Below are 50,786 nucleotides of genomic sequence, written 5' to 3' on the forward strand. Positions count from 1 at the left end.
CTGTTGGCATCAGGCGAACCGGCGGCCGGCAGCGGGCTGCTGCCGGCCGCGGTCATCGGATGGGTCAGGCGGTCGCGGGCTGGCGCACGTGGACGACGCCGGCCGAGTCGGCGAAGACCTCGAGGATGTCGTTGCTCACCCGCGTGCGGCCCAGGGAGGTGAACCGCGCGTTGGCGTGCAGGTTGATCTCGATCTTGCCGGTGTACGAGGCGGTCGTGGCGACCGGCTGGCCGTCGACGATCTTCGCGCACACGGAGAGGGTCTGGGTGCCGTCGGCCGCGGTCTGCAGGACCACGAGGCCGTAATCGTGCTGGTTGGGCATCGGTCCTCCTTAGTTGTACTTGCAGCTGGCGCCGGAGACGACGGTGGTGCCGGCGCTGTTCTTGCCCTCACAGCACTGGCAGTACAGGCCCGCACCGTTGGTGCAGAGCCAGTCGTAGTTCGTGTACGTCTTGCAGGTGCTGTAGCTCACGTACTTCGAGCTCGGCGGCGGGAACGCCAGGTTGCAGCAGTTGTAGTTGCCGGCCAGGGCCGGGGTCGAACGGCCGAAGACCGCCGCCGCCGTGGCCAGGCCGCCCGCGCCGAGCATCCCGAGGATGCGCCGGCGGCTGCGCGGCGCCGTCACCGCCGACTCCTCGGGCGGTGCGTGGTCGTGCACTTCACTCATGGTGCCTCCTGAAGGTCGCCGGGCGCCTCGGTGTGGCGCCCGGATGTGGCCCCGGTCGGGTTGTCCGCGGCGGGACCCGCGGCGCGGACTTGGGTAACCGACGGCTCGCCGACAGGCAGGTCGCCGGCCGGCGGGTTGACGGCGCGCCACGGCTCGAGCGGCGAGCGCTGGGGCCCGCCGCCGAACATGACCTCCCGCCAGTCGCCGGAGTAGCAGAAGACGCCGCAGCTGGTGGCGATGCCCAGCTTGGCGGGCACCCGGGTGACGGCGATGTGCGCCGGCACCTCGCCCATCGAGTACACGCTGCGCAGGTCCTTCCACAGCGAGATGCTCAGCACGGTGCGGTGGCGCCAGTCGCGCAGGAGCACGATCCCGAGGTACCCCCGCGCGTTGCGCCGCACGTCCCGCTTGACCCGCCAGTGCAGGAGCTGGACCAGCAGCATCTTGCGCAGCGAGCCGCAGTCGAAGCGGGTGATCATCGCCTGCCCGCGGGCCGGCTCGACCCGCAGCGACGGGGTCAGGTCAGCGCTGTCAGGGTCGCGCCCACTGCCGCTGTCAGCAGGATCGATCCAGACACCCACCGGATGCGGCGCAGCCATGCCGGACTCCACTTCGCTTGGACCGTGATGGACAGGGGCGTGAAGCTCCACAGGGCGACCACCGCGCTGGCGGTGATGGCGAAGGCGCCGAGGGCCCATGGCGCCAGGGCAGGATCCAGCAGCAGTACGGCACCGATGGCCGCCCACAGCAGGGACACCACCTTCTGCGTGCTGAAGAGCAGGCCCAGGTCGAAGCCCCAGACCAGCCCCAGCGGCCCGGGCGGGAGCTGGCGCACCAGCGACTGCGGGACCTGCCGCCACATGTGCGGCGTGCGGTCGCGCAGGTCGGCCACGCCGAGCACCGCCGTGAGGGCGGCCAGCACGAGGAGTCGCGCGTCGCGGGGCAGCACGGAGGCCAGCAACCGGCCGGCCGGGTACACCAGCAGCGCGAGGACGAGCGCGGCCGCGACCCCGCCGATGGCGAGCGCGATGAGGAAACGCACCGCGGCGAAGCGCTGATCACGCTCCCGCAGCATCGGACCGGCGACCCCGGCCATGGACACGCCTCAAGGGCTGAGGATCTGCAGCACCGCCCCGGCCACGCCGAGGACCACCCAGACGGCCAACGCGATCAGCCCCGCGCCGCGACCGGCTCGTCGCCGGTGATGACCCGCTCGGCCGCGTCGAGCACGGCGGCGCGCAGCGCGGGCACAGAGGTGAAGCCCAGCGCCGACACGAGCACGCCGTCGCGGAACACCAGCGCCGTGGGGCTGAAGTTGACGCCGAACTGGGTGCGCATCCACGCGCCGTCGAGGTCGATGTGGTTGGGGATGGAGCCCAGGTTGTACCGCTGGATGAACGCCGCCCCCTGCGAGGCCTCGCCCGTCGTCACCACCACGCCGATCGTGGCCGGGTCGGCCAGGTCGGGGTTGTCGCGCAGCTGCTCGCCGACCGACGTGCAGGTGCGGCACTGCGTGCTGAGGACCAGCAGCATCGACGGCCCTCGGCGGTCCAGCCGGTCGAGGCCGTTGAGGCCGCTCAGGCCGGCGGGCAGGGCGGAGGGCACCCCGCCGAGGGCCACGTCGGTGAGCACCCACACCGAGCTCTCCACCTGCGGCGCCGAGCCCGGCCCGACCCGCGCGCTGAGCTCGCCCAGCATCGCGAAGAGCACCACCATGCCGGCCGCCAGAACGAGGGCGACGAGCCCGAAGACGTACATCATGCCGAAGCTCCCTTCGCGGACGCGCTCTGCGCCCGAGGCGGTCGGACCAGGTCACGGATCAGGTCGCGGTACAGCCATCCGGTGAACAGGACGGTGAGCGCCGCGACGAGCGAGAGGTTGAGCGGCACGTCGCCGGTCCAGTCGGGCCCGTCGCCGGCCCGGGCGAGCGCCAGCGTCGCGGCCGCGGCGATCAGCAGCCCGACGCCGATGGTGCGCGCGCCCAGCGGCTTGCCGGCGGCCCGGCCGAAGCAGCCGCAGTCCTTGCTCGCCTTGCGCAGCAGCCCGAGCCCGCCGGCCCCGGCGAAGACGAGCCCCAGCACGACGGCGGCGGCGAGCCCGGCCACCCGCGCGGGCGGCACGGCCAGCGCCACGGCGGCGAGCACCTCGACGACGGCGACGACCCGGACGATCACGGCGGCGCCCGCCCCGATCCCGGGCAGCACCTCGGCGACGGCGCTCACGGCGGACCGCGCGACGGTCAGCTTGGCGATGCCGGAGCTGAGCAGGACGGCGCCCAGAACGAGCGCAGCGCACACGGCTAACGATGGCAGCATCGGTCTACCCCCGTGGTGACGGCCAGCTAGCAAGGTTCTACGAACAGGAAGTGTGTCGCTACTGACAGGTACATGTCAATGGATCGATCGATGCAACCCGCCGGCCCCCGACGCTGGGCGCAGCGGCCGTGAGCCGCGGAAATGCGCTCCGGCGCCACCTGGTCAATTCCGACCGGCCCCGGCGCGAGCTCCAGGTTAATGATCGTTAAAGCAACGCTACGTGCTGCCTTTGTGGACGGCCACAACAAACCCTGACCAGCGGCGGAGCGATTCGGCAATCCCGGCGGAATGCCACCCCTCGACCGCCCCCTCGACGAATCTCGATAGATGTAAATACATCATCATGCGCGCATAGCATGACGACCATTCGTCAGAGGTGAGGGGGCACAATGCATCGACGTACGCGAGGATGTCTGGCCGCGCTGGCGACCGGCGCGCTGCTGGCCGCGGCGGCCGGGACCCCGGCGCACGCGGCCCCGGCGGCGGTGCCGGACGGGCTGCGGCAGGTGCAGGTCCGGCAGTCGCTGCTGGGCACGCACACGTGGTACCAGCAGCTCTACCACGGCCTGCCGGTGCTCGGCGGCTACTACGTGACCCACACCGACGCCGCGACCGGCGAGGTCACCGTCCAGGACGGCCGCCTCGACGTGCGCGGCCTGGCGAGCGAGACGCCGGGCGTCGCCGCCGACCACGCCCGCGCGTCCGTGGCCGGGCGGGTCGGCGGGCAGGCGGCCCGCTCCGAGCTCGTCGTGCTGCCCGGCGCGAGCGCGAAACTGGCCTGGGTGGTCGTGACCCGCACCGGGCACGGCACCGTGCGCACGGTGCTCGACGCCGGCAGCGGCGCCACGCTCGCGGAGAAGAACCTGGCCCACCGGGCCACCGGCACGGGCACGGTCTTCGACCCCAACCCGGTCGTCGCGCTGCAGAACGAGTCGCTGACCGATCGCAAGGACGCCGACTACCCGGCCCTGCGGGCGGCCTACAAGACGGTGACCCTGACCCACCTCGACGCGGGGGCGACCACGCTGCAGGGCGACTTCGCCGACAACGTCAGCGCCAACCCGGTCCACTCCGCGCGGCGGGCCTTCGACTACAACCGCTCGCAGCGCGGCTTCGAGCAGGTGATGGGCTACTACAACATCACCTCCGCCCAGCAGTACCTCCACACGCTCGGCTTCAACGACGTGAACAACGAGCCGCAGGACTACTCGACGACCGGCCTGACCGACGACAACTCGTTCTACGACCCGGACACCGACCAGATCACGTTCGGCACCGGCGGCGTCGACGACGCCGAGGACAACGAGGTGATCTGGCACGAGTACGGCCACGCGATCCAGGACGACCAGGTGCCGGGCTTCGGCGAGGAGCTCGAGGCCGGCTCGATCGGCGAGGGCTTCGGCGACTACTGGGCGTTCACGATGTCGCAGGCGTCCAGCCCCGACACCGCCCGCACGCCGCTGGCCTGCATCGCCGACTGGGACGCGACCGCCTACACCGACGACGAGCCGCACTGCCTGCGCCGCGTCGACGGCGCCAAGATGTACCCGGGCGACCTCGAGGGCGAGGTGCACGCCGACGGCGAGATCTGGTCGCGGGCGCTGTTCGACGTCAACGGCGCGCTCGGGCGCACGGCGGCCAACAAGGTGATCATCGAGGCCCAGTTCGGCTTCGCCCCCGACACCACGATGCCGGCGGCCGCGCGGGAGACCGTGAAGACGGCGAAGGCCCTCTACGGCCAGGCGGCGGCCAACAAGGTGCGGGCCGCGTTCCAGGCCCGCGGCATCCTCTAGGGGCGCACGTTCAGAGGCGCACCGCGTACACCAGGCCGGCCCGGGGGTCGTCGGATCCCCGGGCCGCCGTCGTGACGAACAGGACGTCGCGCCCGGGCCCGCCGAAGCAGCAGGCCGTGGGCTTGTCCGCGGGCAGCTCGACGGTCGCGAGCGTGGCGCCGGTGGCCGGGTCGACCCGAACGACCCGGCCACCGTCCCACAGGGCGATCCACAGCATCCCGTCCGGGTCGGCGGCCATGCCGTCCGGCTTCGCCGCGCCATCGCCGAGCCGCCACCGCGCCCGGCGCCGGCCCAGCTCGCCGGTGCCCTGGTCGTACTCGAAGACCGACAGCGTGCGGGGCCCGCTGTCGACCCAGTAGAGGAGCCCGCCGTCGGGGCTGAAGCACAGGCCGTTGGGCACCGTGGCGGCCCCGATCAAGCGGCGGGGCGCCGAACCGGGCTCGACCGACCACAGCGCGCCCTGCCCCGCCGCCGCGTCGCCGGCCATCGAGCCGACCAGCAGGCGGCCCCGCCGGTCCAGCCCGCCGTCGTTGCAGCGGTGGCCCGGCGGCACGGGGAGTTCCACCGCCGCGACTGGGTCGAGCCACCAGAGGGTCGGCCCGACGGCGACCACCACACCGGGCAGGCACAGCGGCACCGGGCCGGGATACTCGGCGACGGTGCCCGCGTCGAGGCGGCGGCCGTCCCAGCCGGCCCGGTGCACGCGACCGGCCGGGACGTCGGTCCAGACGAGCTCCCCGCGGGCGGCGTCCCAGCGGGGGGACTCGCCCAGCTCGCACCGGTGCCCGTGCACCGCCTCGACGAGCATCCGCTACACCCGCACGAACTTCACGGCATCGGCGCGGGCGCAGCCCGAGCCGCTGCTGGTCAGGGTCACCGCGCCGCCCGTGCCGGCCGGGAAGCCGTACGTGCCCAGGCTGACCCAGCCGGAGGAGCCCGCCGTGCCGTCGACCGTGGTCGTCGTCGTGGTGCCGTCGTGGGCCACCGCGAGCTTCGAGGCCGGGTCGCTGTTGCTCGCCGCCACCTTGTACCAGTACACCTGGTAGTCGCCGGCGGCTCGGAGGTTCGGCCGCCAGGTCGCGGTGTTGCCGGCGCTGTTGCAGGTGGCGTAGCGGGTCGGCGAGCCGGCGGTCCAGCCGGTCAGCGTCGAGGCGTTCCAGGCGCCGGTCTCGCCGTAGCCGTAGGCCGCCGGGCCGTCGTTGTCGACGTAGTAGTCCTTCTGCCAGAACTTCACGTAGTCGAACTGGACGGTCGCCGGCAGCTTGGTGTCGTCGGGCAGGTTGCCGTAGGCGATGCTGGTCAGCCAGATGTTGACGTAGTCGTGCGTCCAGTCGCTGGGCAGGTAGGGCGCGCTGTAGCGCAGCACGCCGTCGACGTAGAACTTGGTCGACGTCTCCGACCAGTCGATGCCGTACGTGTGCCACTGGCGGGAGTCGACGGCGGCGTCCGTGTAGGTGGTGCCGTAGGACTTGCCGGCCGAGACGCCGTTGCCCTTCCACGTCAGCACGCCGTGGTGGATCTTCGTGGGGCTCACCGAGTCGATCTCGAAGCCGTCGATCTCGGTGCGCTGGGAGGCCGGGAAGGTGGTCGAGCCGTCGCCGTTCATGATCCAGAACGAGCTGTGCCAGCCGGAGCCGTCGTTGAGCTTGGCCCTCGTCTCGTAGTAGCCGTACCGCACGGCCTGCTTGCTGACCAGGCCGCCGCCGGTGTAGTCCTTGCCGCCGTAGGTCTCCTTCTTGAGCGCGATGTTGAGGTAGCCGCCGCTCTGCGAGACGTTCTCGGGGCGCTGGGTGCTGTAGGCCTTGCTGTCGGTGCGGTAGTTCCACTTGGCGGTGTCGACGGAGTTGGCCGAGAAGTCGTCGGAGAAGACCAGGGTCCAGCCGGTGCCGGTCGGGTCGGCGTGGGCGGGGACGCCGGGAACCGTCACCAGAACAGCGGCGGCCAGCGTCAGGGTGAGTGCGCGGCGCATCAGTTCCTCCCGTAGTACAGCCGAAGGCTCATGAGATCGGGTGGTTCATTGCCGGAGCGCGTCGAGCAGCGCCTCGAGGCCGCCCGGCCGGGTGACCGAGCCGCCGACCCCGAGGGCTAGGGCCCCCGCGTCGAGGTAGTCGCGGGCGTTGTCCGCGCCGATGCCGCCCGTGGCCACGAACTTCGCGTCGGGGAACGGCCCGCGCAGCTCGCGGATCCAGCCGGGGCCCAGCGACCCGGCCGGGAACGCCTTCAGCCAGGTGCACCCGGCCTTCAGCGCGTGGTGCACCTCGGTCGGGGTGGCGACCCCGGGCAGGTGCGGCAGCCCGGCCGCGCGGCTGGCCGCGACGACCTCGGCGTCCAGGCCCGGCGCGACGGTGAACACCGCACCCGCCGCGGCCGCGACCGCCACCTGCTCGGCCGTCACCACCGTGCCGGCGCCGACGAGCGCGCCGCGCTCCGCCCCGGCCGCGGCGACCGCCCGCAGGCACTCGACCGCCGCCGGGGTCTGGATGGGCACCTCGACCACGCCGAGGCCGGAGTCCCACACGGCGGTCGCGAGCGCGACCGCCGTCGGTGCCGGGACTCCGCGCAGGATGGCGACGAGGGGACGGCCGGACAGCAGCGTGTCGAAAGAGTTCACAGTCGCTCGATCCAGAATTGAATGGAGGTGGGTGGCAGCGACAGCGTCAGCACCGGCCCGGTCTTGTCGGCCAGGTTGGCGTTGCGCGACGTGGGCGTGTACTGCTGCCCCTGGAACGCCCGCGTGGAGCCGGTGTCGACGGTGTACGTCACGCTCGACGTGCTGCGGTTGGTGAAGGCGAACACGAGCTTGCCCTGCGGCGTCTTCCACGCCATGATCCGCTGCTCGGTACGCACCGTGCCCTCGTCGACCGCGTAGCGCACCGAGTTCCACGGCAGGTACTTCACGAACCCGTGCACGCCGTTGAAGTTCTGCGGGTTGTAGTCCCAGTGCCCCTGGGCGATGTTCGGGAACTTCGTGTAGTCGTTGTCGTCGTACGGCCGCCAGTAGCCGAGCGAGTAGCCCGAGGACTCGGCGTTGTACGTCGGCTTGAGCGCGTGCAGCCAGAACCAGGTCGGCGAGTTCTGGAAGGTCATCCAGTTCATGATCGACTGGGCGGTGTTGACCATCTTCCAGTCGCTGGTCGGCACCTGGTACTCGAACTCGTTGGAGAAGACCGGCTTGCCCGCCGCGTCGCTGGTGTAGTTGTTCTGCAGCTGGTCGTTGCTGTCGGAGCCGATGCGGTGGAACGACCATCCGTCCACATAGGACAGCGCGGTGGCGTCGCCCCGGATGAGCGCCCCGCCGCGGCCCCGCTGGCCGTTGTCGGCGTCGGCGTGGATGAACACGTCGGGGAAGGCGGCCCGGACCTTCGGCGCGATCGCCTTGAACGCCTTGTAGTACTGGTCGTTGCTGTACCCGCAGCAGGAGTAGGCCACCCCGGCCACGCTCGGCTCGTTCTGCAGGCTGAACATCTTCACCGGCAGGCCGTTGTCGCGCAGGTACTGCAGGTCGCGCACGATCGCGTCGCCGAACTGGTCGAGCCAGCCCGGGTCGGTGGAGGCGATGCTGCCGCCGATGTAGCTGCCGTTGCTCTTCCAGCCCGGCGCCGGCGACCAGTACTCGGCCGAGACGCCCTCGATCGCCGACTGCGAGACCAGCTCGGCCAGCTCGCTCAGCTGGGTCGACCAGCGGCCCACGATCTGCTTCTGGGCGGTGTCGAGGCCGCGCAGGTACAGCCCGAGGGCCAGGCGCAGGTAGCGGAAGCCCCGGTCGTCGCGGATCTTCAGCAGGTCGCGGTACATCCGGGTGCGCTCGGTCGCCACGAGGTCGTGCGGCACCGAGGTGGTGGCGGTCGGCAGGCCGTTGTTGCCCGAGCCGATCGAGTCGGACTGGATCTCGACCCCGAGGCCGAGGATGGTCTGGCGGGGCTGGTCGTGCCGGATCACGTAGTCGGCCGCGGCGGCGCTCGCCGGGCGCGGGTAGGCCGAGGCGCCGACGACGGCGCCGGCCGCGATCCCGAGGGCGGTTCTTCTGGTCAGAGCCATGGCGGAGGTCTCCTGACGATTACGAGAGCGGGGGCAGCCCCAGGGCCTGGCGGGGTCCGGGGCGCAGCAGGGCGGCCGCCTGCACCGCCGTCGCGCCCCCGTCCAGCACGATCTCGGTGCCGGTGAGCAGGGCCGCGCCGTCGGAGACGGCGTAGGACACCGCGGCGGCGACGTCGGCCGGCTCGCCGAGGCGCCCGAGTGGGTGCGCCTCGCGCTGCCGGAGCGTGTCGTCGTCGCCGGCGAGCCGGGCGGTGGTGGCGGGGGTGCGGATCCAGCCGGGCGCGATCGACACCGCGCGGATCCCGGCCGGCCCGTAGTCGACGGCGAGCTGGCGGGTGAAGGCGGCCAGCCCCGCCTTGGCGGCGGCGTAGGCGGGCAGGCCGGGGGCGAACACGTGGCCGTGGACGGAGCCGATGGTGACGATCACGCCGCGCCCGGCCGCGATCATGCCGGGCAGGGCGTGCTTGGCGCAGAGGAAGGCGGACGTGAGGTTGGTGTCGATGACGGTGTGCCAGTCGGCGAGGGTGGTCTCGTGCGCCTTCGCCCCGGTGGTGACCCCGGCGCACGTGACCAGCACGCCGACCTGCCGTTGTGCCAGGGCCGCGGCCACGGACGGCTCCGACGTGACGTCACAGTCCACATCGGACCCGGCGAGGTCGAGGCCGACGACGGTGTAGCCGTCGGCGCGCAGCCGGTCGGCGACGGCCGAGCCGATCCCGCCGGCCGCGCCCGTGACGACCGCGATGTCAGGCACGGAAGACCTCGTACTGGGCGATCAGCTCCTCGTCGAGCGTGACGCCCAGCCCCGGCTCGGCCGGCACGACCAGCGCACCATCCACAAGGGACGGACGGGTGGCCGGCAGGTCGTCGCGCAGCGGGTTCGGCAGCCGGTTGTACTCGTAGATGGGCACGTTCGGGGTGGCCGCGGCGAACTGCAGCGCGGCCGCCAGCCCCACCGCCGAGCCGACCCCGTGCGGGGAGACGGCGACGTGAAAGGCGTCGCACAGCGCCGCGATCCGGCGGGCCTCGGTGATGCCGCCGGCCCGGGTGAGGTTGGGCATGACCACGTCGACGGCCCGCTGCAGCAGGAAGTCGCGGTAGCCGTACCGGATGAACTCGCTCTCCCCCGTGACGACCGGGATGCGCACGCCGGCGCGCACCTCGGCCAGCCCCGCCACGTCGTCCGTGGCGAGCGGCTCCTCCAGCCAGCGCACGCCGAGCGGCTCCAGCGCGAGCCCGAGCCGCACGGCGGTCTTGACGTCGTAGGCGCAGTTGAGGTCGACGTGCAGCGCCGCCCGGCCGGCCAGCGCCGCCACCACCGCCTCGGCGTGGGCGAGGTCGGTCGCCTCGCCCCGGCCCAGCTTGAGCTTCACCGCGCGGAAGCCCTGGGCGACGAAGGCCTCCGCGCGCTCGGCCGACTCCTCGACCGTTGGCAGGAACGGGATGGGGCTCGCGTAGACCGGCACGCTCTCGCGGACCGGCCCGCCGAGCAGCCGGTGCACGGGCAGCCCGGCGGCCTTGCCCCGCAGGTCCCACAGCGCCAGGTCGATGCCGCTGATCGCCTCGAGGTAGAAGCCGCCGACCCGCCCGGCACCGGCCTGGGCGCCGAACATGAGCTCCCACAGCGCCTCGGAGGCGCCGGCGTCCCGGCCGATCAGCATCGGCGCGAGCAGGTTGCCGATGATGGTGGCGGTGACGCGCGGCTCGGGCAGCCCGTACGCCTCGCCGATCCCCTCCAGCCCGTCGGTCGTACGGATCCGCACGAGCGTGGTGAACTGCCCCAGCCGGGGCAGCACCCGGTGGCTGGAGGCGGGAGTGAGCAGCCACTCCGGGACCGCGTCGAGGCTGCCGTACACCCGCTCGAACGGCGCGGACAGCGCGATGGCCTCGACAGACGCGATGGTGAGCTTCACGGGAGAGTCCCCTACTTGATCAGGTCGTTCATCCGGTCACGGGCCGAGGTGAGCGCCTCCTTGACCTGCTTCTTGCCAATCAGGATCGACTGCACCTCCTCCGCGAGGACCTTCTCCATCTGGGAGAACTGCGGGTAGATCCAGAACGGGCTGGCGCTGGAGTTGGCGCCGATCTGGGCGGTGAAGTCGGTGGCGAACTTGTCGTTCTTCACCGCGCTGTCGGCCAGGCCGGCGTTGGTGGTCGGCGGCAGGCCGGTCTTGGTGAAGTACTCCACCGCGTAGGCCTGGTCGGTGGTGATCGTCTTGGCGTAGTTGGCCGCGGCGGCCGCGCCCGAGCCGTTCATGACCGCGATGACCTGGCCCCAGGCGAGGTGGCGGGGCTTGTCGCCGGAGGCCTTCACCGGCCGGGCGACCGGCGCCATCTTGCCGCCGAGGTCCTTGTCCGGCGAGGACTTGGTGACCGTCGCCTTGCCACCGATCGCGTCCTCGTAGAAGGCGGTCTTGCCCTGCGACATGAGCGCGCGGGCGTCGACCCGGTTGACGTCGGGCGCGATGAGCTTCTGGTCGTAGAGCTTCTTGTACCACGTCAGGGCCGCGACGCTGCCGTCGTCCCCGATCACGATCTTGTTGTCCTGGACGATCGGGGAGCCGAACTCCCACATCCACGGGATGATGTCCTTGAGCTGGTCGACCTTGGTCATGCCGGCCCACGGCACGATGCCGTTGCCGAGGCCCTTGACCGCGTTGAGGGCCGCCTCGAACTCCTCGATCGTCTTGGGCGGGCTCGTCACGCCGGCCTTGGTGAGCAGCTCGTTGTTGCTGATCAGACCGATGCCGGCGAAGGTCCACGGCAGGCCGTACTGGGTGCCGTTGGACTGGCCGAGGGCCAGCGCCGCCGGGGCGTAGTCGGCACCGGTCGCGACGCTCTTGAGGTCGATCAGCTTGCCGGTGGCGGCCAGCGTGGCCAGCCAGGCGACGTCGACCTGCACGGCGCCGGTGAGCTGCCCGCCCTGCACCTGCAGGAGCAGCTGGTTGAGGTAGTCGTTGTAGGGGTACGACGGCGTGTTGATCTTCACCCCGGCGTTGGCCGACTGGTACTTCGTGATCTGGTCCTGCATCGGCTGCTTGGTGACGGCCTCGTTGAACGACCACGAGGTGAAGGGGAACTCCTTCACGCCGTCGTCCTTGAGTCCTTCAGTGCCGGCGGGAGTGGGGGCCTGGGTGGACGGGGCGCAGGCGGCGAGGGCGGCCGCTCCTGCGCCGATTCCGAGCATCCGCAACATGGAGCGGCGCGAGATCGGTTGCGACATGTGGATCTCCAAGGGGGGTGTCAGCCTTTTACGGCGCCGGAGGTGAGCCCGGCAACGAGGTAGCGCTGCAGGACGGTGAAGCCGATGACGACCGGCAGCGACACGACGAGGGAGGCGGCCATGAGGTCGGGCCACGCCGTCTCGAACTCGCCGAGGTAGGTGTTGACCAGGCCGGGCGGCAGCGTCTGCTTGTCCGGCCCGGCGAGCGTGAGGGCGAAGATGAAGTCGTTCCAGCCGCGGATGAACGCGAACAGGCCGGTGGCGACCAGGCCCGGCAGCGACACCGGCAGCAGGATGCGGTGGATGATGGCGCCCTGCCCGGCGCCGTCGACCTTGGCCGCCTCCAGCAGCTCGTCGGGGATCGTGTCGAAGAAGCCCTTGAGCATCCACACGCACAGCGGCAGCGTGAAGGTGGTGAAGGACAGGATCAGGGCCAGATAGGAGTCGCGCATCCCGACGGCGCTGAACACCAGGTACAGCGTGATGAGCAGCACCGCCTGCGGGAACATCTGCGAGGCGAGCACGAGGTACATGAGCGCGCGCCGCCCGCGATAGCGGAACTTGGCGAACGAGTACCCCGTGTAGGCCGAGACGATGACGGTCAGCACCGCGGTGACGGCCGACACCAGGATGCTGTTGAGGAGGTACCGCAGGAGCTTGGGATTGTCGGCGAGGTTGCCGAAGTGCTCGAACGTGATGTGGTCGGGGAAGAAGTGCGGCGGGAAGCGGAACACGTCGTGGGTCGGGGTGAGCGCGGTGACCAGCACCCAGTAGACCGGCCCGAAGGCGAAGATCCCGATGATGGCCACGACCGAGGCCGCGCCGAGGGTGCGGGGCCGCCTGGGCTTGCGCCGGGGGGCGGGCGCCTCCTCGGCCTGCGCGACGGGCTTGTCGAGCTGCTGGATGCTCACGCCTTCTCACCCCGCTCGGTCAGGCGGACGTAGACGATGACCAGCCCGAGGATGAGCACCAGCCAGAGGGCGCCGAGCGCGCTCGCCTTGCCGAGGTCGAAGGCCTTGAAGGCGGAGTCGTAGACCGCCACGGCGAACGTGGTGGTCGAGCCGGCCGGTCCGCCGCCGGTGAGCACGTAGATCATGTCGAAGTGCTGGACGTTCCAGATGACTTCCAGCAGTACGACGATGCCCAGAATCCCGCGCAGGTGCGGCAGCGTGACGTGCCAGAAGCGCGCGATGGCCCCGGCGCCGTCCAGCGCGGCGGCCTCGTGCAGCGTGACCGGGACCGTCTGCAGGCCGGCCAGCAGCATCACCATGATCCAGGGGAAGCTGGCCCAGCTCTTGGCCACGATGACGGCCGCCATCGCGGTGCCCGGCTCGCTGAACCAGCTGATCGGCTCGCTGACGATGTGCAGCCTGACCAGCAGGCCGTTGAGCAGGCCGTAGTTGGCGTTGAAGATCCACAGCCAGACGAACGAGACGACCACGCCGGGGATCACCCAGGGGAAGAGGAACAGCCCGCGCAGCACGGCCCGGCCCCGGATGCGGGTGTTGAGCGCGAGCGCCAGGGCGAAGCCGATGAGGACCGGCACGACGGTCGAGCCGACCGTGAACACCAGCGTGTTCTGCAGTACCGGCCAGAAGTTCTGGGACAGCACCGAGCGGAAGTTGTCCAGGCCGACGAAGGAGCGGCCCGGCAGCACCAGGCTCTGCCGGAACAGGCTGGTGCTCAGCGCGCCGATCAGCGGATAGAGCACCACGGCGGCCAGCAGGGCCAGGGCGGGCAGCGTCAGCAGGAAGCCGAATGTGCGGTCGGAGAGCCCGCGGCGGGCCGGCCGCGCGGGGGTGTCTGTGGTCATGGCTCCACCACCTTCGTGGCGACGCTGGGGTGGTCGTCGTCGAGGTCGATGAGGTCGGGGTCGAGATGGGCCCGTAGCTCCACGCCGAGCTGCCACTCGACGTGGTCGCGGGCGGCCCGCTCGGCGGCGTCGGGGTCGTGACGGCCCAGCGCGTCGAGGATCGCGGCGTGCTCGGTGATGACCTGGCCCCAGGCCGGGTCGACGCGCACGCCGATGCGGTAGTGCTGCACGCGCAGCAACGCGAGGTCGCTCATCTCGCGCAGCGTCGCGTAGTGGGTAGCGGTGGCGATGCCGGTGTGGAACTGGCGGTTCAGCTCCGACATCGGGGCGAGCTTGCCGCGCTCGAACTGGAAGCGCATCCGCTCGTGCAGCTCCGAGAGCTCCGCCAGCTCCGCGTCGCCGATCGTGGTGGCGGCGACCCGGGCGGCCAGGCCCTCCATCGCGCCGCGGGCCAGGTACACCCCGCGCATCTCGCGCAGCGACAGTGGCGCCACGTGGGCGCCGACGTGCGGGTTGGGCTGCACGACGAGCCCCTGGCCGGTGAGCCGCTGGATCGCCTCGCGCAGCGGGATCTTGCTGATGCCGAGGGAGCGGGACAGCGCGTCGATGTTGATCCGGGCGCCCGGGCGCAGCTCGCCGGAGAGGATGGCGTCGCGCAGCCGGTCGTACACGACATCGGCCTTGGTCTGGAATCCTTCGAGGCGTTCCACGCCATCTCCCCTGGTCAGGCGATCGTCGTATACTATCGACCGCATGCGAGGGAGTCTTACACGAGGTTCATGCCCGGCACAAGCGCTCATCGCGCCGTCTCCAGGCTGCTGATGTGATGGGCCGGTCCGACGTACCCCAGGCCGATGGAGATCGAGTCGGCCGCCTCGATCACGCAGCGGGACAGTTCGGCCTCGCGGTGCTGCAAGTCGATTGCGGAGAGCGGACCGGAGACCGACAGGGCGGCCACGACCGCGCCCGAGCCGTCGCGGATGGGCGCCGCCACGCAGGCCCGCCCGTGCGCGAGCTCCTCGATCTCGGTGCCGTAGCCCCGGCTCAGCGTCAGCTCGACGGCCGCGTCGAGCTGCTCGTGGGTCGTCACGGTCTTCGGGGTGTACGCCACCAGCCCACTCGCCGGCAGCAGTGCCCGGCGCTCGGCCGCGCTCAACCCGGTCAGCAGGGATTTGCCCAGGCCGGTGGCGTGCAGCGGGTTGCGCTGCCCGGACAGCACGAACGAGCGCGGCGCCTGCCGCCCTTCGAAGTTGAGCAGGTAGAACAGGGTGGCCTCGCGCCGGACGGCGACGTTGACGCCCAGCCCGAGCTCGGCCGCGAGGTTCTGCGCGATCTGCCGGGCCTCGCGGTGCACCGGGTGGCCGTTGAGCACCGCGCCGGCCAGGCTCACCGTGTCGAGCCCCAGGCGGTAGAGCCCGCTGACCGGGTCGCGGTCGACGAACCCGGCCGCCTCGAGGGTGGCCAGCAGCCGCGAGGCCGTGGAGAGCCCCAGGTCGGCGAGCTTGGCCACGTCCGACACCCGAAGCTCCGACCGGCCCGCGGTGAAGACCCGCAGCACGGTGAGCGCCCGCTCGACGCTCTGGTTGCTTCCAACATCCGCTGCCATCGGGTCCCTCTCTGGAAGTCTCTTGCGTTATGCGGCAAACTATCCCGCACACTGCAAGCGGTCAACCGCTAGGCGGAGGTTCTGTGTGAAGATCGTTGATGTGGCCGCGTACCCCGTGAAGCTGCGCGGCCCGGACGTGTACCTGGGCGCGGCCACCCGGCCCGCGCCCGGCGCCGAGTACTACGTGCGCCCGCCCTGGCGCAGCCTCTACTCCGACCGCTTCGAGACCCTGATCGTGCGGCTCACCTGCGACGACGGCACGGTCGGCTGGGGCGAGGCGCTGGCACCGGTGGCCCCCGAGGTGCCGGCCGCGATCGTCGAGAGGCTGCTCACCCCGGCCCTGCTCGGCGCCGACCCGACCCGGGTCCGGCCGCTGTGGGCCACCCTGACCGGGCTCATGCGCGAGCGCGGGCACCTGGTCGGCCACCAGGCCGACGCGCTGGCCGCGGTCGACATCGCGCTGTGGGACCTGGCCGGCAAGGCCGCCGGGCTACCGGTGCACGCCCTGCTCGGCGGGGCCTTCCGGGAGAGCGTGCCGACGTACGTCTCCGGCCTGCCGGTCAACACCGACGACGAGCGGGCGGAGCTGGCCCGCGAGTGGGCGGCCAAGGGCGTCACCTCGGTCAAGCTGCACCTCGGCCGGGGCGTGCGGGCCGACCTGGCCGCCTACGACGCCGTCGCCGCCGCCGGGCTGCGGGTCGCCGTCGACGCGCACTGGGCCTACGATCTGGCCGATGCGCTGCGCCTCGGCCGGGCCCTCGACGAGCGCGGGGCCTGGTTCCTCGAGGCACCGCTCGTGCCCGAGGACGTGGAGGGCCACCGCGAGCTGGCCGCCGCGCTCGTCACCCCGATCGCGGTCGGCGAGATGCTTCGCAACCGCTACGAGTTCCAGCAGTGGCTGCGCGCCCGAGCGCTCGACCTCGCCCAGCCCGACGTCGGCCGGACCGGCATCACGGAGGCGATGGCGATCGCCGAGCTCGCCGCCGCGCACCACGTGCCGGTGGCCCCGCACCACTCGGTCGGCCTCGGCGTAGTCCTCGCCGCCGGCCTGCACGTCGCCGCCGCCATCGAGCTGATGCCGGTCTTCGAGTTCCAGCCGGGCCCGTTCCCGGTCGCCAACCGCATCCTGACCCGGCCGCTGTCCGGCGGGCCGGTTGCCTTCCCTCTCCCGTCCGCGCCCGGCCTGGGCGTCGACGTGGATCTCGCCGCCCTTGAGGAGTCCTCGTGAGCCGCTCCACCGACGTGCGCGGGCTGATCCCCGTGCTCGCCACCCCGTTCCACCCCGACGGGTCGCTCGACCTCGACAGCCTGCGCCGCCTGGCCGACTTCTCGATCGGGCACGGCGTCGCCGGCCTGGCGGTCTTCGGCTTCGCGAGCGAGGGCTTCACCCTGACCGCCGCCGAGCGCCGGCAGATCCTCGCCGTGGTGACCGAGGCCGCCGGCCCCGACCGGCCGGTCGTCGCCGGCATCTCCGCGACCGGCACCCGCGACGCCGTCGAGCAGAGCCTCGCCGCCGCCGAGGCCGGGGCCAGCGTTGGCATGGTCATCCCGCCGTTCATGGTCAAGCCGTCCCCGTCGCAGATCGTCGACTTCTACGGCACCGTCGCCGCCGAGGGCGGGCTGTCGGTGATGGTGCAGGACGCGCCCGGCTCGACCGGGGTCAACATTCCCGTACCGCTGATCCTGGAACTGTCCAAGCTCGCCGGCGTCGACTCGGTGAAGGTGGAGACCCAGCCGACCGCGCCGAAGGTCGGGGCCGTCGCCGACGCGGCGCCGGACGGCTTCCGGGTCCTCAGCGGGCAGAACGCGCTGTTCGTGCTGGAGGAGTACGCGCGGGGGGCGGTCGGCACGATGCCGGCGTCGGAGTTCCCGGACCTGCTCGGGGCGGTGCTCGCCCTGGTCGACGAGGGCGATCACGGCGCCGCCCGGGCCGCGTTCAACCGGCTCCTGCCGCTGATCCGCTTCGGCCTGCAGCCCGGCATCGCCTGGTCGATCCACAAGCACGTGCTGCACCGCCGCGGCGTCATCGCCTCGACCACGGTCCGCCCGCCGGCTACCGACGCCGACCCCGGCACCCTGGCCGCGCTCGACCTCGTGCTCTCGGACCTGGGCATATGAGCCGTTCCGTCCTGGTCCTCGGCTCGACCTCCCCGATCGGGCTGGCCATCGCCCGCGCCTTCGCCGACCAGGGCGACCGGGTCGCGGGCGTGGCCCTGGAGCCCCCGTCCGGCGACGCCTTCGCCGCGCACTGGACGCTCGACTGCGCCACCAGCGCGGGCGCCACCGAGGCGGTCACCCGCACGGCCGACGCCCTCGGCGGCCTGGACGTGCTGGTGCTGGCCGCCGCCGTGATGCCCGTCGCCCCGGCCCTTGAGCAGACCGACGAGCAGTGGCGGGCGGCCATCGACGTGACCCTGTCGGGCGCGTTCTACGCGTGTCGCGCGGCGTTGCGGTACCTCCCCCGCGGCGGCTCCATCGTGGCCGTCACGTCGGTGAACAGCTTCCTGGCCGCCCCGGGCCTGCCCGGGTACGCCGCGGCCAAGGCGGGCCTGGACGGGCTGGTCCGCCAGCTCGCCCTCGAATACGGCCCGCGCGGGGTGCGCGTCAACGCCGTGGCGCCCGGCATGATCGGCGGCGCCGACCTGCCGAACGTGACGGAGGGGTACCCGCTGGGGCGGGTCGGCACGCCGGAGGAGGTCGCCGCGGCGGTCGCGTTCCTGGCCTCCCCGGGCGCCGGCTTCATCACCGGCGTGTGCCTGCCGGTCGACGGCGGCCTGTCCATCACGTCTCCCGCCGCCTACCTGCGCCCCGACCTGCGGGCCCGCTGGCTGCCGTCATGACCGCCGACATCGCCGGCCTGTCCATCGCGACCGCCGCCGGCCTGCAAGCTCCCTGGCTGCCGTCATGACCGCCGACATCGCCGGCCTGTCCATCGCGACCGCCGCTGGCCTGCGAGCTCCCTGGCTGCCGTCATGACCGCCGACATCGTCGGCCTCGGTGAGGCGATGGTGCTCTTCCAGCCCGCCGACGGCCGCCCACTGGCCGACACGGAGGCCGCCTCGGTGCACGTGGCCGGGGCCGAGCTCAACCTGCTCGCCGCCGCGGCCCGGGCCGGCCTGCGCGCCTCCTTCTGCAGCCGCGTCGGCGACGACCCGTTCGGCCGCCGCGTCCTGGCCGCGGCCGAGCGCCTCGGCGTCGACGCCTCACTGGTCGACGTCGACCCGTCCCACCCCACCGCGGTCTTCTTCAAGGACGTCCGCCCCGACGGCGCGCGCCGGGTGCACTACTACCGCGCGGGCTCGGCCGCCTCGGTCATCTCCGACACCGAGGTCGACCGGGTGCTGTCCGTCCGGCCCCGGATCGTGACCGTCTCCGGCCTGACCGCCGCGCTGGGCCCCGGCCCGCGCGCCGCGGTGGCCCGCCTTGCCCGCGAGGCACCCGCCGCCGGCATCGCCGTGGCCCTGGACCCGAACCTTCGCCCCGGCCTGCCCCCGGTCGACGACCTGCTCCGCGCGCTGCTGCCGCACGTGGAGTACCTCCTGCTGGGCCTGGACGAGGCCGGTCCCCTGTTCGGCACCGCCGACCCGCCTTCGGTCTTCGAACGGGCCCGCGCCGCCGGCGTGCGGGAGGTGGTCCTGAAGGCCGGCCCGGACGGCTGCTACCACGCCGACGCGGCCCACCGCCCGGCCCACCTACCCACGTCCGCGACCACGGTCGTGGACCCGGTCGGCGCGGGCGACGCCTTCGCCGGCGGCTACCTGGCCGCCCGGCTGTCGGGCGCGGGCCCGCGCGGCGCGGCGTGGCTGGGCTCCCGGTTCGCGGCGGGCGTGGTGGCCACCCCGGGCGACACGGAGGGCCTGCCGACCCCTGTCGAGGCCGCCGCGCTGCTCGCCCAGGCCCGGAACCAGTAAAAAAAACCTTGTGCCGGACCGTCGCCGGCCCGGCACAAGGTTTGGTTTCGTTACTCCCAGGACGCGGTCGACCAGTCGTCGCTGGACCAGTAGTGCCCGGACCAGTAATGCCCGGACCAGTAGTGACCCGACCAGTAGTGGCCCGACCAGTCGGGGTCGGTCCACGTCGAGGCGCCGTTCCACGGCGCGCCGGACCAGGACGCGGCGGCCCAGGTCTTCGACGCCCACGACGAGCCGGTCCAGGCGTCGCCGGCGACCTTGTAGCCCATCCAGGTGCCGCCGGACCAGGCCGTCGCCGCGGCGCTGCGCGGGGCCCACGCGGTCGTGCTGATCGGGCCCCAGACGGTGTTGTCGCCGCTGAGGGCCACGTTGTCGCGCACCACCCGGCTGGCGCCGCGGGCGTCGTCGAGCTTGCCGGTGCCCGTCGAGTGGTTCCAGCCGGCCGTCCACAGGCTCTGCGAGGCGATCGCCCCGTTGAGGTTGAGCTCGCGGATGTTGCGGGTCATGGCCAGGCCGGAGACGAAGCTGGACGACTGGGTCAGCACCGTCTTGACCTGGTCCGGGGTCAGCGTCGGGCGGGCCTGCAGCAGCAGCGCGATCGCCGCCGAGGTGACCGCCGCCGCCTGCGAGCTGCCGCTGCCGCGCAGCAGCGTCGTGCCGACCTTCGCCGACGGGTACGTCAGGTCCACATTGGACCCAGGGTCGGCCAGCGACACGATCGACTCACCGGGGGCGATGAGGTCGACGCTGCGGTTGTTGCCGCCGATCGTGGCGAACGAGGCGAAGTCGTCGTCGGCGACGCTCGCCGTGCCCTTCGTCGTGCCGGCGGCGACCGCGATGACCGCCGGGTCGCTGGCCGGGTCGCTGACGACGAGGTCACTGTTGCCCTCGTTGCCGGCCGCGGCCACGACCACGATGCCCTTCATCCAGGCCTGCTCGACCGCGAACTGCACCGGGTCGGTCCACGAGTTCGGCGTGCCGCCGGTGCCGTACGACAGGTTGATGACCCGGATCGGGTTCGCCGGATCGTCGTTGCGGTGCGCCACGACCCAGTCGATCGCCGCGATCATCTGCGACACGTCGACCGCGCCGTTGGACGTGCCGACCTTGATCGACGTCAGCTTGGCCTTGGGCGCGAGCCCGACCGTGCCGGTGCTCGGGTCGTTGCCGACGATGATGCCGGCCATGTGCGTGCCGTGCCCGTACGTGTCGAGGTACCGCAGGTTGGGGTCCTGCGACTCGAACGACAGGTCGGGCCCGTTGACGATCTGGCTGGCCGGCAGCCCGTCGACGGGCGCGACGCCGGTGTCGATGAGCGCGACCCCGACGCCCTGGCCGGTCAGCCCGGCCGCCGCGCCCGTGGAGGCGTTGATGGCCGCGCGCACCGCGGCGAGCGTCGTGCCGCCGGTGCCGGTGCTGCTGCCGAGCCAGGCGCTCGACGCCCAACCGCCGTCGCTGATGGCGTGGTGCGGCGGTGCCGCGGCCACGCCGAGTCCGGCGACCGCAGCGGCCATGGCCGCGACGGCCGCCATGATTCGGCGTCCTGCCGCCGCCCGCCGCCGCAAAGCAGATCTAGGCATGGGATTCTCCATTCCCGCCGCTGAACTCCGGGGCGGCGCGTGATCAACGATGACCCGTCGCGGCCGCAAAATCACGGGCCGTGAACCGGATCCGGCCGCCCGGCCACCGGATGCGCCCAACCACCCGACGCGATGTCAGGCGGTGCGCGCTCCTTCGCACCCGACCCGCACCCGACGCGAAACCCGCCCCGCTACCAGCCGCCCTTGCCGCGAGCGCCGGGCCTCGGCCAGCTACCGTCGCCGCTGAAAATTGATGCCGGGTGGCGCAATGCCGGCGGCACCTCAAGTGGTCCTGCAGATGAGGCCGGCATGCCGCCGGGCGGTTGGGGAGGCCATGGCATCGACCGATGACGAGTTCGAGCGGTTCGCGACCGCGGTGAGCCCGTCGTTGCTCAAGACCGCACGGTTGCTGACCGGGGACTGGCATCTGGCGCAGGACCTACTGCAGACGACCCTGGCGAAGGTCTACGCCAGGTGGGGCCGGTCGGACACGTGGGAGTCGCCGGTCGGGTACGCCCGCCGGGTCATGGTCAACACCCACTGCACCTGGTACCGGCGGATGTGGCGGCACGAACTGCCGCACGACGTGCTGCCGGAGCGGCACGGCGGGACCGAGGCCATGGACACGGTGGCGCTCGCCGACGCGCTGCACCGGGCCCTCATCCGGCTGACCCCGCGGCAGCGCGCCATCGTGGTGCTGCGCTACTACGACGATCTGTCGGTCGAGCAGACCGCCGCGGTCATGGGCTGCAGCCAGGGCACGGTGCTCAGCACGACCTCCCGGGCGCTGGCCCATCTCCGGCTCACTCCCGAACTGGGGCAGGACAACCCGATGGAGAGACGATGAACGAGTCAGCCGAGCAGCGCCTCAGGCGTGGGCTGCACGCCCTGGTCGTCGACCCTGTGCCGGCGCCGCCCGCGGCCGCGGCGGTCCGGGCCGGCCGCGCCCTGCGGCGCCGTCGCCGGGTGACCGTGACGTTGGCCGGGGTGGCCGTCCTCGCCGTCGCCGCGGTCCCGGTGCTGAACCGGCTGGCGTCCCCGGCCGGGGGCGGCGGGCAGCCCGCGGCGGCCGGCTCGCACACGCCGAGCACCGATCCGTCCCGGCTCCCGGTGGTGCACGACAGCGGCGGCGACGGCATCGAGCGCGGCCCGAAGCAGGCGGAGATCGGCACGCCGTACCCGTTCGACCTGTTCGTCCACTGCGGCATCCAGTACGCCGAGTTCAGCGGGGCGTTGTGGCAGGCCGACCCGGTCCAGCCGAACTATCGCCCCAAGACGATCTACCGCGGCCTGAACTACGTGCAGGGCACCATGACGCTGGTCGCCCCCGGCGAGGCCCGGTTCGACGGCCCGGCCGAGGGGTTGCACGTCACGTTCCGGCCGCAGACCGGGCAGCGGGAGGGCTGCGACTGAGCGACCGGCCCCGGGTCCCGGAGGGACAGCGCCGCGGGCCGATGTTCTGGATGATGGGCAGCGCTCACGCTCGTCTATCTACATCCAACTCGGGGGAACAGGCTCATGTCTCGATCCATCCTGCCCGTTCGCCGGCTGTCCGTCGCCGGTGTCCTGGTCGTCGCCGCCGTGCTCGCCGGTGGCACCCCGGCCGACGCGGCGGCGGCACCTGCCACGGCGGCGCCCGCCGCGGTCGTCGACGCCGAGGACGTCATCACGGAGGTAAAGCTTCCCGATGGCGCGACCGAGGTAACCATCCACGTGCCGGCGCCGGGCGTCACCACCGATCAGCTCTACCAGAAGCTCAAGGCGAAGGGCACGCCCGGCCTGAAGGCACCCGCCCCGGCACCGAAGAGCCTGGCCGCGTCGCCGCCGGACGACCTGTGCAACCTCAACTACTCGGCGACCTGGAGCTGTCCCCCGGTGCACTGGGCCCGCAACGGCTTCGGCCACCCGCAGGTCTACTTCGTCGACTACACCGGCTCGTCGTACCCGGTGAGCCAGGTCGTGCCGGTGTGGGACCAGGCGCACGGCGTGGACTCGCACTACACCCACTCGTGCCCGACCACCGCCGGAGTCCACTGCGTGCAGGTGTCGGAGAACAACTACGGCGCCAACGGCGAGTTCGGCTCGACCAGCATGCGGTTCGACTCCAACTACGTCTTCTTCGACGGCCTGGTCAACATCACGCTCAACAACTACTACGCCAACTACAGCGCGGCGCTGCGCAAGAAGTTCACCTGCCACGAGACCGGGCACGCCCTCGGCATGGGGCACAACACCGCGGTGAGCACCCAGAGCTGCATGATCCAGGGTGAGTACGAGTTCCCCAGTCCCAACAGCAGCGACTTCACGCTCCTCGCGCGGGTCTACGCCTCGTTCTGAGTTCCGCCCGCTGGACCGCGGTGGGCCGGGCGCTCCGCCCGGCCCGCCGTCGCACGTAACGCCAGGCCACGCCGCTGGTGAGCGGCGCTGCGTCGACCCCCCAATTTATTACAACGGACCTAAGGTTGCCGACTCTTACATTTAATAATGTTAACTGATAGCCTACCTCACCATCGATCCATCGATGGTGAGGAGTTCAATGAGATCTCGACGTCGTACATTCGCCCTAGCAGCGGGCGCGGCACTGACCATCGTGACGACCATGGCCCTCGTGCCCACCCTCCAGGCGCAGGCCGGCACCGCCGCCGTCCAGGCCGCCTGCACCGCCCCGGCCTGGGCAGAAGGCAACACCTACACAGTTGGCACCCAGGTCACGTACCAGGGTCACACCTACCAGGCCCTGCAGACGCACACCGCGTATGTGGGCGCCGGCTGGACCCCCTCCACCACGCCGTCGCTGTGGACCGACCTCGGCGCGTGCACCGGAGGCGGCGGCCCGACCACCCCGCCGCCGACCACTCCGTCGGGCGTTCCGTCCGCGCCGGGCAACCTGCGGGTCACCGCCACCACCGACACCAGCCTCGCGCTGGCGTGGAACGCCTCGACGGGCACCGTGACCGGGTACCGCGTCTACGAGGGCACCACGGTGAAGGCCACGGTCACCGGGACCAGCACGACGATCTCCAGCCTGACCGCGGGATCCACGCACACGTACACGGTCAAGGCGTACAACGCCCAAGGTGAGTCGGGGGCGTCGAACAGCGTCACCGCCACGACGACCGGCGGCACCACCAACCCGCCGGCCGGTTTCGCCGCCGCGCCGTACCTCTACCAGTGGGGCGACCCGCCGAACCCGCAGACCGTCCAGTCGGCGACCGGCATCAAGTGGTTCACGCTCGCGTTCGTCCTCTCCAGCGGCGGCTGCACGCCGGCGTGGGACGGCAGCCGGTCGCTCACCGGCGGCGTCGACCAGACCGTCATCAACCAGGTCCGCGCGGGCGGCGGCGACGTAATCCCGTCGTTCGGCGGCTGGAGCGGCAACAAGCTCGGCCCGAACTGCTCCACCCCGCAGGCCCTCGCCAACGCGTACCAGACGGTCATCAACACGTACAGCCTCAAGGCGATCGACATCGACATCGAGAACACCGATGAGTTCGAGAACGACACCGTGCGCAACCGGATCGTCGACGCGCTGAAGATCGTCAAGCAGAACAACCCGAACCTGAAGGTCATCGTCACCTTCGGCACGGCCACCACCGGCCCGGGCTACTACGCGCAGCAGCTCATCAGCCGCGCCGCGTCGACCGGCGCGAACATCGACGTCTTCACCATCATGCCGTTCGACTTCGGCGGCGGCGCGAACATGTACAACAGCACCGTCAGCGCCTCCGAGGGGCTCAAGACGATGCTGAAGTCGGCGTTCGGGTGGAGCGACGACACCGCGTACCGGCACATGGGCATCTCCGGCATGAACGGCCTGTCCGACCAGCAGGAGCTGACCTCGGTCGCGTACTGGCAGCAGATCCGCGACTACGCCCAGTCCCACCACCTGGCGCGCCTGGCGTTCTGGTCGGTCAACCGTGACCGGCCGTGCGCGGGCGGCGGCGTGGTGTCCAACTGCAGCGGCATCGCGCAGAACAACTGGCAGTTCACCCAGATCACGGCCACGTTCACCGGCTGAGATCGCGAGCGGTAAGCAGGGGGCTGGCGCTACGGCGCCAGCCCCCTTTGCGTTTTCGGGCGGCGCCCAAGCGGATTCCCGAGGGCGAACGGGGCAAATCGCCGCGCGGGGTCATCGCGGCTGAGATCAATTCCGCGAAGCTGCCTGGGTCCGTAACCCAGCGCTCAACTCAAATTTGGTCATGGGTCAATCTCGAACGCCTAGCGTCCGTGAGTCGGCCCGCAGAACATCGGTGCCGAATCCCCACCCACCTGGAGGTCCGGGCACATGTCCCGTGCGCTCATCGGGCGAGTCACCTTCGCCTTATCCCTGTCCGCAGCTGGTTTGGCCAGCCCGTTGTTCGCTGCCCCGGCGTCCGCCGATACGGCCGGCACGGGTCTGGTCATCAGCGAGGCGTACGTCAACGGTGGCTCGGCCGGTGCGAGCTACATCAACAAGTTCGTCGAGCTCTACAACCCGACGTCGAGCGCGATCTCGCTCACCGGCGACACCCTGCAGTACCGCGCCCCCACGAGCACCGTCGTGCCGAGCGGTGCGCAGGTGTTCGCGCTGTCGGGGACGGTGGCCGCGCACGGCCACTTTCTCATCCAGCTGCCCAGCAACGGCGCCGTCGGCGAATCGCTGCCCGCGCCTGACCTGAACACCGGCGGCAGCATCAACCCGGGCGCGGGCGGTGGCACGCTCTTCATCGCGGCCAGCACCTCGGGCGTGCTCCCCACCGACGTCACGGTCATCGACAAGATCGGCTGGGGGACCAGCAACTCCCCGGAGGGAACCGCCGCGACCGGCAACTCGGTCGTCCTGAGCTACCAGCGTGACGCGGCCGGTAAGGACACGGACAGCAACGCTGCCGACTTCCGCGTCGCCACCCCGACGCCGCAGAACGCGGCGTCCGACGGCGGCACGGCGGCCGTCACGGTGACGAACCCCGGCACCCAGAACGCGGCGGTCGGCGCCCCGATCGCGCCGTTGACCCTCAGCGTCTCGGGCGGCACCGCGCCGTACACCTGGACGGCCACCGGGCTGCCCACGGGCCTGTCGATCTCCTCGGCCGGCGTCGTCTCGGGCACGCCGACCGCGGCCGCCATCTCCTCGGTCACGGTCACCGCGACCGACTCGACCGGGGCGAGCGACTCGGCGTCCTTCGACTTCAACGTCGCGTCCGAGACGAAGGTCCTGCCGATCGCCGAGATCCAGGGCACGAACACCGACACGTCGCCGTACGTCGACAAGACCGTCACGACCGAAGGCATCGTGACCGCCGTCTACACCACCGGCGGGTTCAACGGCTTCTTCATGGAGACCGGCGGCGCCGGCGGTACCGAGGCGGAAGACACCACGCCGGGCGCCTCCGACGCGATCTTCGTGTTCGGCGCGGCCTCGGCCGGCCAGGTCAGCATCGGCGAGAGCGTCCAGGTCACCGGGACTGTCGCCGAGTACCAGGGCGAGACCGAGATCACCTTCCCGACGGTCACGAAGCTCGCCACGGCGCTGGCCCCCGTCAAGCCTCTCATGATCCCGTGGTCCAGCCTCGCGACGGCTGCGCAGAAGGAGGCGCACGAGGGCGAGCTGATCGCGCCCCAGGGCGACTTCACCGTCGCGGACAACTACAACGCCAACTGGTACGGCTCCTTCACCCTCGCCGCGGGTAACGGCCCGCTGCGTCAGCCCACCGACGTCGGCCCCGCCGGAAGCGCCGAGGCGCAGGCCGTTGTCGCCGACAACGCCGCCCGGACGGTGACCCTGGACGACGGCTCGAGCTGGAACTACAGCGGCAGCACGTACACCGGCGTGCCGCTGCCGTGGCTCACGCAGAGCAACCCCGTCCGCGTCGGCTCGAAGGTCACCTTCCACCAGCCGCTGATCCTCGACTACCGGTTCTCGCTGTGGAACCTCCAGCCGACCCAGCAGGTGACCGACGACGGCCACGAGGTCGCGACCTTCAGCGACACCCGGGCCCTGAACCAGCAGCCGGCCGCCGTCGGTGGGAACGTCCACCTGGCGACGTTCAACGTCCAGAACTACTTCCCGTTGACCGGGGAGGCGTACGTCGCCAAGGGCCTGGGCACCTGCACCTACTACACCGACCGGGCCGGCAACCGCATCACCGTGAAGACCTGCAGCGGCCCCGGCAACAGCGCCGGCCCACGCGGCGCCGCGAACGACGCCAACTTCCAGCGGCAGCAGGCGAAGATCGTCACCGGCATCAACCGGCTCGGCGCCAGCGTCGTGTCGCTGGAGGAGGTCGAGAACTCCGCGAAGTTCGGCCAGCCGCGGGACACCGCGCTCGCCGGCCTCGTCGAGGCGCTCAACGCCGCCGCCGGCTCGAACGTGTGGGCGTACGTGCCCTCCCCGGCCGACGACAAGCTGCCGCCGCTCGCCCAGCAGGACGTGATCCGTACGGCGTTCATCTACAAGCCGGCGGATGTCGCGCTCGTCGGGTCGTCGGTGGTGCTCACCGGTGACTCGGGCCCCGGCCAGCCGTTCTCGATCGCTCGCCAGCCGCTGGCGCAGGCCTTCAAGAAGGTCGGCGCGACCGACGCCGACGCGTTCCTGGTCGTCGCCAACCACTGGAAGTCGAAGGGCAGCGGGACCCCGCTGTACGACGGCGACACCGAGGACACGTCCTCGCCGGCGGTGAACCAGGGTTCGTACAACGCGACCCGGGTTCGCGAGGCGCAGGACACGACCGCCTTCGCCGCGCAGGTGGCGGCGGGCCTGGGCACGGACCGGATCTTCCTGCTCGGCGACTTCAACGCCTACACGCACGAGGACCCGATGCGGGTGCTGTACGACAAGGGCTACACCGACCTGGGCTCCACGCTCTCCCCGTCGGAGTACACGTACGGCTACAACGGTCTGCAGGGCTCGCTCGACCACGTGCTGGCCAACGCGGCCGCACGCGCGCTGGTCACCGGGGCGGACGTGTGGCAGATCAACGCCCAGGAGGCGGTGGCCTACGGCTACAGCCGCTACAACTACAACGCCACGCTGCTGTTCAACGCCGGCGAGCCGTTCTCCGCGTCGGACCACAACCCGGTCGTCGTGGGGCTCAACGCGCCGGTGACGCCGCCCGTGCCGGCCTGGAGCGCCTCGAAGGTGTACAACACCGGCGACAAGGTCTCCTACAAGGGCTCCACGTGGCAGGCACTCTGGTGGACCCAGAACCAGACCCCGGGCGACCCCTACGGCCCGTGGCAGGAGATGGCGACCGCCGCTGACGGCACCGCCGTCTGGACCGCGTCGCGCGTCTTCGACACCGGTGACACCGTCGTGTACCAGGGCAAGAAGTACGTCGCCCAGTGGTGGACCCGCAACCAGGTCCCCGGCAAGCCGAATGGCCCGTGGAAGGTCGTCGGCTGATCCGACCGCAGTACAAAACCGGGGCCGCCTTCCACACGAAGGCGGCCCCGGTCCGTCGAGGCTCCGGCTGTGATCACGGGCCGAAGATGGGGCCGAGGACGCACACCACCACGATCACGAGGAGCGTGATCAGGACGGCCAGGCTGACGATCCCCCACCGTCGCGATACCGGGCGCAGCGCCGACCGCCAGGCTGCGAGCGGTATGCCCGGGGCGGGCTCCGGCGGCGTCTCGACACCGGGATCGCCGGCCAGCTCGGCGAGCAGGGCGTCGGCGGCCTCGGCGGTGCCGCCCCGCTCGGCCAGCAGCGTCACGACCTCGGAGTGGCCGTGCCGGATCAGCGCCACGAGCAAGTGCTCGGTGCCCACGTACGCGGAGCCGGCCTCCCGCGCGATCACCGCGGCCGCCGCGAGCACCCGCTCGGTCGGCCCGGCCAGCGAAGTCACGTCCTCGATCGGCGCGGCGGGCTCCGGCGGCGGTACCGGCGGGGCGGTCCACACCCGGACCACGTTGCCGCCGTCGTACAGGGCGAGCGCCGTGGCCAGGTCGACCAGCGTCACGTTGGCGCGTCCGGCGGCCCGGCCCAGCGCGGCGCCTTCCCGCACGACGGCGCGCGCGTCGACCGTCAGGCGCGTGTAACTCAGGGCCGAGCCCGCCCCCTCGACGGCCCGCGGCTCCTCCGGCGGCCCTTCGATGCCCGGCCCTCCGGCCAGCCGGGCGAGCAGCGCATCGACGGTTTCGGCCGTCGCACCCCGCGCGCCGAGCCCCGCCACGACGTCCGGTGGACCGCTCCGGACAAGCGCGGCGAGCAGGGGCTCGGTGCCGATGTGCGCGGCCGCCTCGGCCACCGCGACGTGCAACGACTGCGCCAGGACCGCTCGCGCCGCCTTATTGAACCGGTGCGGCGGCTTCGGCAGCACGCGCCCGCCCTGGGTGCTCGTGGGTCCGGCCGGCTCAGGTCGCTGGGGCGACGTCCAGATGCCGGCGGTGTTGCCGACCGGCCGGGCGGCCAGCGCGGCAGCGAGATCGGCCGGAGTCATCTCCGACCGGCCGGCGGCGACGGCGTAGTGCGGCACGAGCGCCACCGCCTGCCGCGCCTCGGCAGTGAACCGTTGGAACACGAGGCACTTTCTACCCGACCGTGCCGACCTCCGGAACCCGGGCCAAGACGGCGGCCAGTTCGTCGGCCAGGGTGGTCTTGCCTGCGGCGGGCGGTCCGTCGATGGCGACCCGCTTCGGGTGTACGACCGCGACGGACCCGACGGCCTCAGCCAGGCGGCCGAGCAACTCGTCGCGGGTGCCTCGGCCCATGTCCTGGCCCGTCCTAGTCTCGCGAAGGCCACCGTGTCGATCCGACCCTATGCCGTCTCTGCGATAGGAAGCCGGCGAAATCTTAAAACGGCAGCTCAGCGACTTAATTTAAGTCTTATATTGACTTGCCAGCGGATGTCGACATAGCCTCCGGTAGATCTGTTAACAGTCTTGACAGATCTGACCTCTGCCGTCACCCATGCGGTCGGCCGGGGACTGCTCCCGCCCGACACGGGACCTCCCCCAACCACACGGTCCAGTGCGGGCGCCGCCCAGAAAGGGAGCCGCACGTGACACCCTCAACCATCGCCCGACGCCGGCCGCGCCGCCGCGTCGGGTTCGCCATCGCCGCGACGGCTGCCACCGTCCTCGGCGTGACCGCCGTCGGCGTGACGGCCGCCTCGGCCGCCTCCAGCGGGCCGATCACCGGGTTCGGCGGCAAGTGCGTCGACGTCGCCGGCGCCAGCTCGGCCAACGGCACCGCGGTACAGCTGTGGACCTGCAACGGCACCACCGCCCAGGCCTGGACGGTCGGCAACACCGACAACAGCATCCAGGCGCAGCTCCGGCAAGTGCCTCGACGCGACCGGGGTCAGCTCGGCCGACGGCACCAGGCTGCAGATCTGGACCTGCGGCGGCGGCGCCAACCAGAAGTGGACGCTGCCCGGCGGCGGCCCCACCAACCCGCCTACCAGCACCCCGCCGACCACCAAGGCGTTTCCCTTCGCGCCGTACATCGCCACGTTCATCGGCGACGACGTGGCGAAGTTCGCCACCGACAGCGGCCAGAAGTTCTACACGCTCGGGTTCGTCAACGGCACCGGCAACTGCCAGCCGATCTGGTCGACCGACGACACCCGGTTGCGGGGCAACGTGGCCCGGCTGCGCGCGATGGGCGGCGACATCATCGTCTCCTCCGGCGGCTGGGACGCGGATGACCTGGTCAGCCACTGCTCGACACCGGCGGCGATCGCCACCGCATACCAGAGCGTGCTGACCGCGTACGCGACGACGTACCTGGACATCGACGCCGAGCACGGCGACGTACACAACAACCTCGACCGCGCGGTGGTCGACAAGCGCAACGACGCGCTGAAGATCATGCAGGACAACCTGCGCGCCGCCGGCAAGACGTTCCACCTCTCGTTCACGCTCGGCGTCAGCCCGGCCGGCGGCCTCAGCGCCGAGAACCTCTACGTCCTGCAGTCGGCGGTGGCCCGCGGCCTCTCGTTCGAGGTGGTCAACCTGATGACCATGGACTACTACGACGGCGTGTCCGGCAGCCGGATGGGTCAGGCCAGCATCGACGCCTTGAAGAAGGTTCAGGCCCAGCTGAAGGTACTGCTGCCCGGCCTCAGCGACGCGCAGTTGTGGGCCATGATCGCGGCAACCCCGATGATCGGTCAGAACGACAACCCGACCGAGAAGTTCACCCTGGCGGACGCGCAGCTGCTGCTCACCTTCGCTCAGCAGCAGCACATGGCCCGGCTGAGCTTCTGGGCGATCAACCGCGACTTCGGCTGCGCCACCGGCACCCTGAGCGGTACGTGCAGCGGCATCACCCAACCGAACTACGGCTTCAGCAACATCTTCCGGCAGTTCACCGGCTGAGCAGCGCCTCGACCTGCCCCGTACCCGCCCTTGAGCTCGCCCGCGCCGGCGCCGACGCACCCGACGTCCGCGCCGGCGCGGGCCAGCACGTCGTACGGGGCGCCGACCAGGACCAACTCGGCAACGCCAGCATCGTGCTACCCGCCACCCAGCACAAAGCCGCCGAGGCCACCGCCAGAGGGGTCCAGGACAAGATCGTCACAGCTCGAAACCGCAGGTCAAATGGTGGGCCGCCAGGGACTCGAAACCTGAACCTACGGATTAAAGTCCGAAGTGCGTGATGGCCAGGCGCCGAGGCCGGCGAGCTCACGAGCTGGGTCGGTCACGCGTCGATCGAGCCGCGACTTTGCTCTGTCTGGATTCTTGCCGTGTCGCACTGACACAGCATGCGGTAGGTCGTGAGGATGTAGGCATGAGTTCATCGCAGCACCCCGCCGACCCCGGGTGCGAGCCGGACACGACCACAGACGGGCCGACGAATGGGCCAGTCGATTCTGCTGGCGCGGGGTCCGACCCCCCATCGGCGCACACCCTGGGGTCTGCTCCGGATCACCGCTATCTGCTCGACAACGCCAGGGTGGAGGCGGGCGAGCGGTTCACCTGGCTGGCCGAGCTGTTCGACGGCGTCACACGTGGGCACTTCGACCGGCTCGGAGTACAGGCGGGCTGGCGCTGCTGGGAAGTCGGCGCCGGTGGCCCCAGCATTCCCGAGACACTCGCCGCGGCCGTCGGAGCAACCGGTTACGTGCTGGCCACGGACATCAATCCAGCCTGGTTGGACCCGCACGGCGGGTACGAGGTGCTCCGGCATGACATCGTCGGGGACCCGCCGCCGCGGCCAGGCACGTTCGACCTGGTACACGCGCGGCTCGTGCTCGTCCACGTGCCCGACCGTGCCCGAGCGTTGGCGACGATGGTGGCGGCGCTGCGGCCAGGCGGCTGGCTGTTGGTCGAGGACGCCGATACCGAGCTGCAGCCGCTGGCCTGCCTCGATGAGGTTGGCCCGGCGCAGCAGCGCGCCAACCGGCTGCGGCGCGCCGCGCGGGAGCTGATGATCCGCCGGGGCGCCGACCTGCGCTACGGCCGTACGCTCCCGCGGGCATTGCGTGCGGCCGGTTTGGTCGATGTCGCGGCGGCCGGCTCCTTCCCGGTCGGCGGGGTAGCCTGCGGCCGGCTGGAGGCCGCGACGGTGCGCATGGTCCGCGCCGAGTTGCTCGCCGCCGGGTTGACCAGCGACGCCGAGATCGACGCGCACTTGGCCGCCATCGATGCCGGCGAGCTCGACCTCACCCTCGCACCGCTGATCTCGGCATGGGGACGCCGCCCGGGATAGCCCTGGCAAACGATCTCGTCGGCGACAGCATCGCTGAACCGGCGAGGCTTCTCGCTGGTCGACATCGCTGACGCCGGAGCAGCTCGACGGCGCCGCCGAGCTCCTCACGTCGCTGCAGTGGAGCCGTTCCAAGCCCGCCGACATACCTGAGTCCCTCAGAGCCAAGCTGGTCGCACACGTGACGGCGACCGGGACGGAGCCGATGCAGTTCCGGATGTGGCACGGGTACGGTGCCGAACGGACGGATTGACCGATGCGATCGCAGCCGCGTGTGGTGCTGACCCGGACCAGGATGGAAGTCGCGCAGAACGCGCACGAACAGCGGCTACGAGCGCGCAGCCGATCTCGGTCGCTGTTGGTCAGCGGAATCCCAGACCGAATGAGCTGCACGGTCATCGGCATGTCCGCGAACTGCCGTGACGGCGCGGCATAAAGCTTCGTGGTGATCGGATCGCGGCAGATCAGTGCTGTCGATCACGACAGTATCGACTACGGCGGGTTCGCAGGTTTGGCCTTCTGCGGGTAGACAGTCTCGTGCCGGGCCAGCATCGCGACGAACTCGCTGATCTTTCGCTCGCGCGTCTGAGCCCGCTTGACGGCATTGACCCGGTAGATGAGAGCGAAGCGGTTGGTCTTGGTGAGCACGTCGAACATGGCCTGGGCGGCAGGGTCGGCGGCGATCGCGGCGATGAGGTCAGCCGGCACCTCAGCTTCCGAGGGCGGAGCGTAAGCGACCGCCCACCGCCCGTCCGCTTTCGCGGCCTCCACCACGGCGCGGCCCGCAGGCAGCATCCGCCCCTGCGCCTCCAGCCGGGCCACGTGGGCGATGTTGCGCTGCGACCAGGAACTGCGGGGCCTGCGCGGGGTGAACCGGATCCAAGAGATCTCCTGATCCCCCTTGCGGGCCTGCCCGTCGATCCAGCCAAAGCACAAGGCCTCGTCAACCGCCTGCTGCCAGGTCACCGTGGTAACTGTGCCGCCCTTCCTGGTCAGGGCCAGCCACACGCCCGCCGATGTGACGTGGTGGCTCAACAACCACGCGCGCAGCGCCTCGGCGTCCGCGACGATCAACTCATCTAGTTCGGCTCCCGCCATGACAGCAGGCTAACCGCTGACCGCGGCCGCAACCTCCGCCCCCTGGGCCACCCCGACTTGCCGGGCTACCGGCGACCCGGTCGCTCGACCGACGCCGGCGCCATCACAGCGGCGGCAGCCTTGGGCGCAGTCCTCATCCGCATGCGGGCTTGTGTACGAGGAGGCCGACGTGCCGGTCCGGCGTCGAGGTCGTCTTGGCGGGCAGGGGTGCCTCGCAATGCGGTAGTCCGGGTTCCATTGTTGTCCTCGGCGCCCTTGGGGAGCGGCGCGTGTCCCCCGTGCGAGCTACCCGCAGGTGTCCACCACGCCGCGATGTCTGCCGGCCGCGAAATCCATAGCGTTCCAGGTAACCGCGGCGCTCCCGCCGCGAACCTCATGAAGGAGTAATCATGCGCCTGGTCTGGCAGCTTCTGGCCGTCGCCGCGGTAGCTCTCGTCGGTAGCAACGCGGTGAACGCGGTCGATGGCAGCCCCTGGCTGACGCTGACCATCGGTCTCGCGACCGCAGTGCTCGCGACATTCACGTACGTGTGGGTGGTCCGCCGCACCGAACACCGCCCACCTGTGGAGGTGTCCCGGAGAGCGGCACCCGGCGCGCTCACCCGCGGCCTGTTGATCGGCTTCGCGATGTGCGCAGCCGTCATCGCGAACATCTGGTTCCTGGGCGACTACCACGTCCACGGCCGAGGCTCGGTCACGGGCACCCTCGCGCTGCTCGGCTTCATGGCCGCCGCCGCGGTCACCGAGGAGCTGATCTTCCGGGGCATCCTGTTCCGGATCATCGAGGAGAAGATCGGCACGTGGTTCGCGATGGTGCTGACCGGCGTGCTGTTCGGCGCCTCGCACCTGCTCAACAAGGATGCCACGGTGTGGGGCGCGGCGTGCATCGCGGTCGAGGCAGGTTTCATGCTCGCCGCCGCGTACGTCGCCACCCGCAACCTGTGGGTGGGGATCGGGGTGCACTTCGCCTGGAACTTCGCCCTGGGTGGCATCTTCGGCCTCGAGGTCTCGGGCAACGGCACGAGCAAGGGACTCGTGGATGCGACGACGTCGGGCGGGACCCTGGTCAGCGGCGGGACGTTCGGCCCGGAGGCCAGCGTGTACACCCTGCTCGGCGGGGTGATCATCACGGCCGCTTTCATGTGGCTGGCCGGTCGGCGGGGCCACATCCTGCCGATGCGCCGTCGCGACGCCCAGGTTCCCGCGAACGCCACCCTTGCGAAGTAATCGACGTCCGGCGTGTCCCGGGCCTGTGGCGGCGATGGGACGTCACGGTCCGGGATTTTCCCGTTCGCGGTGCTGCTGCGCTACTCGGCGCTACCGAATAGCGGTACTCGGTGCTACCGTATACTGGTACTCGGTGGCGCGAGGTACCGAGGCCGACAAAGGAGCCGCCATGGAGGACCTGACGGAGATGCTGAAGGGCACGCTCGAAGGCTGCGTGCTCGAAATCATCGGCGGCGAGGAGACCTATGGGTACGCCATCACGCGTCGGCTGAACGAGCTCGGCTTCGCCGACGTCGTCGAGGGGACGGTGTACACCATCTTGCTGCGACTGGAGCGCAACGGACTCGTCCAGGTGACGAAACGACCATCCGAGGTGGGCCCGCCGCGCAAGTTCTACGCGCTCAACGACGCCGGACGCCGGGAACTCGCAACGTTCTGGGCGAAATGGCAGTACCTCTCATCACGCATCGACAGGCTGAAGGAGGGCGGGCGATGAGCTTCTGGGAGACCATCACAGGCAGCGATCTCAGCAGGGAATGGCAGGTGTTCGAAGCCCGGGCAGCGGCATTGCCGGCCGACTACCGGGCGGCGTGGGAACAGATCAAGGGCAACCTGTTCCCCTACGCGGACTTCACGGGCCGCAACCTCATGCCGATCCTCGACGGCGCCCTGGGGCTGCTCGAAACAGCATCGATGGACGGGCAGAGCATCCAAGAGGTGCTCGGCGACGACATCCCGGGCTTCTGTACGGCGTTGGCCGGCGGAGCGGGCGCCCGGACCTATCGCGACCGGTGGCGCGAGCAGTTGAACAGCAACGTCGCAAGGAAACTGGGCCGGCTGGGAGGCTGACGTGGGCATCCAGGACATCATCGAGGGCAAGAAGCAGTGGCGGGCGCACGTGGCTCGAGTCAAGGCACTCCCACCGGACTACCAGATCGTCTACAAGGAGATGCAGAAGTACCTGTTCAAGGTTGGACCGATCGGCCTTGCCGACGGGGGCCTGCTCCCCGGAATCATCGACTTCTTCGAGGAAGGCGTCGCGGCCGGCAAAGGGGTCTTGGAACTCATCGGCAACGACGTCGCCGCCTTCTGCGACGACCTGATCAAGGACTCGCACACCTACGCGGACGCCTATCAGGAGTCGACCAGCGGCAAATCCAGCACAGACGAGGAGTAACACCCGTCGTCATCATGCCAGCGGGCGTACGTCCACACGACGGCCGGCAAGCTGAGGAGCTTGCAGCGCGTCATCAGATCCGCGCTCTGCCTGAGCAGCCACGTGCTGCGCCCGCCGTCGGTCCGGAGGCCGGCCGCTCTCAATCGTGCCAGCACCCAGGATGCGCCGCCCCAGTGTGGGCGTCGGCGGTCGCCAAAAAAATACCGTGAACCCGGGCCGGGGGAAGTGGAAATACCTATCGTGATCCGGGAGGCAATGGGCGTCGACGCTGAGTCGATGCGCGCTGCCCGTACGGACCCGGACCGGTTCGCGGATCTGTACGACCGCTACGCAGAGCAGCTCTACCACTACGCGTACCAGCGAGTGGGCGCGCAGACCGCCGAGGACGTCGTCGCCGACACGTTCCTCGCCGCGTTCGCGCAGCGCGACTCCTACGACCCGGAGCGGCTCGACGCCCGGCCGTGGCTGTTCGGCATCCTCACCCGCAAGCTGGCCCGGCACTTCCGGGCGGAGAAGACGCACTACCGCGCGCTGTTGCGGACCGTGGCGGAGTCCGCCGTCGACGGGCACGCCGATCGCGTCGCGGCACGCGTCGCCGCGTCCGCCGTCCGCGCCCCGCTCGTCGCCGCGCTCGGCAAGCTCTCCACCGGCGACCGTGACGTGCTGCTGCTCATCGCCTGGTGCGACTTCAGCTATGACGAGGTGGCCACCGCGCTCGACATCCCGCTGGGCACCGTGCGGTCCCGGCTCAACCGCGCCCGGCGCAAGGTCCGCGCCGTGCTGGGCGACATCGACCCCACCGGGGAGGCGTGATGGACCCCGACCTGCGAATCGTGCGGGAACTCGGCGATCAGCTCGCGCCGCCGACCGGGGCGCTGCCGGCCGGCCTGCGGCGCCGGGTGCTGTCCGAGCCCGTCCGGGCGCCGCGGCCACGGAGCTGGGTCAGGTCGCGCATCTGGCAGACGGCGCTGGTCGGCGTCGCGGCGGCCGCGGCCGTTGCGGCCATCACCGGCCCCGTGGTGATCACCAGCTCCGGCGACGGCCGGCCGCCGCCGGCGACGGTGGACGTGGTACGGCTCGCGTCGGAGCGGGCGGCGGCCGTTCCGGCGGCGACCGCTTGGCCGGACCAGTTCATCTATACCGAGTCGGTGGTGCTCTACCTGACCGTCGACGGGCGGTCGACGCGGCCGGCCGACGAAGGACCGCTCCTCGTGCGCGAATGGCGGTCCGTCGACGGTACCCGCGACGGCCTGGTGCGCGAGCGCCCGCGCGACCAGCCGGCGGCCGCCTGGCGCGACGCGACGGTCGCCGGATGCCGCGACGGCTACCAGAGCACGGCCGTGCCGGAGTGGCGTGTGCCGTGCATGCCCGACCTGGGCTCCGACGGCAGCCTGCCGGTCGACGTCGACGCGATGCTCGCCTACCTGCGCCGGTCGGGCACCAGTGACGACCAGGCTTTCGACAACGCCGCCCGCGTGCTCTACGTCAGCCAGCACGCGTCGGCCGTGCAGGCGGCGGTGGTCGCGGCGCTCGGGCGGATCCCGGGCGTCATGGTGCGGCCCGGCGTCGTCGACGCGGCCGGGCGTTCGGGTGTCGCGCTCGCCTACCGGAGCCGCGATGCCGAGACCGAGCTGGTCTTCGATGCCTCCACCTACGCCTATCTCGGCGTGAACCGGATGATCCTCCGGCTCACGACACCCAACCAAGCCACCGAGCCGGCCTCGCGCATCCTGATCCGCCAGGCCGTCGAGCACGTGGCGATCGTCGACTCAGTCGGGAGTGTGCGATGAGACGCGCTGTCATCGTCGTGGTTGCGTTCTTCGGCCTCGCGGCGTGCTCGTCGTCCCCACCGACACCCGAGGTGGCCAGCGCGCGACAACCCTCGGCCTCCGCGGCGGCGGGCCCGTCGGCGGCAGCCAGGGAGACCGACTACGACAAGGCGCTGCGCTACACGCGCTGCCTCACCGAGAACGGGGCTGAGACGCCCGACCCGGTCGAGGGGGAGCCGCTCGTCAGCGCCTACGTCATCGCGCCCAGGACCTCCGTCGAGGGAGAGCCGCTCGTCAAGACCTACGTCGTCACGCCCAGGACCTCCGTCGAGACGATGGTGGCGCGCATCGAGGCGCACGAAAAGTGCAAGCAGTTCCTGCCGGCGACCTGGCCGGTCAAGATGGACCAGGCTCAGATCAAGCGGTCCCGTCCCTACTTCGACTGCATGCGCAGCCACGGGATCGACGAGCCGATACCCGACGAGAACGGCATGGTCCAGGGCCGGACCGACCCCTCCTACAGGTCGACGCCGGAGTACGAGGACGCGGTGGCAAAGTGCCGGCACCTGTACGACGACCCGGCCAACGACCTTCCCGAGAACCGATGAGGCGGTGGCTCGTCGCGGTCGCCGCATCCGGCGTCGCGGTGCTGGTCGCGGCCGGTGCGGTGGCCTACGCGTGGCCGTCGGGCCCGGCCGCCGGACCCGGGCCGGAGGCCGAGACGACCACGATCACCCGCACGACGCTGGTCGACGTGACCGTGGTCAACGGCAAGCTCGGCTACGGCCCGGAGCAGGAGCTGATCAGCCGCCTGACGGGCACGGTGACGGCGCTGCCGGAAGTGGGCACGACGATCGAGCGTGGTGCGGGTACCGTCCGGATCAACGACCGGCCGGTAGTGCTCCTCTACGGCACGCTGCCCGCCTACCGTGACCTCACCCCGCCGACCACCTCGGACCGTAGGTCGGACAGTGACCAGTCGGCGGCAGCGAGCCCAACCGGTTCGGCGGCGCCCGTCGGCGGAACCGTCGGAGCCGACGTCAGGCAGTTCGAGACCAACCTGAAAGCGCTGGGCTACACCGGGTTCACCGTCGACGACGAATACACCGCGTCGACCGCCTCGGCGGTCAAGCGCTGGCAGCGCGATCTCGGCCTGCCGGAGACCGGGACCGTCGAGCTGGGCCGGGTCCTCTACACGCCCGGCCCGATCCGGGTCGCATCACACGTCGTCAGGGCCGGTCAGGTCGCCGAGGGCCCGCTCCTCACCTTCACCGAGACCACCCGGCTCGTCACCGCGTCACTGCCGGCGCGCAGCGCGAGCCTGGCGGCGGTGAAGACGAAGGTGACCGTCGAGCTGCCCGGCGGGTCGACGGCGCCCGGGACGGTCCAGTCGGTGCGGACACCCGACGCCGCGTCCGCCGCGTCCGCCGCGGAGCCCACCGTCGAGGTCGTGGTCGCCGCCGACGACCCCAAGGCGTTCGCGGCACCCGGCGACGGCGCGGTCCGCGTCCGGTTCGTCGCGTCCACCCGTAAAGACGTGCTCGCCGTGCCGGTCGGCGCCCTGCTCGCGCTCGCCGAGGGCGGCTACGGTCTGCAGGTCGTCGAGGGCTCCACGACCCGGATCGTCGCCGTGACCACGGGGCTGTTCGCCGACGGCCGCGTCGAGGTGAGCGGGCCCGACATCCGCGAGGACATGACCGTGGGGATGGCCCGGTGACCGTCGTGGAGCTCAGGGGGGTCACGAAGACGTACCAGGGGAACGTCACGGCCGTGCGCGGTGCCGACCTGACCGTCGGCCGCGGCGAGCTCGCCGCGATCGTGGGTCCCTCCGGCTCGGGAAAATCCACATTGCTCAATCTGATCGGCACGCTCGACCGGCCGACCGAGGGCCGCGTCATCGTCGCGGGGCGCGACATCGCGACGCTCGGCGACCGCGCACTGTCGGCGCTGCGGGCGGCGTCGATCGGGTTCGTGTTCCAGCAGTTCCATCTCGCGGCCGGGGTCAGCGCGCTCGACAACGTCGCCGACGGGCTGCTGTACGCGGGCGTGCGGCGCACGGAGCGCCGCGCGCTGGCCGCCGCGGCGCTGGCGCGGGTCGGGCTCGCGCACCGGGCACACCACCGGCCGCACGAGCTCTCCGGCGGCGAGCGTCAGCGGGTGGCGATCGCCCGCGCGGTCGTGGGCGAGCCGGATCTACTGCTCGCCGACGAGCCGACCGGCAACCTCGACAGCGCCGCCGGAGCCTCCGTCATGGACCTGCTGCGTACGCTCAACGCCGGCGGTACCACCGTGATCGTCATCACCCACGACGGCGCGATCGCCGACACGCTCCCCCGCCGCATCCGGGTCCACGACGGCATGGTCACCGGATGAGCCGGCCGGGGCGCCGTCTCGCGGTCGGTGACGTGCTCCGGCTCGGCGCCGTCGGCCTGCGATCCCGGCCACTGCGGGCCGTGCTGTCGGCCCTGGGCATCGCGATCGGGATCGCCGCGATGCTCGCCGTGGTCGGCATCTCCGGCTCGGGCCGGGCCGACCTGCGACAGACCCTCGACGCGCTGGGCACCAACCTGTTGAGGGTGACCCCCGGCGAGAAAGCGGTGCTGCCCGACGGCGCCGTCGGCATGATCGAGCGGATCGGGCCGGTAACCAACGCGGCCGCGCTCCGCAAGCTGCCCGACGACGTGCACGTCTATCGCAACGACCGGGTACCGCCGCGGCAGACCAACGGCATCGTCCCGTTCGCCGCCGACCTCGACCTGACCGAGACGATCGGCGCGACCATGGCGGGCGGCGTCTGGCTCAACCCGGCCGCCGCCGACTTCCCGGCGGTGGTGCTCGGCGCCGAGTCCGCCCGGCGGCTCGGGATCACCACGCCCGACCCTCGGGCGGTGGTGTACATCGGCCACAAGGGGTTCACGGTCGTCGGCATCCTGGCGCCGGTCACGCTGCTGCCCGAGCTCGACAGCACCGCCCTGATCGGCACGAACGCCGCACGGACATACCTCGGCGCCGAAGACCACCCGACGACGATTTACCTGCGTACCGTCGACTCGCAGGTCACAGCCGTCCGCGACGTGCTGGCGGCGACCGCCAACCCGGAGGCGCCGTACGAGGTCGCGGTGTCCCGACCCTCCGACGCGCTGGCAGCCAAGCTCGCCACCGAACGCGCCTTCAACGGCCTGCTGCTCGGCCTCGGGGCGGTCGCGCTGCTCGTCGGCGGTGTCGGGGTGGCCAACACGATGGTGATCACCGTCCTCGAACGGCGCGCGGAGATCGGCCTGCGCCGGTCGCTCGGCGCCACTCGCGGCCAGATCCGCCTGCAGTTCCTCACCGAGGCGGCCCTGCTCTCGACGCTCGGCGGGTTGACCGGCGTGGTGCTCGGCGCGCTGGTCACCGCCTCCTACGCCATCAGCCAGAGCTGGCCGGTCGCGCTGCCCGCCTGGGCGCTGCTGGCCGGCGTCGGCGCCACGGTCGTCGTGGGTGCGGTGGCGGGTCTCTATCCGGCTGTCCGCGCCGCCCGCCTCTCGCCGACCGAAGCCCTGACAGCGACGTAGGGCCCCCGGAAACGGGGTCGGCGTCTCGCCGTGTTCCTGCGCGACGTATCGACCGCCGTCACCGTGCGGAAGCAGATCAAGAAGCGGCGCAACGAGTACGGCGACCACGGCGCCGATCCGCAACACTCGGCGTCCGCCGCCGGGCGCGCACCGCCGTCACGCCTCGCCCATCGTGTCGACTTCTGCCGCCGTCAAGATCTGCGCCAGCAGCCGATACCGTCCAGGATGTTGGCCGTCCGGGTCGCCGGGCGCCGCCGTCGTGCCGACGGCGGCGTCGGGAAGCGGCGCGTCAGTCGAAGGTGACCTTGATCTTGCTCGAGGCGTCGAGGCCGACGTGACCCTTCGGCTGGATGGTGATGTCGCCGGACTTGCCGTCGAACTTGCGGCCGTCCGACAGCGTCCAGATGACGGACCAGTGCACGACGGTGTCACTGCCGGTGAAGCGCAATTCGCCGCCCGCCCCGGACGCATACGCAAAGGTGGGCAGCTTGGTGATCGTCAGCGTGGCCCCGGAGGTGGCGACCATCCTCCCCGGCGTCATCCTCATACCCTCGAGCGCCTCGAGCGGAAGGTCCCCGATCATGTCGATCGATGCGAACGTCCCGGGAAGGGCCGGACAGGATGTGGGCGTGCCCGGGGTACCGAAGACGGCCACGAACTGCGGGGAGGCGGCGCCGAAGCAGGTCTGCAGCGCGGTGTTGATCGCCGCGTCGGCCTTGGGCCTGGCGTCCGCCGACATGGTGGGCGCCGGCAGCGTGATCACGGCGACGTCGTCCGCCGCCGGCACTACCGTGACGGACCGGCCGTCGAACAGTTCGTTCGCGGGGGTGGTGACGGCGTACGCCCCCGGGAACGCCGGTCCGTTCTTGGCCGGGTCGACCGCGACGCCGTTCACCTTGACCTTGAGCTTCTCCGCGTCCGACAGGTTCGTGAAGGACAGCTTGACAAGCGGATTTTCCAGTTGGTACTGCCGTCCGCGGCGCTGCGCGTCGAGGGTCTGCGTCACCGTCGCGCCGTTCGCCTGGTACTGCACCGTGATGGTGGCCCTGCCCCCGGACTGGGCGACGTGGATCACCTTCATGTGCTGGGGCCGCGACGCCGGGTCGACCAGGGCGGCGTCGCTGAGCAACAGGTCCGCGGTGGGCAGCTCCGCGGCGATCGAGCTCTTGTCGACGTCGCGCAGGGCCCCGAAGGCGTCGCCCGCGGCCAGGCGGGCGAAGTAGTCCTCCGCCACGCCGCGCGGGTCGGGGTGCAGCAGCCACCAGGCGGCCCCGCCGCCGGTCACGATGCTTCCGAGCAGCACGGCCGCGGCGATCAGTGCGAGGCGCCCCCGCCCGCGGGACGGGACCGGCTCGCCGCCCGGCTCGTCGTCATCGTCGTCATCCGAGGCGGCCGGCTCCTCGGCGGAGCCCGGGGCGGCCCGCTCTGCGGGGGCGAACGCCTCCTCGTCCGCGGCCGATGCGGCCGGCTCCTGGCCCGCGGCCGGCTTCTCTTTTTCCTGTATCGCGACCGGCTCGTCGATCGAGGCCGGTTCAGCAGCGTCAGTCACGGCGGGAAACAATAGGTGACCCGCCCGCTGCGCGCTGCCCGCACACGCCACCTGCCGCGACGCGCAGTTCCCCCATCTCCGGCATGGCGCGGCCAGCCTCGCCCGCACCGCGGGTGCTGATCTCAAGACCGTCCAGGACCAGCTCGGCCACGCCAGCATCGTGCTCACCGCCGACACCTACACCAGCGTGCTCCCCGCCACTCAGCACAAAGCCGCCGAGGCCACTGCCCGGCTCGTGCTCACCACCGCCAGAGAGGTGCGGGACAAGATCCGCCGCCGCAACCGGCCGACCAACCCGCCCCGACCTCCGCAGAAGTCCACCACCGTTCCGGCCAGGCCCAGCCCGAAACCGCAGGTCAAACCCGCTGTAGACGGTGGTAGGCGGCCGAAACGACGCAAGCGGCAACGAGCAGCCAACAAGCAGCCACGGTCCACATCGGAGCGCTAGGCAAGATGAAACCGCAGGTCAAGTGGTGGGCCGCCAGGGACTCGAACCCTGAACCTACGGATTAAAAGTCCGCAGCTCTGCCATTGAGCTAGCAGCCCGCGTTGACAGGGTACCTGCGTGTCGGCCGTCGTTCCACGCGATACTCCGCGCGCGGCGTTTCACCAGCCGGTCACCGGTGAAGGCCATACGGCTTGATGTCGCCTGGGCGAGCGCATCGCAGTCACGAGTAACCGAGCGGCTGTGTGGTCGGCTGGCCGTGGTCGACCCGGCCACGGTGTTCGACCTCGCCGCCGACGGCTGCCGGGTCCTGACCACCCGGGCCGAGCTGCAGGACCCCGCCACCCGGTCGCCGCCGCATTGGCCGGTCTGGCAGCGCGGCCCCGGTCGCCTTGGCACAGCAAGCCGGTGAAACCCGCGGTGAGGATGCGGACACTACGGAATGTGGCGGTGAGCGAGCAGGACGAGGCGCTGCTGTGGCGGCGTGCATGCGGCGGTGACGCGCAGGCGTTCGCCGCCGTGTTCGACCTGCACCGCGACCGCGTCTACGGGCAGGCCGTCCGACTGCTCGACACCCGCAGCGACGCCGAGAACGTCACCGCCTCGACGTTTCTCGAACTGTGGCGTCGCCGGGCCGTGGTGCGGCTGGTCAACGGCTCGGTGCTGCCCTGGCTGCTGGTGACCACGGCGAACCTGGCCCGCAACGCGGCCCGAGCTCGCCGCCGCTACCGCGACTTCCTGGCCCGGCTACCCCACGAGCCGGCCGCGTCGGACGCCGCCGACGTGGCCCTGGCCGGCCGGGACGTAGGCGTGGACCCCCGGCTCCGGCAGGCCCTGCGCAGCCTGCCTGAGCGAGACATGGCCTTGCTGATCCTGGTGGCCTACGAGGACTGCGCGGTGGCCGACGCCGCCGCGCTGCTGGGGATGACGCTGGCTGCGGCCAAGACGCGGCTGCACCGCGCTCGACACCGCATCCGCGAGCAGCTTCCGGACTTCCCTGCGGCCCTCGACCGGACCGGAGCCCTGTGATGACCGTGCAGATGGACGACTGCTACGCGAGCGCGCTGCGCGCTGCGTTGATCGAACACGTCGAGGCCACCTCCGCGCGGCGCCGGCGGACCGGGCTGCGCGTGGTCGCCGGCGCTGGCGCCGTCGTGCTGCTGCTCGGCGGAGGCGTCGCCGCCGCGGACGCCGGGTGGCTCTCCCTGCCCGGCGGCGACGTCGTCACCACCGAAGCCCCCACCGTGACAGTCACCCGCACCGGATCGGCCACCGTGGAGCTCGGCGCGGCGCCGAAGGGCACCACCGACGTCATGCTGAAGCTGACCTGCCTCACCGCCGGCACCTTCACGTTCGAAGACGGGGCATCCCTGGTCTGCTCGGCGGCCGACGCCGGAGCCGGCCATGTGGCCACCTACAAGCTCGCCCTCGCTCCCGGCCAGCACTCCACGTCGATCACCACCGCCGACGGCGCACGGTGGACCCTCAGCGCCACGTACGCCCACGTCGCCGTCAGCGAGTGGGGCAAGAACGCTGACGGCCTGACCTACGGCGTGGTCAACGAGCGCGGCACCCCTGACCTGGTCGCCGTCATCGCAACCAACGGCCGCCGCGGCTACGCCTACAACCGCGACCTCAACCCGCCCGGCCCCACGACCCTGCAAACCGGCGCGGAACCGCCGCGGACGGTCCCGGTCTACACCTCCGATGGCCACACCCGTATCGGCGTGTTCGTCATCGGCGGCCCGGCTGCTGGACCAAGCAGCCCCGGCGGGTGACACCAGACCCCCACGCCGCGACGCTGCCGCCGCCGAGGACCGGAGGCGGCAGCGTCGTGAGGGGCGGGCTCACGTCACTCGCTGAGCCCGGCCACGATCGGCGCTACAAAGCCCACGTCGACGCCCTTGGCCGAGCATGCGCGCTCGGCGAAGGGCACGAACACCGCAGCCGTCTCGTCGGGCGGGTACACCCGCAGCCCGGCGATGGCGACGGCGTGGCAGTTGGGCTCGAACGCTTCGGGGTGCCCCTCCTGGATCACCGCGTGGGAGGACGCCTGCGGTGCCAGCACGACGCGGGTCGGTGTCGTGGCCCCCATGTGGTCGAGCGGGTCGTTGACCTGGGGCCCCTCCGGCCCGGCCAGCCGGGCGACGCCGGGGTAGCCGTACAGCGAGCAGGTCCGGGCGGACACGTTGGTGAACACCAGCCAGGCGTATGTGCTGCCGGCCGCCCCACCGCCGGGTGCGCCCTGCACGGAAATCTTCAGCTCGCTGGTCCGGCACGGCGCGGCCTCTGCTTGCGAACCGCTCGGCACGGTCGAGCCCGGCGGCGAGGACGACGTCGTGGTGACCGGCGCGGACGACGCCGGCAACGGTGTCGTGGACGGCTGCCCGCTCGCTTCCCCGGCCGGGTCGCAGCCCGCGACGAGGAGCAGGGGTACGAGTACCAGAGCGGCGATTCTGCGTTGCATCGGAGTGTTCCTTCCGTCGATGTCGATGCGATCGCCTGCTATGACGCGGGAAACGGCTCCTGGTTGACGAGTGTCGGGTTACCGATCGCTCATGGATCGAGCCCGGCCGTGACCGGCGAGACTGCGCCCACGTTGATGCCCTTCGCCGAACAGGCCGTGGCCGGCCACGGCACGAACACCGCGGCCGTCTCATCCGGCGGGTACACCCGGAACCCGGCCACGCTCACCGCATGGCAGTCGGGCTCGAACGCACCGGGGTGGCCGTGCCGTACCACCGCGTGGGCCACCCCCTGGGGCGCGAGGACGATCCGGGCCGGTTTGAGCTCCGTCATTCGCGCGGTGGGGTCGTTGACCTGTTGACCCGACGCCGCGGTCACCCACGACACACCCGGGAAGCCGTACAGCGAGCAAGGGCGGGTGGAGACGTTCGTGAACACCAGCCACGTGTACTCGCTGCCGGCCGCCCCACCGCCGGGTGCGCCCTGCGCGGAGATCTTCAGGTCGCTGGTGTGGCATCGCGTGGACGGCACCGATGGGTCCGTGGTCGGGGTGGACGGCGACCCGGCCGAGTCCGGTGCCTGCGGCGAGGCCGGATCGGGTGACGCCGGCGCGTCATGCGACGGCGACGCGGAGGCGCCCGGCGGAAGCACCGGGCCCGGTCCGGCGACAATCCGGTACGCGAGGCCGGTGACGCCGGTGATCCCCACCACCACGGCGGCGGCGGCGACGGCCACCCGCCCGATGCGACGGCGGCGGGCGGTACGGGTGATCCGTTCATAGGCGCCCGGCGCGGGGCCCAGCGGCTCGACTTGGTGCCGCTCCAGCCAGCCCTCGAACCGATCGTCGGGTTCAGTCATCACTGCCATCCAGCTCTGCTCGAATCCGCGCTCTGGCCTGGTACAGGTCCGACTTCACCGTGCCCTCCGGGCGCCCGATGATCGCCGAGACCTCCCTGACCGAGAAGCCGGCAAGGTAGTGCAGCAGCAACGCGACGCGCTGGTGCTCCGGCAGCGGCGCGAGCATCACCCGCAGGTCGCCGCCATGGCTGGGCCGCCCATCCGCATCGTCACGCTGATCGGCCGCCGCCAGGGCGAACGCCCGGCGCTCCCGCAGCGCGCGCCGCCAGTGATCGCGCAGGAGATTCACCGCGACCTTGTAGAGGTAGGCGTGCGGGTCGTACGAGTCGGACCAGCGCGACAACAGCCGGGTGAACGCCTCGGCGGCGATGTCGTGCGCGGTCTCGTCGTCGTCGACCTGCCGGCGTACCCAACCCGCCAGGCGGTCATAGTTGGCCTCGAAGAAGTCGCGCCGCGCGTCTTCGTGCACCACCGACCGGCCCGCCTCCCGCAGCCCCCGCCCCACCGTCACGGACGTAGGACGCCCGATCGACCCGCATCGGTTGATGCCGATCACCAAGATCTTTTCCGGGTACGGTGCCGGCGCGCGAGGGTCAGCCGATGATCAGCCTGCCGATGACTCCGGTGGCGGAGAGCAGGCCGACGACCGTCAGCGCGCCGGTCGCCGCCAGGGCGCTGCCGATCCACGCTCGCCGCGGCCGCCCCGGCCCCAGCGCGATCCAGGCGAGGGCGGCGAAGCCGAGTCCCTCCAGCAGGAACCAGGGCTCGTTGAAGAACAGGTCCTGCAGGTCGGCGGTGCGGGTGTCGATCGAGGCCCACGCTGACTCGGGATAGCGAATGTCGAGCAGCCCGGCCAGGCTGAGCACCCGCTGTGCGGCATCGATGACAGCATGCATGACGCAGCCGACGGCGATCACCCAGCACACGGCGTGCAGAACGGGTCGCACCCGCGGCCGCGACCACAGCGGCAGCATCGCGATCGGCAGCACCGCCGCGACGAGCAGAATGATCGTCGCGACCATGTTGATCATTCTGAAATCGCTCGGATTCGCCGGCCGCCCGGGCAGCAACGCGGTGCCGCCGAACGCGTAGTACGCCCGGTAAAGCGTGTAGCAGAACCCCCAGCCGGCGACCACGACACTGGCCCGCGCCAGGGTGCGCGCGGCACTGTCCACTATCGACCTCCCGATCGGCAACCGCGACACCGACTCGCACGCCATCGTAACCAGAGTCGATCATGGCGTTGGGAGGCCGGGCGCTCCGGCTCCCCCCGTTGCGAGCCGGAGCGCCTCGCCGCGACAAGGATCACTGTTGCCCCGGCCGGAAACCTTGCTGAATGCTTAATGGCGATGTATCCACCGCTCGTGATCCGGCTGCTGGGCGCCGTGGAGGCCCGCGTCGACGGGCAGCCGGCCGGCATCGGCCACCCCAGGCAGCGCGCCGTCCTGGCGGTGCTCGCCGTCGACGCCGGCTCGCCAGTCACCGTCGAGGACCTGATCGACCGGGTCTGGGACGAGCCGCCCGACCGGGTCCGCCAGTCGGTGTACGTCTACGTCGCCCGGCTGCGTCACGTGATGCCGATCGCCAAGCGGTCCCGTGCGTACCTGCTCGACGTCGACCCCGACGCCGTGGACCTGCACCGCTTCCGCCGGCTGGCCGCCACCGACCCGCGCGCGGCGCTGGACCTGTGGCAAGGCAGACCGCTCGCCGACGTCGAGGGCTCTTGGGCCGCCGCGCAGCGCGCCCGCTGGGCGGAGGAGCGCCGGGACGCCACCGTCGCCTGGGCCGACGCCGAGCTGCTGGCCGGACGTGCCGCCGGGGTGATCGGGCCGCTGGGTGACACCGTCGCCGATCATCCGCGCGCCGAGCCGCCCGTCGAGCGTCTCATGCGGGCGCTGCGGGACGAGCGGCGCTACGCCGAGGCCCTCCACGTGTACGCCGATCTGCGCGAGCGGCTCGCCGACGCGCTCGGCGCCGACCCCGGACCGTCGCTGCAGGCGCTGCACCGCTCGCTGCTGCGCGGCGAGGAGCCAGACCCGGCGGCGGTACGGCCACGGCCCGCGCCGACGTTCACCGTGCCCGCGCAGATGCCGCTGGACGTGCGCGGGTTCGCCGGCCGCGGCGCGGCGATCGCCGAGCTGGACGCACTCGCCGCCACCACGGAGCGGGGGAGCGTCGCCGTCGTCATCTCGGCGCTGTCGGGGACCGCCGGGGTCGGCAAGACCGCCCTTGCCGTGCACTGGGCCCACCGGGCCGCACACCGGTTTCCCGACGGGCAGCTGTACGTCAACCTGCGCGGCTTCGGCCCGCCCGGCGCGGGATTCGGCGCGGGTGAGGCCTTGCGGGTGCTGCTCGACGGGCTCGGGGTGCCCGCCGACCGGGTGCCGTCCGGGCTGGACGCGCAGGCCGCGCTGTACCGCAGCGCCATCGCCGGCCGCCGCATGATCGTCGTGCTCGACAACGCCCGCGACGCCGCGCACGTGCGGCCCCTGCTGCCGGGCGCGCCCGGCTGCCTGGTCGTCATCACCAGCCGCGACAGCCTCGGCGGCCTGGTCGCCGGCGAGGGCGCCGTGCCGCTTCCGCTGGACCTGCTCGACCGGCAGGAGGCCCGGGACCTGCTCGCCGGGCGGCTCGGCGCGCAGCGGGTGGCCCGCGAGCCCGACGCGGTCGAGGAGATCATCGACCGGTGCGCCCGCCTGCCGCTGGCCCTGGCGATCGCCGCCGCCCGCGCGGCCGTCGACCCGCGCCGGGCTCTCGCCGACGTCGCCCGCGAGCTGGCCGGCGCGGAGCAGCAGCTCGACCCGTTCGCCGGCGCCGACGTGGTGACCGACGCGCGGGCGGTGTTCTCGTGGTCGTACCGCATGCTGCGCCCGCCGCTGGCGCGGATGTTCCGGCTGCTCGGCCTGCAGCCCGGCGACGACGTCGGCGCGCCGGTCGCCGCGAGTCTTGCCGGCGTCACCCCCGAGCGCGCCGCCCGGATGCTCGCCGAGCTCGCCGACGCCCACCTGGCCACGGAGGCGCGGCCCGGCCGGTACGGCCAGCACGACCTGCTGCGCGCCTTCGCCCGCGAACTGGCGGCCGGCGACCCGGAGGCGCCCGCGGCGGTGCGCCGGCTCGCCGACCACTACCTGCACACGTCGGCCACCCTCGCGGGGCGGCTCGACCCGTTCCGCGTCACGGTGCCGCTGCCGCCGCCCGCGCACGGCGTGCGGGCCGAGACGCTCGAGGGCGGCGGCGCCGAGGAGGCGCTGGGGTGGTTCGCCGCGGAGTACTCCGCGCTCATGGCCATCGTGCGTACCACCGCCGGCTCCGACGACCCGGGCCTCGCCGTGCACCCGGCCCGGCTGGCCCGCAACCTCGTCGAGTATCAGCAGCGCACCGGCCGCTGGAGCGACCTGCTCGCCGCGCACGAGACCGCCGCGCGGGCGGCGCACCGCCACGCCGACCGGCTCGGCGAGGCCGTGGCCCAGCACGGCATCGCCCGCGCGAACGCGTTCCTCGGCGACGTCGACGCCGCGGCCACCGCCGGCCTGCGCGCCGCCGACCTCTACCGCGACGCCGGCCTGCCGGTCGCCGAGGCCGACGCCCGGCGCAGCGTGGCCGTCGCGTACTCGCGGGCGAACCGGCTGCCGGAGGCGCTCGAGCACGCCCGGCGGCTGGTCGAGCTGTACGAGCGCCACGGCGAGCCGTCCGACCGCGCGCAGGGCCTCAACACGCTCGGGTACACGCTGGTGCAGCTCGGCCGGGCCGACGAGGCCCTCGATCCGCTCACCCGGGCCCTGGAGCTGCAGCGCGGTACCGGCGACGAGCACGGCGCCGCCTTCACCCTCGACAGCCTCGGCCTGGCCTGCGCGCGGCTGGGCCGGCCGGACGAGGCGGCCGGGCACTACCGCCGGTCGCTGGAGCTGTTCGAGCGGGCCGGCGACCGGTACGGCCAGGTGTACCCGCTGTGCGGCCTCGGCGACGTCGTCGCCGCCCTGGGCGATCGCTCGGGCGCGCGGGAGCTGTACGAGCGCGCCCTGCTGATCAACCGGGAGGTCGACGGCGACCCCCTCACGACCGACCT

General features: G+C 71.8%; 53 protein-coding genes, 1 tRNA gene and 2 pseudogenes. 28 read left to right on the plus strand and 28 right to left on the minus strand.

Going from position 1 to position 50,786, the window contains the following annotated elements; all coding sequences use genetic code 11:
* Positions 1–64: 64 nt before the first annotated feature.
* The 6 genes from ABD352_RS03605 to ABD352_RS03630 all read right to left on the minus strand — a co-directional run bounded on the left by ABD352_RS03605 (position 65) and on the right by ABD352_RS03630 (position 2,982).
* Positions 65–322: a hypothetical protein gene (locus ABD352_RS03605; RefSeq protein ID WP_344610735.1), complete on the minus strand. Its 258-nt coding sequence runs from the start codon at positions 320–322 to the stop codon at positions 65–67.
* A 9-nt stretch (positions 323–331) separates the two neighbouring features.
* Entirely contained in the window at positions 332–667 is a 336-nt protein-coding gene (locus ABD352_RS03610; RefSeq protein WP_344610736.1) for a hypothetical protein, read from the minus strand.
* Positions 664–1,266: a hypothetical protein gene (locus ABD352_RS03615; RefSeq protein ID WP_344610737.1), complete on the minus strand. Its 603-nt coding sequence runs from the start codon at positions 1,264–1,266 to the stop codon at positions 664–666. Before ABD352_RS03615 ends, ABD352_RS03610 begins: the two co-directional genes overlap by 4 nt.
* Positions 1,185–1,763 carry a hypothetical protein gene (locus tag ABD352_RS03620; protein ID WP_344610738.1) on the minus strand — a complete coding sequence of 193 codons (579 nt, stop codon included), beginning with the start codon at positions 1,761–1,763 and terminating at the stop codon, positions 1,185–1,187. Before ABD352_RS03620 ends, ABD352_RS03615 begins: the two co-directional genes overlap by 82 nt.
* A 74-nt stretch (positions 1,764–1,837) precedes the next feature.
* Positions 1,838–2,428: a hypothetical protein gene (locus ABD352_RS03625; protein WP_344610739.1), complete on the minus strand. Its 591-nt coding sequence runs from the start codon at positions 2,426–2,428 to the stop codon at positions 1,838–1,840.
* The gene (locus ABD352_RS03630; RefSeq protein ID WP_344610740.1) at positions 2,425–2,982 is read right to left on the minus strand and encodes a MauE/DoxX family redox-associated membrane protein; all 558 of its coding nucleotides are present in this window, start codon (positions 2,980–2,982) and stop codon (positions 2,425–2,427) included. The genes ABD352_RS03625 and ABD352_RS03630 overlap by 4 nt, the downstream gene beginning before the upstream one ends.
* Positions 2,983–3,371: 389 nt before the next feature.
* Here ABD352_RS03630 and ABD352_RS03635 point away from each other — a divergent pair, with 389 nt between their 5' ends.
* The gene (locus ABD352_RS03635) at positions 3,372–4,775 is read left to right on the plus strand and encodes a M36 family metallopeptidase (RefSeq protein WP_344610741.1); all 1,404 of its coding nucleotides are present in this window, start codon (positions 3,372–3,374) and stop codon (positions 4,773–4,775) included.
* Between the two features lie 10 nt (positions 4,776–4,785).
* On the opposite strand, the gene ABD352_RS03640 is transcribed toward ABD352_RS03635, so the two are convergent.
* The 11 genes from ABD352_RS03640 to ABD352_RS03690 all read right to left on the minus strand — a co-directional run bounded on the left by ABD352_RS03640 (position 4,786) and on the right by ABD352_RS03690 (position 15,455).
* Positions 4,786–5,583, minus strand: a complete 798-nt coding sequence (locus tag ABD352_RS03640; RefSeq protein WP_344610742.1) for an SMP-30/gluconolactonase/LRE family protein — start codon at positions 5,581–5,583, stop codon at positions 4,786–4,788.
* A 3-nt stretch (positions 5,584–5,586) separates the two neighbouring features.
* Positions 5,587–6,744 (minus strand): golvesin C-terminal-like domain-containing protein, encoded by a 1,158-nt coding sequence (locus ABD352_RS03645; RefSeq protein WP_344610743.1) that lies wholly within the window; start codon positions 6,742–6,744, stop codon positions 5,587–5,589.
* A gap of 45 nt (positions 6,745–6,789) precedes the next feature.
* Entirely contained in the window at positions 6,790–7,386 is a 597-nt protein-coding gene (locus ABD352_RS03650; protein ID WP_344610744.1) for a bifunctional 4-hydroxy-2-oxoglutarate aldolase/2-dehydro-3-deoxy-phosphogluconate aldolase, read from the minus strand.
* Entirely contained in the window at positions 7,383–8,813 is a 1,431-nt protein-coding gene (locus tag ABD352_RS03655; RefSeq protein ID WP_344610745.1) for a glycoside hydrolase, read from the minus strand. Before ABD352_RS03655 ends, ABD352_RS03650 begins: the two co-directional genes overlap by 4 nt.
* Before the next feature lie 19 nt (positions 8,814–8,832).
* Entirely contained in the window at positions 8,833–9,567 is a 735-nt protein-coding gene (locus ABD352_RS03660) for an SDR family NAD(P)-dependent oxidoreductase (protein WP_344610746.1), read from the minus strand.
* Positions 9,560–10,726: a mandelate racemase/muconate lactonizing enzyme family protein gene (locus ABD352_RS03665; protein ID WP_344610747.1), complete on the minus strand. Its 1,167-nt coding sequence runs from the start codon at positions 10,724–10,726 to the stop codon at positions 9,560–9,562. Before ABD352_RS03665 ends, ABD352_RS03660 begins: the two co-directional genes overlap by 8 nt.
* A gap of 11 nt (positions 10,727–10,737) precedes the next feature.
* Positions 10,738–12,036, minus strand: a complete 1,299-nt coding sequence (locus ABD352_RS03670; RefSeq protein ID WP_344610748.1) for an extracellular solute-binding protein — start codon at positions 12,034–12,036, stop codon at positions 10,738–10,740.
* A gap of 20 nt (positions 12,037–12,056) precedes the next feature.
* Complete coding sequence (locus tag ABD352_RS03675; RefSeq protein ID WP_344610749.1) at positions 12,057–12,947, minus strand: carbohydrate ABC transporter permease; 891 nt, start codon at positions 12,945–12,947, stop codon at positions 12,057–12,059.
* On the minus strand, positions 12,944–13,849 hold the full coding sequence (locus ABD352_RS03680; protein WP_344610750.1) for a carbohydrate ABC transporter permease: 906 nt from the start codon (positions 13,847–13,849) through the stop codon (positions 12,944–12,946). Before ABD352_RS03680 ends, ABD352_RS03675 begins: the two co-directional genes overlap by 4 nt.
* Positions 13,846–14,559, minus strand: coding sequence for a GntR family transcriptional regulator (locus ABD352_RS03685; protein WP_344610751.1), 714 nt, complete (start codon positions 14,557–14,559; stop codon positions 13,846–13,848). The genes ABD352_RS03680 and ABD352_RS03685 overlap by 4 nt, the downstream gene beginning before the upstream one ends.
* Positions 14,560–14,645: 86 nt before the next feature.
* On the minus strand, positions 14,646–15,455 hold the full coding sequence (locus ABD352_RS03690; RefSeq protein ID WP_344610752.1) for an IclR family transcriptional regulator: 810 nt from the start codon (positions 15,453–15,455) through the stop codon (positions 14,646–14,648).
* An 85-nt stretch (positions 15,456–15,540) separates the two neighbouring features.
* Between ABD352_RS03690 and ABD352_RS03695 the strand changes: the two genes are divergently transcribed.
* The 4 genes from ABD352_RS03695 to ABD352_RS03710 all read left to right on the plus strand — a co-directional run bounded on the left by ABD352_RS03695 (position 15,541) and on the right by ABD352_RS03710 (position 19,366).
* Complete coding sequence (locus tag ABD352_RS03695; protein ID WP_344610753.1) at positions 15,541–16,683, plus strand: mandelate racemase/muconate lactonizing enzyme family protein; 1,143 nt, start codon at positions 15,541–15,543, stop codon at positions 16,681–16,683.
* The gene (locus tag ABD352_RS03700) at positions 16,680–17,573 is read left to right on the plus strand and encodes a dihydrodipicolinate synthase family protein (protein WP_344610754.1); all 894 of its coding nucleotides are present in this window, start codon (positions 16,680–16,682) and stop codon (positions 17,571–17,573) included. Before ABD352_RS03695 ends, ABD352_RS03700 begins: the two co-directional genes overlap by 4 nt.
* A complete protein-coding gene (locus tag ABD352_RS03705) occupies positions 17,570–18,295 on the plus strand; it encodes an SDR family NAD(P)-dependent oxidoreductase (protein ID WP_344610755.1) in 726 nt (241 codons plus the stop codon). Before ABD352_RS03700 ends, ABD352_RS03705 begins: the two co-directional genes overlap by 4 nt.
* Before the next feature lie 132 nt (positions 18,296–18,427).
* Complete coding sequence (locus ABD352_RS03710; RefSeq protein WP_344610756.1) at positions 18,428–19,366, plus strand: sugar kinase; 939 nt, start codon at positions 18,428–18,430, stop codon at positions 19,364–19,366.
* A 50-nt stretch (positions 19,367–19,416) separates the two neighbouring features.
* Here the strand turns inward: ABD352_RS03710 and ABD352_RS03715 are convergent, their stop codons facing one another.
* Complete coding sequence (locus ABD352_RS03715) at positions 19,417–20,898, minus strand: S8 family serine peptidase (RefSeq protein ID WP_344610757.1); 1,482 nt, start codon at positions 20,896–20,898, stop codon at positions 19,417–19,419.
* A gap of 382 nt (positions 20,899–21,280) precedes the next feature.
* Here ABD352_RS03715 and ABD352_RS03720 point away from each other — a divergent pair, with 382 nt between their 5' ends.
* The 5 genes from ABD352_RS03720 (at position 21,281) to ABD352_RS03740 (ending at position 28,327) form a co-directional block, all read left to right on the plus strand.
* Positions 21,281–21,793: a SigE family RNA polymerase sigma factor gene (locus tag ABD352_RS03720; RefSeq protein WP_344610758.1), complete on the plus strand. Its 513-nt coding sequence runs from the start codon at positions 21,281–21,283 to the stop codon at positions 21,791–21,793.
* Complete coding sequence (locus tag ABD352_RS03725; RefSeq protein ID WP_344610759.1) at positions 21,790–22,359, plus strand: hypothetical protein; 570 nt, start codon at positions 21,790–21,792, stop codon at positions 22,357–22,359. Before ABD352_RS03720 ends, ABD352_RS03725 begins: the two co-directional genes overlap by 4 nt.
* A 105-nt stretch (positions 22,360–22,464) precedes the next feature.
* A complete protein-coding gene (locus tag ABD352_RS03730) occupies positions 22,465–23,283 on the plus strand; it encodes a zinc metalloprotease (RefSeq protein WP_344610760.1) in 819 nt (272 codons plus the stop codon).
* A 262-nt stretch (positions 23,284–23,545) separates the two neighbouring features.
* Entirely contained in the window at positions 23,546–24,964 is a 1,419-nt protein-coding gene (locus ABD352_RS03735) for a carbohydrate-binding protein (RefSeq protein ID WP_344610761.1), read from the plus strand.
* 267 nt (positions 24,965–25,231) lie between these two features.
* Positions 25,232–28,327, plus strand: coding sequence for an ExeM/NucH family extracellular endonuclease (locus ABD352_RS03740; RefSeq protein WP_344610762.1), 3,096 nt, complete (start codon positions 25,232–25,234; stop codon positions 28,325–28,327).
* 73 nt (positions 28,328–28,400) lie between these two features.
* Here ABD352_RS03740 and ABD352_RS03745 read toward each other — a convergent pair whose 3' ends face one another.
* Positions 28,401–29,447 (minus strand): Clp protease N-terminal domain-containing protein, encoded by a 1,047-nt coding sequence (locus tag ABD352_RS03745; protein ID WP_344610763.1) that lies wholly within the window; start codon positions 29,445–29,447, stop codon positions 28,401–28,403.
* Positions 29,448–29,490: 43 nt separating this feature from the next.
* Positions 29,491–29,637: pseudogene (locus ABD352_RS03750) on the minus strand (uridylate kinase); the annotation flags it as partial.
* Between the two features lie 389 nt (positions 29,638–30,026).
* Here ABD352_RS03750 and ABD352_RS03755 point away from each other — a divergent pair.
* The 3 genes and pseudogenes from ABD352_RS03755 to ABD352_RS03765 form a co-directional block, all read left to right on the plus strand.
* Positions 30,027–30,140 (plus strand): annotated as a pseudogene (locus ABD352_RS03755) (RICIN domain-containing protein); the annotation flags it as partial.
* Between the two features lie 256 nt (positions 30,141–30,396).
* Positions 30,397–31,248, plus strand: coding sequence for a chitinase (locus ABD352_RS03760; protein WP_344610764.1), 852 nt, complete (start codon positions 30,397–30,399; stop codon positions 31,246–31,248).
* 577 nt (positions 31,249–31,825) lie between these two features.
* A complete protein-coding gene (locus tag ABD352_RS03765; protein WP_344610765.1) occupies positions 31,826–32,581 on the plus strand; it encodes a methyltransferase domain-containing protein in 756 nt (251 codons plus the stop codon).
* Between the two features lie 489 nt (positions 32,582–33,070).
* On the opposite strand, the gene ABD352_RS03770 is transcribed toward ABD352_RS03765, so the two are convergent.
* Positions 33,071–33,676, minus strand: a complete 606-nt coding sequence (locus ABD352_RS03770) for a YdeI/OmpD-associated family protein (protein ID WP_344610766.1) — start codon at positions 33,674–33,676, stop codon at positions 33,071–33,073.
* A gap of 389 nt (positions 33,677–34,065) precedes the next feature.
* Between ABD352_RS03770 and ABD352_RS03775 the strand changes: the two genes are divergently transcribed.
* From ABD352_RS03775 to ABD352_RS03825, 11 genes are all read left to right on the plus strand, one after another.
* Positions 34,066–34,902 (plus strand): CPBP family intramembrane glutamic endopeptidase, encoded by an 837-nt coding sequence (locus ABD352_RS03775; protein WP_344610767.1) that lies wholly within the window; start codon positions 34,066–34,068, stop codon positions 34,900–34,902.
* A 169-nt stretch (positions 34,903–35,071) separates the two neighbouring features.
* Positions 35,072–35,398 carry a PadR family transcriptional regulator gene (locus tag ABD352_RS03780; RefSeq protein ID WP_344610768.1) on the plus strand — a complete coding sequence of 109 codons (327 nt, stop codon included), beginning with the start codon at positions 35,072–35,074 and terminating at the stop codon, positions 35,396–35,398.
* On the plus strand, positions 35,395–35,751 hold the full coding sequence (locus ABD352_RS03785; RefSeq protein ID WP_344610769.1) for a DUF1048 domain-containing protein: 357 nt from the start codon (positions 35,395–35,397) through the stop codon (positions 35,749–35,751). Before ABD352_RS03780 ends, ABD352_RS03785 begins: the two co-directional genes overlap by 4 nt.
* Before the next feature lies 1 nt (position 35,752).
* Positions 35,753–36,079: a DUF1048 domain-containing protein gene (locus ABD352_RS03790; protein ID WP_344610770.1), complete on the plus strand. Its 327-nt coding sequence runs from the start codon at positions 35,753–35,755 to the stop codon at positions 36,077–36,079.
* Positions 36,080–36,355: 276 nt separating this feature from the next.
* A complete protein-coding gene (locus ABD352_RS03795; protein WP_344610771.1) occupies positions 36,356–36,892 on the plus strand; it encodes an RNA polymerase sigma factor in 537 nt (178 codons plus the stop codon).
* Positions 36,892–37,869 carry a CU044_5270 family protein gene (locus ABD352_RS03800; RefSeq protein WP_344610772.1) on the plus strand — a complete coding sequence of 326 codons (978 nt, stop codon included), beginning with the start codon at positions 36,892–36,894 and terminating at the stop codon, positions 37,867–37,869. The genes ABD352_RS03795 and ABD352_RS03800 overlap by 1 nt, the downstream gene beginning before the upstream one ends.
* Positions 37,866–38,456, plus strand: a complete 591-nt coding sequence (locus tag ABD352_RS03805) for a hypothetical protein (RefSeq protein ID WP_344610773.1) — start codon at positions 37,866–37,868, stop codon at positions 38,454–38,456. Before ABD352_RS03800 ends, ABD352_RS03805 begins: the two co-directional genes overlap by 4 nt.
* Positions 38,453–39,565 (plus strand): peptidoglycan-binding protein, encoded by a 1,113-nt coding sequence (locus ABD352_RS03810; RefSeq protein WP_344610774.1) that lies wholly within the window; start codon positions 38,453–38,455, stop codon positions 39,563–39,565. Before ABD352_RS03805 ends, ABD352_RS03810 begins: the two co-directional genes overlap by 4 nt.
* Entirely contained in the window at positions 39,562–40,221 is a 660-nt protein-coding gene (locus tag ABD352_RS03815) for an ABC transporter ATP-binding protein (protein WP_344610775.1), read from the plus strand. Before ABD352_RS03810 ends, ABD352_RS03815 begins: the two co-directional genes overlap by 4 nt.
* Positions 40,218–41,402: an ABC transporter permease gene (locus ABD352_RS03820; protein WP_344610776.1), complete on the plus strand. Its 1,185-nt coding sequence runs from the start codon at positions 40,218–40,220 to the stop codon at positions 41,400–41,402. The genes ABD352_RS03815 and ABD352_RS03820 overlap by 4 nt, the downstream gene beginning before the upstream one ends.
* A gap of 30 nt (positions 41,403–41,432) precedes the next feature.
* Entirely contained in the window at positions 41,433–41,705 is a 273-nt protein-coding gene (locus ABD352_RS03825) for a hypothetical protein (protein ID WP_344610777.1), read from the plus strand.
* On the opposite strand, the gene ABD352_RS03830 is transcribed toward ABD352_RS03825, so the two are convergent.
* From ABD352_RS03830 to ABD352_RS03845, 3 genes are all read right to left on the minus strand, one after another.
* Positions 41,692–42,951 carry a hypothetical protein gene (locus tag ABD352_RS03830; RefSeq protein ID WP_344610778.1) on the minus strand — a complete coding sequence of 420 codons (1,260 nt, stop codon included), beginning with the start codon at positions 42,949–42,951 and terminating at the stop codon, positions 41,692–41,694. The two genes, ABD352_RS03825 and ABD352_RS03830, sit on opposite strands and share 14 nt — an antisense overlap.
* Positions 42,944–43,102, minus strand: coding sequence for a hypothetical protein (locus ABD352_RS03835; RefSeq protein ID WP_344610779.1), 159 nt, complete (start codon positions 43,100–43,102; stop codon positions 42,944–42,946). The genes ABD352_RS03830 and ABD352_RS03835 overlap by 8 nt, the downstream gene beginning before the upstream one ends.
* A 320-nt stretch (positions 43,103–43,422) precedes the next feature.
* Positions 43,423–43,497: transfer RNA gene (locus tag ABD352_RS03845), tRNA-Lys, on the minus strand.
* Positions 43,498–43,574: 77 nt separating this feature from the next.
* Here ABD352_RS03845 and ABD352_RS03850 point away from each other — a divergent pair.
* Genes ABD352_RS03850 through ABD352_RS03860 form a run of 3 tightly spaced genes read left to right on the plus strand, consistent with a single transcriptional unit; the run spans position 43,575 to position 45,174 of the window.
* Positions 43,575–43,808, plus strand: a complete 234-nt coding sequence (locus ABD352_RS03850; protein ID WP_344610780.1) for a hypothetical protein — start codon at positions 43,575–43,577, stop codon at positions 43,806–43,808.
* A gap of 38 nt (positions 43,809–43,846) precedes the next feature.
* Positions 43,847–44,425, plus strand: coding sequence for an RNA polymerase sigma factor (locus ABD352_RS03855; RefSeq protein WP_344610781.1), 579 nt, complete (start codon positions 43,847–43,849; stop codon positions 44,423–44,425).
* On the plus strand, positions 44,425–45,174 hold the full coding sequence (locus ABD352_RS03860) for a hypothetical protein (RefSeq protein ID WP_344610782.1): 750 nt from the start codon (positions 44,425–44,427) through the stop codon (positions 45,172–45,174). Before ABD352_RS03855 ends, ABD352_RS03860 begins: the two co-directional genes overlap by 1 nt.
* Before the next feature lie 74 nt (positions 45,175–45,248).
* On the opposite strand, the gene ABD352_RS03865 is transcribed toward ABD352_RS03860, so the two are convergent.
* The 4 genes from ABD352_RS03865 to ABD352_RS03880 form a co-directional block, all read right to left on the minus strand.
* Positions 45,249–45,863, minus strand: coding sequence for a DUF4232 domain-containing protein (locus ABD352_RS03865; protein WP_344610783.1), 615 nt, complete (start codon positions 45,861–45,863; stop codon positions 45,249–45,251).
* 89 nt (positions 45,864–45,952) lie between these two features.
* Positions 45,953–46,720 carry a DUF4232 domain-containing protein gene (locus ABD352_RS03870; RefSeq protein ID WP_344610784.1) on the minus strand — a complete coding sequence of 256 codons (768 nt, stop codon included), beginning with the start codon at positions 46,718–46,720 and terminating at the stop codon, positions 45,953–45,955.
* Positions 46,713–47,276 (minus strand): RNA polymerase sigma factor, encoded by a 564-nt coding sequence (locus ABD352_RS03875; protein ID WP_344610964.1) that lies wholly within the window; start codon positions 47,274–47,276, stop codon positions 46,713–46,715. The genes ABD352_RS03870 and ABD352_RS03875 overlap by 8 nt, the downstream gene beginning before the upstream one ends.
* A gap of 37 nt (positions 47,277–47,313) precedes the next feature.
* A complete protein-coding gene (locus ABD352_RS03880; protein ID WP_344610785.1) occupies positions 47,314–47,895 on the minus strand; it encodes a DUF3995 domain-containing protein in 582 nt (193 codons plus the stop codon).
* A gap of 174 nt (positions 47,896–48,069) precedes the next feature.
* Between ABD352_RS03880 and ABD352_RS03885 the strand changes: the two genes are divergently transcribed.
* The coding region (locus ABD352_RS03885; RefSeq protein WP_344610786.1) for an AfsR/SARP family transcriptional regulator at positions 48,070–50,786 on the plus strand (2,717 nt) is incomplete at its 3' end.

It is taken from the genome of Dactylosporangium salmoneum, from assembly GCF_039532525.1.
Lineage (GTDB): Bacteria > Actinomycetota > Actinomycetes > Mycobacteriales > Micromonosporaceae > Dactylosporangium > Dactylosporangium salmoneum.

Excerpts from the sequence above, each read along its gene's own strand:
- ABD352_RS03860 (WP_344610782.1), top strand. The coding sequence starts at position 44,425 with ATGACCGTGCAGATGGACGACTGCTACGCGAGCGCGCTGCGCGCTGCG.
- ABD352_RS03715 (WP_344610757.1), bottom strand. The coding sequence starts at position 20,898 with ATGGCGGCCGTCGCGGCCATGGCCGCTGCGGTCGCCGGACTCGGCGTG.
- ABD352_RS03655 (WP_344610745.1), bottom strand. The coding sequence starts at position 8,813 with ATGGCTCTGACCAGAAGAACCGCCCTCGGGATCGCGGCCGGCGCCGTC.
- ABD352_RS03785 (WP_344610769.1), top strand. The coding sequence starts at position 35,395 with ATGAGCTTCTGGGAGACCATCACAGGCAGCGATCTCAGCAGGGAATGG.
- ABD352_RS03740 (WP_344610762.1), top strand. The coding sequence starts at position 25,232 with ATGTCCCGTGCGCTCATCGGGCGAGTCACCTTCGCCTTATCCCTGTCC.
- ABD352_RS03670 (WP_344610748.1), bottom strand. The coding sequence starts at position 12,036 with ATGTCGCAACCGATCTCGCGCCGCTCCATGTTGCGGATGCTCGGAATC.
- ABD352_RS03630 (WP_344610740.1), bottom strand. The coding sequence starts at position 2,982 with ATGCTGCCATCGTTAGCCGTGTGCGCTGCGCTCGTTCTGGGCGCCGTC.
- ABD352_RS03605 (WP_344610735.1), bottom strand. The coding sequence starts at position 322 with ATGCCCAACCAGCACGATTACGGCCTCGTGGTCCTGCAGACCGCGGCC.
- ABD352_RS03780 (WP_344610768.1), top strand. The coding sequence starts at position 35,072 with ATGGAGGACCTGACGGAGATGCTGAAGGGCACGCTCGAAGGCTGCGTG.
- ABD352_RS03720 (WP_344610758.1), top strand. The coding sequence starts at position 21,281 with ATGGCATCGACCGATGACGAGTTCGAGCGGTTCGCGACCGCGGTGAGC.
- ABD352_RS03690 (WP_344610752.1), bottom strand. The coding sequence starts at position 15,455 with ATGGCAGCGGATGTTGGAAGCAACCAGAGCGTCGAGCGGGCGCTCACC.
- ABD352_RS03645 (WP_344610743.1), bottom strand. The coding sequence starts at position 6,744 with ATGCGCCGCGCACTCACCCTGACGCTGGCCGCCGCTGTTCTGGTGACG.
- ABD352_RS03635 (WP_344610741.1), top strand. The coding sequence starts at position 3,372 with ATGCATCGACGTACGCGAGGATGTCTGGCCGCGCTGGCGACCGGCGCG.
- ABD352_RS03820 (WP_344610776.1), top strand. The coding sequence starts at position 40,218 with ATGAGCCGGCCGGGGCGCCGTCTCGCGGTCGGTGACGTGCTCCGGCTC.
- ABD352_RS03810 (WP_344610774.1), top strand. The coding sequence starts at position 38,453 with ATGAGGCGGTGGCTCGTCGCGGTCGCCGCATCCGGCGTCGCGGTGCTG.
- ABD352_RS03725 (WP_344610759.1), top strand. The coding sequence starts at position 21,790 with ATGAACGAGTCAGCCGAGCAGCGCCTCAGGCGTGGGCTGCACGCCCTG.
- ABD352_RS03865 (WP_344610783.1), bottom strand. The coding sequence starts at position 45,863 with ATGCAACGCAGAATCGCCGCTCTGGTACTCGTACCCCTGCTCCTCGTC.
- ABD352_RS03805 (WP_344610773.1), top strand. The coding sequence starts at position 37,866 with ATGAGACGCGCTGTCATCGTCGTGGTTGCGTTCTTCGGCCTCGCGGCG.
- ABD352_RS03775 (WP_344610767.1), top strand. The coding sequence starts at position 34,066 with ATGCGCCTGGTCTGGCAGCTTCTGGCCGTCGCCGCGGTAGCTCTCGTC.
- ABD352_RS03680 (WP_344610750.1), bottom strand. The coding sequence starts at position 13,849 with ATGACCACAGACACCCCCGCGCGGCCGGCCCGCCGCGGGCTCTCCGAC.
- ABD352_RS03620 (WP_344610738.1), bottom strand. The coding sequence starts at position 1,763 with ATGGCCGGGGTCGCCGGTCCGATGCTGCGGGAGCGTGATCAGCGCTTC.
- ABD352_RS03730 (WP_344610760.1), top strand. The coding sequence starts at position 22,465 with ATGTCTCGATCCATCCTGCCCGTTCGCCGGCTGTCCGTCGCCGGTGTC.
- ABD352_RS03770 (WP_344610766.1), bottom strand. The coding sequence starts at position 33,676 with ATGGCGGGAGCCGAACTAGATGAGTTGATCGTCGCGGACGCCGAGGCG.
- ABD352_RS03795 (WP_344610771.1), top strand. The coding sequence starts at position 36,356 with ATGCGCGCTGCCCGTACGGACCCGGACCGGTTCGCGGATCTGTACGAC.
- ABD352_RS03870 (WP_344610784.1), bottom strand. The coding sequence starts at position 46,720 with ATGACTGAACCCGACGATCGGTTCGAGGGCTGGCTGGAGCGGCACCAA.
- ABD352_RS03800 (WP_344610772.1), top strand. The coding sequence starts at position 36,892 with ATGGACCCCGACCTGCGAATCGTGCGGGAACTCGGCGATCAGCTCGCG.
- ABD352_RS03640 (WP_344610742.1), bottom strand. The coding sequence starts at position 5,583 with ATGCTCGTCGAGGCGGTGCACGGGCACCGGTGCGAGCTGGGCGAGTCC.
- ABD352_RS03610 (WP_344610736.1), bottom strand. The coding sequence starts at position 667 with ATGAGTGAAGTGCACGACCACGCACCGCCCGAGGAGTCGGCGGTGACG.
- ABD352_RS03625 (WP_344610739.1), bottom strand. The coding sequence starts at position 2,428 with ATGATGTACGTCTTCGGGCTCGTCGCCCTCGTTCTGGCGGCCGGCATG.
- ABD352_RS03735 (WP_344610761.1), top strand. The coding sequence starts at position 23,546 with ATGGCCCTCGTGCCCACCCTCCAGGCGCAGGCCGGCACCGCCGCCGTC.
- ABD352_RS03710 (WP_344610756.1), top strand. The coding sequence starts at position 18,428 with ATGACCGCCGACATCGTCGGCCTCGGTGAGGCGATGGTGCTCTTCCAG.
- ABD352_RS03705 (WP_344610755.1), top strand. The coding sequence starts at position 17,570 with ATGAGCCGTTCCGTCCTGGTCCTCGGCTCGACCTCCCCGATCGGGCTG.
- ABD352_RS03615 (WP_344610737.1), bottom strand. The coding sequence starts at position 1,266 with ATGGCTGCGCCGCATCCGGTGGGTGTCTGGATCGATCCTGCTGACAGC.